This window comes from Streptomyces sp. NPDC007205 (assembly GCF_040634095.1).
In the GTDB taxonomy this organism is placed as follows: Bacteria; Actinomycetota; Actinomycetes; order Streptomycetales; family Streptomycetaceae; genus Streptomyces.
In genome coordinates this window covers 112,919-170,241 of record NZ_JBEYEW010000010.1, presented here as the reverse complement: position 1 = coordinate 170,241, position 57,323 = coordinate 112,919, and the positions used below count along the sequence as shown (strand labels likewise).

Genomic DNA, 57,323 nt, shown 5'->3' with positions numbered 1-57,323 from the left:
CCCCCTCGGGGGCCACCTGGAGCCAGCGGCCCTGGGGCATGTCGCGGTCGGCGGTGACGGTGAAACCGAGGACGTCCCGGTAGAAGCGCAGGGCGCGGTCCTGGTCGGAGACCGGAAGCGTGACGAAGGAGGCGTGGGTGATGGCCATGCCCGGAGAATAGGTAGACCGTCCCCTACGCGTCAACCGTAGGCGATTGCCTACCTATATGCGCTCACCTGCTGGAGTACGGCACCAGCGCCATCCCCCTTGCGTCCTCGATGGCCCGCGCGAGCGGGCTGCTCACCGGGGCCCGGCCGGGCTTCGGCAACCGCATCTCCTGCTCCCACCGGCGCACCGGGCTGAAGAAGATCATCCGGTGGCCGTGGTCCACGGAGGCCGAACGGATCGCCGCCCGCGCCGAGTTGCGCGGGCAGCCGCGGGACACGAGCGCCACGCGCGTGCGCAACCGCGACCAGGCCGACGGCCGCCCGCGCGGGTGTCTGCGCGCCTTCGGCCTGGCCCGGGTGAACCTGCGCGGGCAGGCTCACAACGGATTCCTGCCCGGCGTCCGGAAGTCCTCCCGGTAACTGCTGGTAGCTTGCTGCGGGCCGTCCGGCCGAGGGCGGCCGGCCGCTACAGCTTGGGAGTTTTCCGGTGAGTTCTGCGACAGCAAGGAGCGCGACTGCGAGGGTGCGGACCGCGACCGTGGCCGCGGGGCTGGTGGGTGCGCTCGCCGCGTTGACGGCGTGCAGCGGGGGCGGAGGTGGCGGCGGGGGCGGCAAGAGCGCCTCCTCGGCGCCGCCGAGCGCGACCGCGACACCCACCGCGAGCTCGGGCTCCGCGGCCGTGACGGGCGCCTCCGGCAAGCTCCAGGGCAGCTGGCTCACCACGAGCAGGGGCAAGATCGTGGCTCTGGTGATCACCGGGAAGAAGGCCGGGCTGTTCGTGACCGGCCGCAAGACCTGGTGCCAGGGGGCCGCGGGCGAGGAGGCGGGGATGCAGATGATCCATCTGACCTGCCCCGACGGCGACAAGGACCGGGTCACCGGCATGGTCGACTCGGTGGACGGCAAGGGCATGACGGTCAACTGGTCGGGGAAAACCGGCCGGGAGACGTACACCAAGGCGGAGGGCGGCACGCTGCCGTCGGCACCGCCGACCCGGGTGAAGAAGTGACGCCGGCGGGGCGTGCCACCTGAAGTGATGATTCCGAGGGGGTGTGCGAGCGGGGGCGGCGCGCAGACGCCATGATGCAGGGGCACCGTCACGACCTCGATGGGACCTGCTCATGCGCGCCATTCCGCTCACCGTCACGGCCCTCGCCGCCGCCCTGCTGCTCACCGCTTGCAACGGCGGCGGGAGCAAGAGCGAGAGCAAGAACAGCTCTGCCTGCGAGATCGGCGGGGTCTCCGTGCAGATCGGGTCGGCGAGCATCGCGCCGAAGGCCGGTGACACGGGCGAGATTCCCGTCAGCATCACCAACCAGAGCAAACCCTGCACCCTGGACCACTTCGCGGGCGTCGTCCTGAACGCCGGCGGCACCAAGACCGACGTGCCGGCGCTCAAGGGCGCGAAGGCCCAGAAGCTCAAGCTCGCCAAGGGCGACTCGGCGTCCTTCACCATCGGCTATGTGCGCGGCAAGGCGGGCGACAAGACCGGCGTGGACGCGAAGACCGTGACCATCAGCCTGCCAGGCTCCCCCAACGTCCGGAGCTTCCCCTGGTCCTACGGCCCCGTCGCGGCCCAGGCCGGCGGGAGCGGCCCCGACGCCTCCGTGAGCGCCTTCCAGCAGGTCGGCGACTGAGCGTCACTCCGGCCCGGCGGTGTCACTCCGGCCCGGCGGTGTCACTCCAGCCGGGGGCGGGCCCTGACCTGGGCGCGGTCCGCCGCCCGCGCGCCCTCCGTCCACCCGGCGGTGTCGCTCACTCCGCGCAGCCGGGTCGTGGTGGTCTCGGGGAACATGCGCTCCAGCCGGTCGGTGACGGCCAGTTCCCTGGTGGCGAGTACCGGCAGCAGGTCCTGGGTGACCTGGGTCCCGGCGGCGGCCGCGAGCCGGTCACCGACGCGGTGGGCGTAGGCGGCCAGGAACGACTGCCGGAAGGTCTTGGTCCGCTTCCGTCCGCCGGCTCTCTGCGCGGCCTCCGCCTTGGTCATCGCGTGCGTGGCCTGCACCAGCAGCGAGGTGTAGAGCAGCTCGACCGCCTCCAGGTCCGCCTCGAAGCCGACGACCGTGGAGAAGCCCAGCGGTCCGTGCCACACCGCGCGGCAGTTGTTCGCGCCGGCCACGGCGTCGAGCAGGACCGCCTTGGCCTGTTCGTACGGCGGCTCGACGCCGATCCGGCAGGCGCCGGGCGCGTCCGGCGCGGGGGCCCCGGCCGCGAGCAGCGCCTCGTCGACGCTGTGTCTCGCCATCAGCTCCTGCGCCTTGGCGCTGAGCGCCTCGGCCTCCTCCGGATACCCCGTCGCCTCGGCCTTGGCGAGCAGCGCGCGGATGCGGGTGAGCATGCGGGAGGCGGCCGGGCCGGGGGCAGGGCGGGACTCCTCCTCCAGGGGCTCCAGGGTGGGCAGGCGCAGCAGCAGGCGGTACAGCTCCAGCGCGGTCGTGGCCTGCGTGAAGCGGTCCGTCTCGCGGGCGGGGCCCTCGGGCAGCTCCATCAGCTGGGCGGCCCAGCGGCGCCCGCGCGGGCGGTCCTGCCCGGCCTGCGCGCGGATCAGCGCGGCGGCCCGGCGCACATGCGCGTCGTCCAGCTCGCGCCGCACCAGTCGTACGACGTCGGCGGGCTGCCAGCCGCGCCGCCAGGCCGTCGCGACGAACTCCGCACCCCGGCGCGCGAGTTCGGCGTCCGCGGCGGGGTCGGCGGCGAGCAGGGAGGCGCCGGTGTCGAGGCCGGTGTCGGTGTCGTCGTAGAGGGCGGCCCGGAAAGCCCGCTCGACGGTGCTGGCAGTGCTGGTCACATCGTCGATCGTGCCATGCGCCACCAACAGCGGGCCGAGCACTGTCCACAGGCTGTGGATGAAGGGGTCGGACCGGGGCTGCCGCCGGCACTGGAAAGGACTGTCAACTGATGGTTGACAGTTTGGGGGTGTCAACCTACGGTTGACGCATGGCTACCAATCCGAACCCCACGGCATCCGTACGCCTCGACGACCTCATCGAGGCCATCAAGAAAACCCACTCCGAGCCTCTCGAGCAGCTGGAGGACGCGGTGATCGCCGCCGATCACCTCGGCGACGTGGCCGACCATCTCATCGGCCACTTCGTCGACCAGGCACGCCGCTCCGGCGCCTCCTGGACCGACATCGGCAGGAGCATGGGCGTCACCCGGCAGGCGGCGCAGAAGCGGTTCGTGTCGAAGGAGTCCGCCGACCTCGGCGCGGCCGACTTCAGCCGTTACACCCCGCGCGCACGGAACGTCGTCGTGTCCGCGCACAACGAGGCACTGGCCGCCCGCAACCCCGAGGGCCGCCCCGAACACCTGGTCCTCGGGCTGCTCGCCGAACCGGAGGGTCTGGCAGCGAAGGCGATCACCGAGCAGGGCGTCCTCCTGGACGCCGCACGCCAGGCGGCGACCGCCGCGCTCCCGGCCGCCGCGGACGAGGTGCCCGACCTCATCCCCTACGGCCCCGACGCCAAGAAGGTCCTGGAGCTCACCTTCCGCGAGGCCCTCCGGCTCGGCCACAACTACATCGGCACCGAGCACATCCTGCTGGCCCTGCTGGAACACGAGAACGGCCGGGGCGTCCTCAGCGACCTCGGCATCACCAAGGCCGCGACCGAGCAGTACATCGCCAAGGTGCTGGCGCTGCTGACGGAGCAGACGAAGGCGGCGGCCACGGAGGCAGCCGGCGCGCAAGCGGCCGAACCCCACCCGACCGAGAACTGAACCCGCAGGTCAAGCCGATTGTCAGAGCCGCCTGCCAGACTCGCAGTCATGACCGACCGGTGGGCACTCGCACCGGCCGAGGACGGAGGCGTGGACGTCGCCCCCCTCGGCCGGGACGGGCTGCCCGCCGGGCCGGTGCGGCGGGAGAGCGATCTCGCCGGGGCGGTGCGGAGCCGCCCGGAGGTGACGCGCTGGGTGTGGCGGTCCACCCCCGAGGTCTACCCGCGTCTGCTCGCCACGGGGGTGCGAGTGGAGCGGTGCTACGACATCGAGGACGCCGAGACACTCCTGCTGGGCCACGAGGGCCGGTACGGCGAGCCGCACTCGGCCGCCGCCGCCCTGGCCCGCCTCCGGGGCGGCCCCGTGCCGCCCGACCCGCCCCAGCGCTCGGCCGAACCGGGCGCGCAGTCCCCGCTGTTCGAGCCCGCCGGCACCCGGCTGCCCCTGACGGACCTCCTCGCGGTCTACGCCGAGCAGCTGAGGCGGCATGAGCGGACCGCCCAGCCCGACCGGATGCGCCTGCTCACGGCCGCCGAGTCGGCCGGCATGCTGGTGGCCGCCGAGATGAACCACGCGGGCCTGCCGTGGAGCGCCGAGGTCCACCGCGGCCTGCTGCACGACCTGCTGGGCGAGCGGTACGCGGGCGGCGGCGAGCCGCGCCGCCTCGCCGAGCTGGCCGACGAGGTGTCCGCCGCCTTCGGCCGCCGGGTGCGGCCCGACCTGCCAGCGGACGTCGTCAAGGCGTTCGCGCAGGCCGGGATCAAGGTGCGCTCGACCCGCCGCTGGGAGATCCGGTCCGTCGACCACCCGGCCGTCGCCCCCTTGCTGGAGTACAAGAAGCTGTACCGCATCTGGGTGGCGCACGGCTGGTCCTGGCTGCAGGACTGGGTGCGCGAGGGCCGCTTCCGCCCCGAGTTCCTCGCCGGCGGCACGGTCACCGGACGCTGGGTGACCAACGGCGGGGGCGCACTGCAGATCCCCAAGGTGATCCGCCGGGCCGTGGTCGCCGACCCCGGCTGGCGGCTGGTGGTGGCCGACGCCGACCAGATGGAGCCGCGCGTGCTCGCGGCGATCTCCCGGGACCCCGGCCTGATGGAGGTCGCCGGCCGCGACAGCGACCTCTACCAGTCCGTCTCCGACCGTGCCTTCTCCGGCGACCGCGACCAGGCCAAGCTCGCCGTGCTCGGCGCGGTCTACGGCCAGACCTCGGGCGACGGTCTGAAGAACCTGGCCGCGCTGCGCCGCCGCTTCCCGAAGGCCGTCGCCTACGTCGACGAGGCGGCCCGCGCGGGCGAGGAGGGCCGGCTGGTGCGCACCTGGCTGGGCCGCACCTGCCCGCCGGCCGCCGGGGCCGGCGAGGACGCGGCGGATGAGGCGGGCATCCCCGTCGGTGAGGACGACGCCGAGACGCGGGCCGACGGCCGGGCCGCCTGGGTTCCGGGTTACGCCTCCGTCAACTCCCGCGCGCGGGGCCGCTTCGCGCGGAACTTCGTCGTCCAGGGCAGCGCCGCCGACTGGGCCCTGCTGATGCTCGCCGCGCTCCGCCGGGCCTGCGCCGGCCTCAAGGCCGAGCTGGTCTTCTTCCAGCACGACGAGGTGATCGTGCACTGCCCTGCCGAGGAGGCCGACACGGTCGTCCAGGCGATCCGCGCCGCCGCCGACCTCGCCGGCCGGCTGATCTTCGGCGAGACACCGGTGCGGTTCCCGTTCACGACGGCGGTGGTGGAGTGCTATGCCGACGCCAAGTGAGCGCTGCTCCGGTGCCCTTCGGTCACTCCGCGAGAAGTTCTCGCAGCTGTGTCACGACCGCCTGCTCGTCCGTGCCGTCCAGCGCCGCCAGCGCCGCCTGCCAGGCGTCGTGCGCCTCCGGCCGACGTCCCTGCGCGCGCAGCAGCAGCCCTTGCTGGTGCCGGGCCAGGCCGCCCATGTAACGGTCGGCGCGGGCGTCGGCCCGGCCGAGCAGTTCGGCGCACTCGCGGCCCGCCCGCTCGGTCTCCCCCAGCTGCCGCAGCGCACGGACCAGGCCGAGCCGGGTCTGGGACTCGCCGTGCCAGTCACCGTGGCCGCCGAGGATGCGCAGGCTCTCCTCGAAGTGCTCGGCGGCGGCGCCCGGTTCGCCCAGGGCGAGATGGGCGTAGCCCATGTTGCAGTGCGCCGAGTGCTGCACGATGACCGCGCCGATCGCGTCCCCGATCGCCAGCGAGCGCCGGTGCTGCTCGATGGCGGCGCGCGGGTCGGTGTGCTCGTAGAGGTTGCCGAGGTGGCTGTGGGTGACGGCCTCCCCGTAGGGGTCGTTCAGCTGCCGGGAGCAGGCGAGGCTCTGCCGCAGCGCCTCCCCGGACTCCGCGAACCGCCCGAGCCCCTCCAGCAGCAGCCCGCGGTTGTTCAGGCAGCGCCGGATCCGGGAGGCCACTCCGAGCCGCCGCCAGATCTCCAGGGACTGGTCGGTGAGGGCGAGGGCGTCCTTGTGCCGGCCGGCCAGGAAGTGCAGGCCCGCCAGGTCGCCCAGCGCGTACGCCTCGGCCGCCGCGTCCCCGAGCCGCCGCGCCGCGCCGAGCGCGGCCCGCCCCAGCACCTCCATCTCGGCGACCCGTCCGCTGCGCTGGACATACGGGAAGAGCAGCCGGGCCAGCGCCGAGAGAGAGGAGGCCCGGTCCGCGTCGGGCGTGTCCGCGTTCCGTGACACCAGGGCGACCACGTTCTCCAGCTCCACCTCGCCCCAGGCGAAGGCCTGTTCGGCGGAGTCGAAGTGCGCCATCCCGGCCAGGTCCGTCGCGTGTTCCGGCGGCTGCGCGGAGGTCGGCCGACGCCGGTCGTCCAGGTCGAGCCCGGGCTCCGCGATCGCCTCCAGCAGCCGCTCGGCCACGGCGGCGTACCAGCGCAGGGCGGTCAGGTCCGGAGCGGGTACCGGGAGGCAGCCGGACACGGCGGCGGCATCGGTCTGACCGACGGCGGCGGCATCGGTTTGACCGGCGGTTTCCCGGTGCGGGCCGTGACCGTCGTGCCCCGGCTCGGCGCCGGACGGGCCACCGGGCCCCCATGTGCCGGTGCCTTTCCCCGGCTCCCTCCCCGCACTCTTCGCCGTTCCCTTCGCCGTTCCCTTCGCCGCGCCCTCCCCCATGGCCGTTCCCGTGTCGGCCAGTTCGCGGGCGAAGTCGCGGACCAGGTCGTGCGGGGTGTAGCGGCCGTAGGCCGTCTCCTCCAGCAGGGCGACGTCGACCAGGCGGTCGAGGGCGGCCTCGGCGCGGCGCTCATCGGTGCCGGTGAGGCGGGCGATCAGCGGGGCGCCGTAGGTCGGCAGGTCGAGCGCGCCGATGTGGCGCAGGGTGAGGGCCGCGTCCCGGTCGGCCTCGCGCTCGGCGGCGGCGAGCGCGTCATGGGCGACGGCCAGAGAGCGCCGGACGCTCAGGTCGTCGTACTCCAGGTTCCGCAACCGCCCGCCGGTCTCGGCCAGTTGGCCCGCCAGCGCATCCGGGGTGAGCGCGCGCCGGGCGGCGAGCCGGGCGGCGACGACGCGCAGCGCCAGCGGGAGCCGGCCGGTCAGCTCGACCAGCGCATGACCGGCGTCCAGTCCCTCGCGTCCGCTCACGGCACGGAGCAGCGCCGCGCTGTCCTCGCCGGACAGCGGGGCGAGCGGGAAGCGCCGGGCGCCGTCGAGCGCGGTCAGCGGCGAGCGGCTGGTGACAATCACCGCACAGCCCGGCCCGGCCGGCAGCAGGGGCCGTACCTGGGCCGCGCTCGCCGCGTCGTCCAGCACCAGCAGGATGCGTGCCGGGGCGAGCAGCGAGCGGAGCAGGGCCGCTGCCGCGTCCGGGTGCTCGGGGATGCCGCGGGGCTCGACGCCCAGGTCCCGGAGCAGCGCGGCGAGCGCCTGTGCGGAGGGGAGCGGGGTCATGCCGGGGGTGGCGCCGTGCAGGTTGACGTACAGCTGGCCATCGGGAAATCGCTCCCGCAGCCCATGCGCGACATCCAGGGCGAGCGCACTCTTGCCGACGCCCGCCATGCCGCTGATCACCGCGATGGCGGGAGCCGGAGCGGGCGGCTCGGTGAGCGCGTGCCACAGCTCGCGGCGGACATCGGTACGACCGGTGAACTGGGCCGGTGGAGGCGGAAGTTGCGCCGGGCGCGGGATCTGCCGGGCCTCCGGCGCACCGCTCGGGTCCAGGACTGGCGCCGCGCCCGCCTGCCCGGCGTCGGCGTCTGCGTCTGCGTCGGCGTTGGCATCGGTGTCGTCGTCGGCGTCGGCGTCCAAGGGGCGGTCGTGCCGGCGTGGTTGACGGACATCGCTCCGCACGCCCGGTCGGCGGGCGCCACGCTCCTCGCCCGGACGCCGCTGCTCCTCGCCACTCCCCCGCAGCACCTCGACATGCGCCTCGCGGACCGCAGGGCCCGGTTCGATGCCGAGTTCCTCGATCAGGCGGGCGCGCAGATCACGGTGGACGGCGAGCGCCTCGGCCTGACGGCCGGTGCGGTACAGGGCGAGCATGAGCTGACGGTGGTACGCCTCGCGCAGCGGGTGCTCGGCGACCAGCGCCGCCAGCTCGGGGAGGATACCGGCCAACCGGGCGCCGCCGAAAGCGAGTTCGGCGTCGTAGCGCCACTCCAGCAGGAGCAGCCGGGCCTCCCCCAGGCGCTGCACCAGGGCGTAGCCGCCGAGGTCGGCGGGAAGCCCGCTGAGCGGGGTGCCGCGCCAGAGCGCGAGTCCGGCCGTGCAGGCCCGTACGACACCCGGCCAGTCCCGGCGGGCGTGCGCGGCCCGCGCCTCGGCGACCCGGGCGTCGAAGACGTGCACGTCCAACTCGCCGTGATCGACGCGCAGTACGTATCCCGGCGGTACGGCCCTGAGCCGGTCGGGGTCGTCCAGGAGGCGGCGCAGCCGGGTCACATGGTTGTGCAGGGACGCCTGCGCGGAGACCGGGGGCGCCCCGCCCCACAGGGCGTCCTTCAGTGACTCCACCGACACGACCCGGCCCGGCTCCAGCAGCAACGCGGCGAGCAGCACGCGCACTTTGGGGCTGCCGATGGCACGGATGAGGCTGCCGGGGGCGGAGTCGCCCGGGGTGCCGGAGGCGGCAGGTCCGCCGGGGTCGTCAGCGGCGTCAGAGCCGTCAGGGCCGTCAGAGCCGTCGGCGGTGGGCTTGCCGTGAGGGGTGCCGCCGGGCGCGGGTTCGCCGGGATCGGCGCCGGGGGATTCGGTCGAGATTCCGAATGACGGTCGGTCGAACAGGACCGGCGGTCCCAGCAGTCCGAACCGCAGCCCGCACCGCCGCATCACGCCGCTTCACTGCCTTCCCGTGCGGTCGGGGCCGACCGTGCTCCGCGACGAGCGTGTGCCCGCCGTTCCCTGGCGGAAATCCGCCCTGTCCACAACGGTTTCCCGCCATCTTCTGTCTGCCGGTCCGGCCCCGAATCGGCCTGTCCGACGGCCTGTTTCCGGATACCGTCGGCCAGTTCAAGCCAACGCATCCTCGACCTGCCGACGAACCGTTGGCCACATGTTAGCGATCCGTTGGCGAATCCTGATGTGATCATCTCCATCGGATCTGGCCCGACGGCGCGCGCGTATGTCGCGTAACTCGGGGGAGTGTCGCCGCAGGCTGGGTCCGGGGACGCAAGGGGCCCCGGTCGGCGGAGGTGAACGCCCGGGGCCCCGTCCCGTTCCCTGCGGCGACGGCCGCGTACTTGTAGGTGCAGACGTGACGCCGCCACGCCCCTTCGCGCCGGTCGGCCCACCGGCAGGGCCTCGCACCCGGTTCCCTGACAGGCGCGGCCGCCCTCACATCACCGGCGGGCGCCCCAGCCGGGTCAGCCGCCACACCGTCCGCCAGCGCATGGGGCGGCGCTCACCGGCCGGTTCCCGCACCCCTTCCGCGAAGCCCGCGAACCATGCCCTCAGCCCGGCCGCGGAGCGGGTGCGGGCCAGGGTGAGCAGCGTCCACACTCCGAGGTGCACGGGAATCAGGGGCAACGGCAGCCGGCGCCGGACGAGCCAGACGCGGTTGCGTGCGTTGACGCGGTAGTAGATGGCGTGCCGGGCCGGTGAGGTCTTGGGGTGCTGGAGCAGCAGTTCGGGGGCGTACAGGATCTTCCAGCCGGCGTCGGCGGCGCGCCAGGCGAGGTCGGTCTCCTCGTGCGCGAAGAAGAACTCGGCGGGCCAGTCCCCCGTCTCGGCCAGCATCGCCATGCGCAGGGCATGCCCGCCGCCGAGGAAGCCGGTGACGTAACCCCCGCGCATCGGGTCGGACTTGCCCACGCGGGGTACGTGCCGCTGCTGGGTCTCGCCGTGCTCGTCGGCGATGCGGAAGCCGACGATACCGAGGCGCGGATCGGCGGCGTACAGGTCCCGTACGCGGCGCAGCACGTCGGCGTCGACGAGCAGCCCGTCGTCGTCCAGTTCCACGACGATGTCGACGTCGCCGTACTCCCGCAGCCGGGCGAGCGCCACGTTCCGGCCGCCCGGACAGCCGAGGTTCTCCTCCACGTCGATGGTGGTGACCTCGCCGGGCAGGGAGAGCCTGCGGGCGAACTCGGGCAGCCGGCAGCCGTTGCCGACGATGACGACGCGGGCGGGGGCGAGGTCCTGCTTGGCCACGGACTCCAGCAGGGCGTCGACCTCGGCGGGCCGGTTGCCCATGGTCACCACGGCGACGGCGATCCTCGGCTCCACCACGTCACTCACCCCATCCGGCCGACGGCGGCGCCGCCCCCTGAGCGTGCGGTGCCCGCCGTTCACCAAGATGTTGCCTCAGGTCCGCGGGTTCACCCGACCCTGATTCACTTTGCGGCCCCTGACCACCCGGCGTCGACGCCGCGTCCACTGAACGAGAAAGCCCAGCTCAGACACTGTCTGAGCTGGGCTTGTCATGGAGCCGCTTTCGGGATTCGAACCCGAGACCTACGCATTACGAGTGCGTTGCTCTGGCCATCTGAGCTAAAGCGGCGCGCTTGCCGCACCTATGGTGCGATCAGCGACGTCGGTAAGTCTACACAGTTTCCGAGGGTGCTTCGTACCGGCCCCGGAGCGGGTGGCTCCGGGGCCGGCGGGAGGGCTATGAGCAGCGCTTTCCCGTGGTCGGCGGGGTGCCGTGGAGCAGGTAGGTGTTGATCGCCGAGTCGATGCAGGTGCTGCCGCGGCCGTAGGCGGTGTGGCCGTCGCCGACATAGGTCAGCAGGCGGGCCGAGGACAGCTGGCGGGACAGGGACTGTGCCCAGCGGTAGGGGGTCGCCGGGTCGCGGGTGGTGCCGACGACCACGACCGGCGCCGCGCCCCGGGCCCGGACGCGGTGCGGCTCACCCGTGGCCCGCACCGGCCAGTACGTGCAGTTCAGCGACGCCCACGCCAGGCCGGCACCGAAGACCGGGGACGCCTTCTCGAAGGCGGGCAGCGACTTTTCCACCTGGTCGGGGCTGGTGAAGGCCGGCGGCAGGTCCAGGCAGTTCACGGCGGCGTTGGCCATCATCAGGTTGCTGTAGTGGCCGTCGGCGCCCCGTTCGTAGTAGCTGTCGGAGAGCGCGAGCAGGCCCGCGCCGTCGTTCTCCTTCATCGCGGAGGTCAGCGCCTCGCGCAGCTGCTCCCACGTGCCCTGGTCGTACATCGCCGCGATCACCCCGGTCGTGGCCAGCGCCTCGCCGAGCTTGCGGCCGTCCGCGTCGCCCGCCGGGACGGGATGCGCGTCGAGCTTGCGGAAGAACGCCCTGAGATGGTCGCCGACCTGCGCGGGCGTCGTGCCCTTGCCACCGAGCGGGCAGTCGGAGTGCCGTACGCAGTCCTTCGCGAACGCCTGGAACGCCGTCTCGAAACCGGCCGTCTGCTCCAGGTTCATCGTCCGGGCATCCAGGGAGGGGTCCATCGCGCCGTCCAGGACGACCCGGCCCACCCGGTCGGGAAACAGCCCGGCGTACGTCGCCCCGAGAAACGTGCCGTACGACGCCCCCACGTAGTTCAGTTTCGGATCACCCAGCGCCGCCCGCAGGATGTCCATGTCCCGCGCCGCCTCGACGGTGGAGACATGCCGCAGCAGCCGCGCCGAATGCGCCCCGCAGCTCTCCGCGAACTTCCTGTCCGCCGTGACCAGCGCGTTCCGCTCCTGCTGGTCGTCGGGCGTCAGATCCGTCTGCGTGTACGCGTCCATCTGGTGGCCGTCGAGGCACTCGACGGGCTCACTGCGGGCGACGCCCCGCGGGTCCACCGCGACCATGTCGTAGCGCGCACGGACGTCGGCCGGGTAGCCGATGCCCGCGTAGCTCTGCAGGTAGCCGACCGCCGAGCCGCCGGGACCGCCCGGGTTGACCAGCAGCGAACCGAGCGGCTTGCCCTTGCCGGTGGCCTTCTTCCGGGCGACGGCGAGCCGGACGTCACCCGAGGCGGGCTTGGCGTAGTCCAGCGGGGCCTTCATCGTCGCGCACTGGAAGCCGGAGACACCGCAGCTGCGCCAGCGCAACTTCTGGCTGTAGTACGGCGACAGCGCCGACGGTGTCGCGCGCGGCAGCGCGGCCAGCACCGCGTCCGTCGCACCGCCGGCCGACGTGGTCGGGCTCCCGGAGGAGCAGGCGGACACGAGCAGGGCGACGGCCGCGAGAAGAGTTGCCGTGAGGCGGGCCGTCGTCCGGGCGCGGGGGGCCCGGGTCCGGCGGAGGGATGGCCTGAGGTGCATCAAGCGAGCGTAACGCTGAGCGACGGATCGGGGGCGAGACGTCGGAATTATGGCTCGTACGGAGGACATGGGCTCGTACGGGGGGCATGGCTCTTACGGGGGATGACTCTCATGGGGCACGGCTCTCATGGGGCACGGCTCTCATGGGGGCACGGCTCTCACGGGGCACGGCTCTCACGGGGACATACCCGCACCTCCGATCGTGTCAGAGCGGTGTCCGCGCCAGGGGCGACCTGTCCCCGCCGCGCGGTGTCAGCCCGCCCGCAGTGCCATCGTCATCGCCTCCACCGCCAGCAGCGGAGCCACATTGCGGTCGAGGGCCTCGCTGCACGCGGCGATCGCCTCGATGCGGCGGAGCGTGGATTCCGGGGTGCTGCCACGCGCCAGTCGCTCCAGGGCGTCCTCGGCGTCGGCGTTGGCGATCGCCACGCGGGAGCCGAGCTGAAGGGCGAGGACATCGCGGTAGAAGGCGGTGAGATCGCCGAGGGCGACGTCGAGGCTGTCGCGCTGCGTGCGGGTTCTGCGGCGCTTCTGCATGTCCTCCAGGTCCTTCATCACACCCGCCGTGCCGCGCGGCAGCCGGCCGCCCTGGGACGCGCCGAGCGCCGTCTTCATCTCGTCGGCCTCCTTGCCGTCCATCTCCTCGGCGAGTTGCTTGGCGTCCTCGGCGGCCGCGTCGACCAGTTCCTGGGCGGCCTTGAGGCAGGCGCCGACCTCGTCCAGGCGCAGCGGCAGCTTGAGCACGGCCATGCGGCGCTCACGGGCCGCCGGGTCGGTGGCGAGGCGCCGGGCCCGGTCGACATGCCCCTGGGTGGCGCGGGCGACGGCCGTCGCGACGGCGGGCTCGATGCCGTCACGCCGTACGAGCATGTCGGCGACCGCGTCCACGGACGGCGTGCGCAGGTTCAGATGGCGGCAGCGGGAGCGGATCGTCGGCAGGACGTCCTCGATGGAGGGGGCGCAGAGCAGCCAGACCGTGCGCGGAGCGGGCTCCTCCACCGCCTTGAGGACGGCGTTGGCCGACTTCTCGTTCAGCCGCTCGGCGTCCTCGACCAGGATGATCTGCCAGCGGCCGTTCGCCGGGGCGGTGAACGACTTGCGGACCGTGTCCCGCATGTCCTTCACGAGGATCTCGGAGCCCACGGCGGCCACCGTGGTGACGTCCGCGTGGGTGCCGAGCAGCGCGGTGTGGCATCCGTCGCAGAAGCCGCAGCCGGGGGAACCGCCGAGCGCGCGGTCGGGGCTCACGCACTGCAGGGCTGCGGCGAAGGCCCTCGCCGCCTGGTTCCGGCCGGCTCCCGGCGGGCCCGTGAACAGCCAGGCGTGCGTCATCTTCGACGCCTCGGGCAGCGGTTCGTCGGCCGCGGCGGCCGTGACGAGGGCGTCGGCGTCCCGCGCGGCCGCGTCGAGCACCGCGCCCACCTTCTCCTGCCCGACGAGGTCGTCCCATACGGTCATGGGTCACGCCGCCCTTCCGTCACACTCCGCGTTCCTTCCCTCCATTGTGCGGGTGGGCACTGACAACGCGGTCCGACGGACGGTGCGGTGAGGGCGGTGAAAGCCGAGGGCGGTAAGAAGCGAGGGCGGTGCCCGCGACAGGCCGGTCGTCAGCCCCGTCGGCCCCGGCCGCTGCGGCCCTGCTCCTCGTCGTGATCGCCGTGGTCGCGCTCGTCGTAGGAGCCCAGCAGCTCGTCCGCCAGTGACGGCAGGTCGTCCAGCGGGGTCTCCTCGGCCCAGTCGGACCGCGGCCGGCGGCGCGGGGTTCCGTCGGCGTCGAGCTGGGGCATCTCGCGCGTACGGTCCTCGGAGCCGTCGGGGCCCGCGGCGAGCCGTTCGTCCCGGAAGAAGCCGGGCGGCACCCGGTCCGCCGGTGCGTCACCCCGTACGGGCGGCAGTACGGCGGTCTCATCCGCCGCACCGGAAACCGGCGGCAGGACCGCCGTCTCGTCCGCCGCGCCCGGAACCACCGGAGGCAGTACCGCCGTCTCGTCCGCCGCGCCCGGAGCCGACGGCGGCTGCGGCAGCTCGGCCGTGATCTCGGCGTCGGAGCCGGGCGCGGCCGGACCGGCCGCGTCCCGCTGCTCGCCAGCCTTGCCCCGGTGCTCCCGGTGCTCCCGGTCGTCACGCACGGGACGCAGCACCGTCGTCTCCTCCGTGCCCGCCCCCCGCGTGCCCGGCTCACCGGATCCCGGAGAGACCACCGGCGTCGGGACCGTCACCGCGTCGGAAGCCACGCCCGGCGCGGTCGGCATGGGCGTGCCGGGCCTGCGGGCCGCCGTGTCGGCCGCCGCAGCTGCCTCGGCCGCCTGCCGACGGGCCTCCTCGGCACGCAGCAGCGCCTCCTCGGCCTTGCGCTGCTTCTCCAGACGGCGCGCTTCCTCCTCGGCACGCAGCCGGGCCTGCCGGGCCTCTTCCTCGGCGCGCAGCCGGGCCTCCTCCTCGGCCTGCTTGCGGCGCCGTTCCTCCTCGGCCCTGCGGCGGGCCTCCTCCTCGGCACGGGCCTTCTCCTCGGCGAGGAGACGCTGCCGCTCCTCCTCCGCGCGGCGGGCCGCTTCCGCCGCCCGCTGCCGGGCCTCCTCCGCCTGCCGTTCGGCCTCGCGGCGCTGCGCCTCCTCCAGCTCGCGGCGCTTGCGTTCCTCCTCCTCGGCGCGCAGCCGGGCCAGCTCCTCCTGGCGCTCGCGCTCCAGGCGCTCCTCCTCGGCCTTGCGCGCGGCCTCTTCCTCGGCCTTGCGGCGGGCCTCCTCCTCGGCCTTCTTCCGCGCTTCCTCCTGGGCCTTGATCTCGGCCTCGGACAGCGGCAGCACGGTGTCGAGCCGGTGCCGGATGACGGTGGTGACGGCCTCGGGCTCCTGGCCGGCGTCCACGACCAGGTAGCGGCCGGGGTCGGAGGCGGCCAGGGTGAGGAAACCGGACCTCACGCGCGCGTGGAACTCCGCGGGCTCCGATTCGAGCCGGTCCGGCGCCTCGGTGAACCGCTCGCGGGCGGTCTCCGGGGAGACATCCAGCAGGACGGTGAGGTGCGGGACGAGCCCGTTGGTCGCCCAGCGGTTGATGCGGGCGATCTCGGTCGGGGACAGGTCGCGGCCGGCGCCCTGGTAGGCGACGGAGGAGTCGATGTAGCGGTCGGAGATCACGACCGCGCCGCGCTCCAGGGCGGGGCGTACGACCGTGTCGACGTGCTCGGCGCGGTCGGCGGCGTACAGCAGCGCCTCCGCGCGGTGCGACAGGCCCGCGGAGGACACGTCCAGCAGGATCGAGCGCAGCCGCTTGCCGACGGGCGTGGCCCCCGGCTCGCGGGTGAGCACGACCTCGTGGCCCTTGGCGCGGATCCACTCGGCGAGGGCCTCGGCCTGGGTGGACTTGCCGGCGCCGTCGCCGCCCTCCAGGGCGATGAAGAAGCCGTTGGCCGTCGGTGTCTCGACCGGGTCGTCGCCACCGAGCAGAGCGTCCTTGAGGTCCTGGCGCAGCGGGATGCCGGAGCGGTCGTCGACCTTGGCGAGTACCAGCGCCGCCACCGGCAGCAGCAGGGCGCCGACCAGCATCAGCGTGAAGGAGGCGCCGCCGTGCGCGAAGACGAACTTGCCGTTCTGCAGCCGGTGGGGGCCGATGAGCCCGGCGACCACGGGCGCGACCAGAGCGCCGAGCGCTACGAAGACCCGGACGACCGCGTGCAGGTGGTCGGTGACACGCGCCCGGCGGTAGTCCTCGGTCTCCTGGTCGAGCAGGGCGTGGCCGGTGTTCGCGGCCACGCCCGCGGTGACGCCGGCCAGCGTGACGATCAGCAGCACCGTGGTGACGTCGGGGACCAGCCCGGCGGCCAGCAGGGCGATACCGGTGAAGGCGATCGCGAGGGCGAGCAGCCGGCGGCGCGAGAGTGAGGGCAGCAGCGCGGGGGCCGTACGGATACCGACGGCGACACCGCCGGTCAGGCCCAGCACCAGCAGGCCGTACAGCACCGGGCCGCCGCCCAGGTCGGTGGCGTGCAGCACGCACACCGACACGGCCGCCGCGATGGCTCCGGCGACCGCGGCCGAGGCCGGGACGAGCAACGGGATCACGCCCGTACGGCCCTTGTCGACGCCGGTACCCGTGCGGGGGCGGCGCAGGCCCTCCAGCGGGGACCGAGCGCGCGGGGTGCGCGTGTCGGGCAGCTCCAGGAAGGTCAGCACGGACAGGGAGGCGGCGAACAGACCGGCCGCCACATAGGCCCCGAGGGCCGCGTGGTGCTGGTCGAACCAGACCACGCCGGTGCCCAGCAGGTTGTTGAACAGGGCGGCGACGACCAGCGCGGCGGCCGCCAGCGGGACGGCCAGGAAGCTGGTGCGCAGCGAGAGGCGGCGCAGGGCGTCCATGTGGTCCGGCAGCGGCCGTACGGTGGCGCCCTCCGGGGGCGGGCCGGGCAGCAGGGCCGGAGCCGCACTCTCCCGGCACACCGTCCACAGGCGCTCGGCGACGCCGGTGACGAAGGCGGTGACCAGTACGACGGCCAGCGCGTTGTCCGGCGTCCAGTCGATCCACAGGGGCGCGACGATCAGCAGGGCGGCGCGCACGCCGTCGGCGCCGACCATGGTCCAGCGGCGGTCGAGCGGGCCCTCCTGGGCGGTGAGCGTGGTCAGCGGGCCGAGGAGGACCGCGCCGAACAGCAGCGCGGCGAGGACGCGCGCCGCGAAGACCGTCGCCACTGCGAACGCCACGCCCCGGTATCCACCGCCGAACGCGCCCTGGGCGATCGCCGCCTGGAGGGTGAGGACGACCAGGACCAGGAGTGCCAGGCTGTCGCCGACACCGCTCACCAGCTGTGCGCTCCACAGGCGCCGCAGCTGCGGTCGGCGCAGCAGGGAACGGACGGCGCGCTCGCGGGAGTCCGCGACCAGGGCGTCGTCCGGGGCTGCGGTGGGGGCCGTTGGCTGCTCGGCTCGCGTCATGCGTTCAGCCTATCCGCAGCCACCGACACCACACCTCGCCGCTCCTGGCATGCGCACGCCCCGACACCAAAGTGATGCCGGAGCGTTCGCTGTGCGAAGCCGGGAGCCGCCTACGCCGGTCAGTCCTCCGGGGCGAAGACAGTGGACGCATGTGCGGGAAGCCGCGGGTCATCCACTCATCCACCGGAAGCCGCCGCCATACGAGAAGAGACGGGACACCCGCCGGCCCCCGTGCGGGAAGCCGCAACGTCCGCCGCGATGCCGCGGACCCCATACCGGGAGCCGCCGACCCCCCTGCCCGATACGGTCGGCCCCCTTACAGGGAAAGCCACGGGTCCCCGGGCCCCAAGCCGGCGGTTACCGCACCCGGGAGCCGCCGGCCGCCACACATGGAGCCGCCGCCCTCTACCGGAAGTCGGCGGTCCGCCACGCCGGGGCCGTCAGTCCTCCGTGCCGGAAGCCGTCGCCTTCGAAGCCGTCGCCTTCTTGGCGGTCGTCTTCTTCGCCGTGGTCTTCTTCGCGGCCGCGGTCGTCTTCTTCGCCGCCGTCTTCTTGGCGGCGGTCTTCTTGGCCGGGGCCGTCTTCTTGGCCGCGGCCTTCTTCGCGGTCTTCTTGGCGGGCCCCTTTGCGCGCTTCTCGGCGAGCAGTTCGAAGCCGCGCGCCGGAGTGATCGCTTCCACGCTGTCATCCGAGCGGAGGGTCGCGTTGGTCTCGCCGTCGGTGACGTACGGGCCGAAGCGGCCGTCCTTGACCACGACCGGCTTGCCGGAGACCGGGTCCTCGCCCAGCTCCCTCAGCGGCGGCTTGGCGGCCGCGCGACCCCGCTGCTTGGGCTGGGCGTAGATCGCCAGCGCCTCCTCCAGCGTGATCGTGAAGAGCTGCTCCTCGGACTGCAACGAGCGCGAGTCCGTGCCCTTCTTCAGGTACGGGCCGTAGCGGCCGTTCTGCGCGGTGATCTCCTGGCCCTCGGCGTCCGTGCCGACGACGCGCGGCAGCGACATCAGCTTCAGCGCGTCCTCCAGCGTCACCGTGTCGAGGGACATCGACTTGAAGAGCGAGGCCGTACGCGGCTTGACCGCGTTCTTGCCGGTCTTCGGGGTGCCCTCGGGGAGGATCTCCGTGACGTACGGGCCGTAGCGGCCGGCCTTGGCGACGATCTGGTGACCCGTCTGCGGGTCCGTGCCCAGCTCGAAGTCGCCGCTCGGCTTGGCCAGCAGCTCCTCGGCCAGCTCGACGCTCAGCTCGTCCGGCGCCAGGTCGTCGGGGATGTCGGCGCGCTGGTGCTGTTCGGTGTCCTTCTCGCCGCGCTCGATGTACGGGCCGTAGCGGCCGACGCGGAGCACGATGTCGTTGCCCACCGGGAACGACGACACCTCGCGCGCGTCGATCGCACCCAGGTCGGTCACCAGCTCCTTGAGGCCGCCGAGGTGGTCCCCGTCGCCGTTGCCGGCGTCGGCCGCGGCGCCGGTGACATTGCCCTCGCCGAAGTAGAAGCGCTTCAGCCACGGCACGGCCTTCGCCTCACCGGCCGCGATGCGGTCGAGGTCGTCCTCCATCTTGGCGGTGAAGTCGTAGTCGACGAGCCGCCCGAAGTGCTTCTCCAGGAGGTTGACGACGGCGAAGGAGAGGAAGGACGGGACGAGTGCCGTGCCCTTCTTGAAGACATAGCCGCGGTCGAGGATCGTGCCGATGATCGACGCGTACGTCGACGGGCGGCCGATCTCGCGCTCTTCCAGCTCCTTGACCAGGGAGGCCTCGGTGTAGCGGGCCGGGGGCTTGGTGGCGTGCCCGTCGACCGTGATCTCCTGGGCGCTGAGGGCGTCACCCTCGTTGACCTGCGGCAGCCGGCGCTCGCGGTCGTCCAGCTCGGCGTTCGGGTCGTCGGCGCCCTCCACGTAGGCCTTCAGGAAGCCGTGGAAGGTGATCGTCTTGCCGGAGGCGCTGAACTCGACGTCCCGGCCGTCGGCGGCGGTGCCACCGATCTTCACGGTGACGGAGTTGCCCGTGGCGTCCTTCATCTGGGAGGCGACGGTCCGCTTCCAGATCAGCTCGTAGAGCTTGAACTGGTCACCGTGCAGGCCGGTCTCGGCGGGAGTGCGGAAACGATCACCCGAGGGGCGGATCGCCTCGTGCGCCTCCTGCGCGTTCTTGACCTTGGCGGCGTACGTGCGCGGCTGCGGGGGCAGATAGTCGGCGCCGTACAGCTGCGTGACCTGCGCGCGGGCCGCCGCGATCGCCGTGTCGCTCAGCGTCGTGGAGTCCGTACGCATGTACGTGATGTAGCCGTTCTCGTACAGCTTCTGCGCGATCTGCATGGTCGCCTTCGCGCCGAAGCCGAGCTTGCGGCTGGCTTCCTGCTGCAGCGTCGTCGTACGGAACGGGGCGTACGGCGACCGGCGGTACGGCTTGGACTCGACGGAACGCACGGAGAAGCGGGTGTTCTCCAGGGCGGCTGCGAGGGCGCGGGCGGTCGCCTCGTCGAGGTGGAGGGTGTTCGCGCTCTTGATCTGTCCCAGGGAGTCGAAGTCGCGGCCCTGCGCGACCCGCCTGCCGTCGACGGTCTGCAGGCGGGCGACCAGCGACGACGGGTCCGACGAATCCCCGGCGCGGCCGGTCGCGAAGGTGCCCGTCAGGTCCCAGTACTCAGCAGAACGAAAAGCGATGCGCTCGCGTTCCCGCTCGACCACGAGGCGCGTGGCGACGGATTGGACACGGCCGGCCGACAGGCGCGGCATGACCTTCTTCCACAGGACCGGCGAGACCTCGTAGCCATAGAGGCGGTCGAGGATGCGGCGGGTCTCCTGGGCGTCGACCAGCTTCTGGTTGAGCTGGCGCGGGTTGGCGACGGCCTCGCGGATCGCGTCCTTGGTGATCTCGTGGAAAACCATCCGCTTGACGGGGATCTTCGGCTTGAGGACCTCCTGGAGGTGCCAGGCGATCGCCTCGCCCTCCCGGTCCTCATCGGTGGCGAGGAACAGCTCGTCGGAGTCCTTCAGCAGGTCCTTGAGCTTCTTGACCTGCGCCTTCTTGTCGGCGTTGATCACATAGATCGGCTGGAAGTCATGGTCGACGTCCACACCGAGGCGGCGCACCTCGCCGGTGTACTTCTCGGGCACCTCGGCGGCGCCGTTGGGGAGGTCGCGGATGTGCCCGACGCTCGCTTCGACGACGTAGCCGGGGCCGAGGTAGCCCTTGATCGTCTTCGCCTTGGCAGGCGACTCGACGATGACGAGTCGGCGGCCGCCCTGTGCGGTCTCGCTGGTCGGGGACAACTTCGCTCTTCTCTCCGGTCGACGCTGGGGCCTCCCCAGGCCTTGGTCCCGGGGGCACGGCGTGCTTCTGGCTCGTGTGGTGCTGCGGAGTGTGACGGTACATCCCGCCCCCGTGTCAAACGGGAAAAGCCCACAACGGCCACTCGAACGGTAACCCGACTACCGGCATTCCTGCCGCCCGGAGTACCGGGTACCCCGTTCAGGCAGGTCCGGAGCGCGGCGCTCCCCTTACTCCCGCGGCACTCTCGCCGTCGGGTACCCGCCGACGTCAGAGGCAGGTCAGGCAGTACACGCCGAGGACCAGCGCGCCCGTCCCGGCCACGCTCGCGAGGGCGGCCGATGCGATCGGGTTCACACCGTGGGCCACCGGCTCGCGGCGCCTGAGGCGGGTGCCGGTCCAGGCCAGCACAGCGCTCCCGAACAGGGCGAACACCATGCCCGTGAAGATCTCCGGCCCGCTCTCCATCCCCGCCCACCTCTTCCGCGCCGTCCGGCTCCGCCCAGCGCCGGAGACTGGCACGCGCGGGAGAAGAACGGACGACACCGGGGTGAACGGAGGATCAACGTGATGCCGAACACACGATCGAACACCACCGTCTCGGGGCGCCTCCCCGTATTTTTCCGGCCGTTTTGCCGGCACCGGCGCGTCCCGGCGCCCGGCACCGGCCGGTTCCGGCCAGTGCCACCGGCATACGACGATGATCCGGGCGCGGCCCCCAAGGCGTCCCGGGACACCTACGACCCCACGGGCACCCGGCATACCTCAGCCGCACCAGCCGCCGTGCCCCACCACGCACGAGGCCCGCCGGGCCACCCACCGTCGCCCGCCACGCGCCGGGCCGGCCGGCCGCCGCAGCACGCCGGCGCGGCACGCGCGGCGTACCACGGCGGCACGGCACGGCGTACCACGGCGCGGCGCTGCACGGCCCGGCGCGGTTCTCGCTCAGCGCGCCGGCTCCAGGAAGCCCTGTTCCACCAGGAGCCGGATCTGCGCCGGCGTCCGGTCGCGGAGCACCACCGGGTCCTCGTTCATGAGTTGGGCGATGGCGTCCAGGATGCGGCCCGCGCTCAGCGTGCCGTCGCACACGCCCGCGAATCCCGCGCCGACCGTGTCCACCTTCGTGGCCCGGCGCATGCCGCGGTGCTGGCGCAGCACCACGTGCTCCGGGTCCTCGGCACCGGGCATCCCGACCTGCTCCTGGACCACTTCGACAGCGAGCTTGAAGTGGCTGTCGAGCAGCGCAGCGTCGTCGTGCTCCCGGAGGTAGTCGAGTCGCTCGAAGTGTGCCCGGATCGTGTCCCCGAGGGGCTGCTCGACCGGGTGCGGCCACTCCTCCACGGTGATCGAGGGCTCGGCCGCCCCCGTCCTGCGCAGGGTGATCCAGCCGAAGCCGACCGCCTTGACCTTGCGCGCCTCGAACTCGTCGAGCCAGGCGTCGTAGCGAGCCTGGTACTCCGCCGGGTCCCCGCGGTGGTCCCCGGCGTCCCTCAGCCACAGCTCGGCGTACTGCGTGACGTCCTGTACCTCGCGCTGCACGATCCAGGCATCGCACCCGCGCGGCACCCACGACCTGAGTCTGTCCTGCCAGTCCTCCCCTGCGACGTGCTGCCAGTTGGCGAGGAACTGCGCGAACCCGCCCTCGTTCAGCCGTTCCCCCGCCTGCTGAACGAGCGAGCGGCACAGATCGTCCCCGCCCATGCCGCCGTCCCGGTACGTGAGGCGGGCGCCGGGCGAGATGACGAAGGGCGGGTTGGAGACGATCAGGTCGAACGTCTCGTCGTCCCGGACCGGCTCGAAGAGCGAGCCCTCGCGCAGGTCGGCGGCGGGCGCGCCGGAGAGTGCGAGCGTGAGCGCGGTGATGTGCAGCGCGCGCGGGTTGAGGTCGGTCGCCGTCACGCGCGTGGCGTGCTGGGCGGCGTGCAGCGCCTGGATGCCGGAGCCGGTGCCGAGGTCCAGGGCGGAGGCGACCGGCGTGCGGACCGTGATGCCGGCGAGGGTCGTGGAGGCACCGCCGACGCCCAGCACGACACCTTCCTCGTGCTGCCCGATGCCGCCGGCCCCGCCGACCGCGCAGCCGAGGTCGGCGACGATGAACCAGTCCTCTCCGCGGGGGCCGCCGTAAGGCCGTACGTCCACGGTGGCGGCCACCTCGTCGCCGCCCACGCGCGTGAGCCACCCGGCCTCCAGGGCCTCCTCGACGGGCAGAACCGCCGCCACGCGCGCGTGGAGCACCGGTTGCTGGAGCAGGAAGAGCCGTACGAGCATCTCCAGCGGCGTGTCGCCACGGGTCGCCCTCAGGGCGGGCACGGTCTCGCTGCGCGCCAGCGCCGCGTATGCGGGAGCGCCGAGCAGGTCGAGCAGCCCATCGGCGGTGAAGGAGGCGGCCAGCAGCGCGTCCCGCAGGCGCGCGGCGATGTCGGGCCGGTCGGAAGCGGGCAGGGAAGCGAGTCCGGAGTCAGTCACGCCCCCATTGTGGCCCGCGGCGCCTGCCGGGCGCGGCCCCAGCACGCCTCACGGCCCCGGCCTCGGCGAGCCCTGCCGGCCGGTACCGGGCGGGCCGCCTGAGCGAAGCGACTGGCCTCCCGTCCGGCGTGAACCGCCGGCCGACGCGAGCCGCCGATCGTGAACCACCGCTCGTAAGCCACCGCCGTGAGCCGCCGACCGTGAACCACCGCTCGTAAGCCACCGCCGTGAGCCACCGCTCACACGCCGCCTCGTGATGGGCCGCGTCAGCCAGCCGACGACGACGGCGAGGCCGATGCCGACGACGCGGCCTTCTTGCAGCTGGCCTGCTCGGCCATCGCCTCCTTGACGTCGCCCTGCTCCAGCCGCTTCAGCGCCTGCGTACCGCTGTCGCTCTGCTTGCCGACCTCCTTGGTCTGGGTGGCGGCGACGTCCTTGAGGCCTCGGGCGAACTTGCCCTGGTCCTTGGTGTCGAGCCCGTCGACCTTCTTCTTCAGGGCGGCGTACGACGCGGAGAGACCGGCGAGGTTCTTGGCGGCGTCCTGCTGCCGCTTGGCGCCGTCGCCGACCCCGGGAGGAGCTCCAGCCCCGTTGAGGGCGTCAGCGAGCGCCTTGTAACCGTCGGACATGTCCTGGAAGGCCTGCGAGTAGGTCTTCTGGGCACTCTTGGGCGGCAGGTTGCTGTTGGTGGCGATGGCTGCGATCGACGCGTTCGCCGCCTTGATCTTGGCGTCCTGTGCGGGCACCGCGTCGCACACCGACTTGGCCCAGGCGACCAGCTTGGGGTCGGGTCCCTTGGCGCTGCTGCTGCCGCCGCCGCTGCTGCTGCATCCCGACAGCGCCATTACCAGTACCGAACCGCCGGACAGTGCGGCCGCGAGCTTCTTGTTCACCGGATTGGCCCCTTCCATGGCTCTCGGCCCACGGACCCTACACGGCGGACGCACACCCTCCGCACCCCGAACGCCCTCCGAGGCGCCCTTTGTGACTCTTTGCACCATGCGAGAGAAGGCTCACCACGTGGGCGGCCCCACAGCCGTCCACAGCCCCGTCTGCCGCCCCGCCTGCAGACGCGCCTGCAGACGCGTCCACAGCCGGGCCCGAGAACGCGAACGGCGGGCGGCGCATCAGCACGCGCCGCCCGCCCGCCCGTTGAGCAGGGCGTCTCGAACAGAACCAGGAGTACGGCTACGAAACCACCGCCGTGTTCGGTGAGTTGGTGACCCGTTCGACGCCCTCCTCGTCGCCGACGGCGATTCCGCGCCGCTTGGAGACGTACACGGCGACGACGATCACCAGGAGCGCGAGGATCGCGACCCCGATCCGTACGCCCATGTTCTTGTCGTTGCCGTAGGAGAACTTGATCACCGCGGGCGCGATGAGCAGCGAGACCAGGTTCATGACCTTCAGCAGGGGGTTGATCGCCGGTCCGGCGGTGTCCTTGAAGGGATCGCCGACCGTGTCGCCGATCACCGTGGCGGCGTGGGCCTCGCTGCCCTTGCCGCCGTGGTGGCCGTCCTCCACCAGCTTCTTGGCGTTGTCCCAGGCACCACCGGAGTTGGCGAGGAACACCGCCATCAGCGTGCCCGCGCCGATCGCGCCGGCGAGGTAGGAGCCGAGGGAGCCGACGCCGAGCGTGAACCCGATGAAGATGGGCGCCAGGACGGCGAGCAGACCGGGCGTGGCCAGCTCCCGCAGCGCGTCCTTGGTACAGATGTCGACGACGCGCCCGTACTCGGGCTTCTCGGTGTAGTCCATGATCCCGGGGTGCTCGCGGAACTGCCGTCGTACCTCGAACACCACCGAACCGGCCGAGCGCGACACGGCGTTGATGGCCAGTCCGGAGAAGAGGAAGACGACCGCGGCGCCCGCGATGAGGCCGACGAGGTTGCTGGGCTGCGAGATGTCCAGGGACAGGCTCAGCGGCGCGCCCGGGCCGGTGAGTTTCACCCCGACGTCCTTCACATTGGTGGTGATCGCGTCGCGGTACGACCCGAACAGCGCCGACGCGGCGAGGACGGCGGTGGCGATGGCGATGCCCTTGGTGATGGCCTTGGTCGTGTTGCCGACCGCGTCCAGGTTGGTGAGCACCTGTGCGCCCGCGCCCTGCACGTCACCGGACATCTCGGCGATGCCCTGTGCGTTGTCGGAGACCGGCCCGAAGGTGTCCATGGCGACGATCACGCCGACCGTGGTGAGCAGGCCGGTGCCGGCCAGCGCGACCGCGAACAGCGCGAGCATGATCGACGTACCGCCGAGCAGGAAGGCCCCGTACACGCCGAGCCCGATGAGCAGCGCGGTGTAGACGGCGGATTCCAGGCCGACCGAGATGCCGGACAGGATGACGGTGGCCGGGCCGGTGAGTGAGGTCTTGCCGATGTCCCGCACCGGGCGGCGGTTGGTCTCGGTGAAGTAGCCGGTCAGCTGCTGGATGACGGCAGCGAGCAGGATGCCGATCGCCACCGCGACCAGGGCGAGGATCCGCGGGTCCCCGCTCCTGCCCTTGATCGCCGCCTCCGTGACCCCGGCGAGGTCGGAGTACTTCGACGGCAGGTAGACGAAGACCGCGACCGCGACCAGCGCGAGGGAGATCACCGCGGAGATGAAGAAGCCGCGGTTGATCGCGGTCATGCCGCTGCGGTCGGTCCGGCGGGGCGCGACCGCGAAGATGCCGATCATCGCCGTGATGACGCCGATGGCGGGAACGAGCAGCGGGAACGCCAGCCCGGAGTCGCCGAAGGCGGCCTTGCCGAGGATCAGCGCGGCCACCAGCGTCACGGCGTACGACTCGAAGAGGTCGGCCGCCATGCCCGCGCAGTCGCCGACGTTGTCGCCCACGTTGTCGGCGATGGTCGCGGCATTGCGCGGGTCGTCCTCCGGAATGCCCTGCTCGACCTTGCCGACCAGGTCGGCGCCGACGTCGGCGGCCTTGGTGAAGATGCCGCCGCCCACGCGCATGAACATGGCGATCAGGGCGGCGCCGAGGCCGAAGCCCTCCAGCACCTTCGGCGCGTTGGCCGCGTACACCAGCACCACGCAGGAGGCGCCCAGCAGGCCGAGCCCCACCGTGAACATGCCGACGACGCCGCCCGTGCGAAATGCGATCTTCATCGCGGTGTGCGAAACGGTGGTGAGATCCTTTTCCGGTTCTCCGGGTGCCGGTGTGGCCTCCCGGGCCGCCGCGGCGACCCGCACATTGCTGCGCACGGCCAGCCACATGCCGATATAGCCGGTGGCCGCCGAGAACGCCGCACCGATCAGGAAGAACACCGATCGACCGGCACGCTGATTCCAGTCGTCCGCGGGCAGCAGCATGAGCAGGAAGAAGACGCCGACAGCGAAAACGCCGAGCGTGCGCAGCTGCCGGGCGAGATACGCCTTCGCACCTTCCTGGACCGCCTCGGCGATCCGTTTCATGCTGTCGGTGCCCTCGCCCGCGGCCAGCACTTGGCGCACCAGGATCCCCGCGACCACCAGCGCGGCCAGGGCGACCGCCGCGATGGCGGCCACGATGATCCGGTTGTCGTCGGTCAGAACCGCTGCTGCGAGGGATGTGGGGTGATCCGACTGAGGGATGGAAAGCCCCGCCATTCGTCCTCCTTGACGCTTGGGCTGAGCTCAAGATGTGGACGGATTCTAGGTACCCAGGAGTGATCTCAACAGAGCGCGGTAAGCGGAATTAGCCTCAACGGGCTCATCAACAAATGATCGAGATCTCGCCACACCACCCGAATGGAGTAATGCCCTCAAGGCATTGATGAGTGATCGCGAATGATCGTGAATTCCTTCACGAATTCGGGAGGCCGCTCCATCGTGCCGGAAAACACCGAGGGGCCCTGCTGAGCAGGGCCCCTCGGGAAGCGGTGCGGCGGCGCTCAGAGAAGCGCCGCGGCCGGCGGTGCGGTCGGCCAGGTCATCCGGATCAGGCCGCCGTCCTGTCCGGTGGTGACCTCCACGTCGTCGACGAGGCCGCTGATGACCGCGAGGCCCATCTCGTCCTCCTCGATCTCCTCGGCGTCCTGGGCGGCGCCGGGCGTGTCGCCCGGCGTGGCGTGCGGCGCCTCGTCGCCGACCTCGATGGAGAACTGTTTCTCCTCTTCGATCAGCGCCACCTTCACCGGCGCGCTGATGCCGCTGTTCTGGTGGAGTCCGACGGCGCGGGAGCAGGCCTCGCCTACGGCGAGCCGGACCTCGTCGAGGACTGCCTCGTCCACTCCGGCCCTGCGTGCCACCGCGGCCGCCACCAGCCGGGCGGTCCGGACGTGCTCGGGCAGCGCGCTGAACCGGAGTTCGACGACGGCCATGCATCCCCCTCGCGACTACGGGCGTGCGGTCGGAGGCGGGGCCACCCAGAGCCCGCACCCCCTGGTGTGCTTCTGTGCCGGGCCGCTGCATCGGCTCGGACGGAACCGCCCGGCGTCCGGACCCCCTCGGGAGCCCGGCGCCGGTGACGGGTCCAGGGTCAGTCGGTGGCCGCCACCGCTTCATCGACCGAGGTGTGGATCGGGAACACCTTGGTGAGGCCGGTGATGCGGAAGATCTTGAGAATGCGCTCCTGGTTGCAGACCAGGCGCAGCGAGCCCTCGTGGGCACGCACTCGCTTCAGGCCGCCTACCAGCACGCCGAGCCCGGTGGAGTCGAGGAAGTCCACGCCCTCCATGTCGACGACGAGGTGGAAATTCCCGTCGTTCACCAGCTCGACCAGCTGCTCGCGCAGCTTGGGCGCGGTGTATACATCGATTTCGCCACCGACCTCGACGACCGTACGATCGCCGACGGTACGGGTCGACAGGGACAGGTCCACGGATCCTCCAGCACCTTGCTATCGAGCGGTCGTCCCTCGGGCACCTCAGCTTGCGGCCCCCGGGACGCAACGCCAGCCGCGATGGCATTCAATCACTTACCGGCAGGCGTGCACGACGCCTTGGCTCCATTGTCCGTCACGCCAGTGACACACTCGGTGCCGATGGCCAAGAATCACCGATCCGATCGAACCCCGGCGGACCCGGCGTCCCGCCCGTCTCCGGGCGTGGTCCTGGACCGGCTCGCCTCGGGGCCGAGCCGGGCTGCGCGCATCACTCATACGGAGCACTTGCCCCCGCGCGCGGGCCGCCATGCCGTCTGGCCTGACCGGATTCGGTCCGAGGTGATCGCGGCCGTCCAGGCGTGCGGCATCGAGCACCCCTGGGCGCACCAGGCGCTGGCCGCCGAGCACGCCCTGGACGGCGAGTCGGTCGTGGTCGCCACCGGTACCGCCTCCGGCAAGTCCCTGGCGTACCTCGTACCCGTCCTGTCCACCCTTCTGGACGGCTCCGAGGCGCCGAACGGACGGGGGGCCACCGCGCTGTATCTGGCCCCCACCAAGGCGCTCGCGGCGGATCAGTGCCGGTCGGTGAAGGAACTTTCACAACCTCTGGGCAGCGCCGTACGCCCGGCCGTGTACGACGGCGACACCCCGTTCGAGGAACGCGAGTGGATCCGCCAGTACGCCAACTACGTGCTCACCAACCCGGACATGCTGCACCGCGGGATACTTCCCTCCCACCCGCGCTGGTCCTCCTTCCTGAAATCGCTCAGGTACGTCGTCATCGACGAGTGCCACACCTACCGGGGCGTCTTCGGCTCACACGTGGCCCAAGTGCTGCGCCGGCTGCGCCGCCTGTGCGCCCGTTACGGCGCCTCACCCGTGTTCCTGCTGGCCTCGGCGACCGCCGCCGAACCCGCCGTCGCAGCCCGTCGGCTGACCGGGCTGCCGGTGACCGAGGTCGCCGACGACGCCTCCCCGCGCGGCGAACTCGTCTTCGCCCTCTGGGAGCCCCCGCTCACCGAGCTGCACGGTGAGAGGGGCGCACCCGTACGGCGTACCGCCACCGCCGAGACCGCCGACCTGCTGACCGACCTGACCGTGCAGGGCGTGCGCTCGGTCGCCTTCGTACGGTCCCGGCGCGGCGCCGAGCTGATCTCGGTGATCGCCCAGGAGAAGCTCGCCGAGGTCGACCGGTCCCTGGTCCGGCGTGTCGCGGCCTACCGCGGCGGTTACCTCCCCGAGGAGCGCCGCGCCCTGGAACGCGCCCTCCACTCCGGTGAACTCCTCGGGCTGGCCGCCACGACGGCCCTGGAGCTGGGCGTGGACGTCTCCGGCCTGGACGCGGTGGTGATCGCCGGCTATCCGGGAACGCGCGCGTCCCTGTGGCAGCAGGCGGGCCGCGCCGGCCGCTCCGGACAGGGCGCCCTGGCGGTCCTCGTCGCCCGCGACGACCCGCTGGACACCTTCCTGGTCCACCACCCCGAGGCCCTGTTCGACCAACCGGTGGAATCGACCGTCCTCGACCCCGACAACCCCTACGTCCTCGCCCCGCACCTGTGCGCCGCCGCCGCGGAACTCCCCCTGACCGAGGAGGACCTGGGTCTCTTCGGCCCCGCCTGTGCGGACGTACTGCCGCAGCTGGAGGCCGCGAAGCTGCTGCGCCGGCGGACGAAGGCCTGGCACTGGACGCGCCGGGAACGGGCCGCCGACCTGACCGACATCCGCGGCGCGGGCGGGCGCCCGGTGCAGGTCGTCGAGTCCGGCACGGGCAGGCTGCTCGGCACGGTCGACGCGGGCGCCGCGCACTCCACGGTCCACGAGGGCGCGGTCCACCTGCACCAGGGCCGTACCTACCTGGTGCGCCAGCTGGACCTGGAGGACTCGGTGGCCCTGGTCGAGCAGGCCGACCCGCCGTACTCCACGGTCGCCCGCGACACCACGTCGATCTCCGTCCTGGAGACGGACACCGAGATCCCGTGGGGTGCGGGCCGCCTCTGCTACGGCTCGGTCGAGGTCACCAACCAGGTCGTCTCCTACCTCCGCCGACGCCTCATCACCGGTGAAGTGCTGGGCGAGACGAAACTCGACCTCCCTCCCCGTACGCTGCGCACCCGCGCGGTGTGGTGGACGGTCACCGAGGACCAGCTGGACGAGGCCCGGATCATCCCGGAGATCCTCGGCGGCTCGCTGCACGCCGCCGAGCACGCCTCGATCGGCATGCTGCCCCTGTTCGCGACCTGCGACCGCTGGGACATCGGCGGCGTGTCCGTGCCCCTGCATCCCGACACGCTCCTCCCCACGGTCTTCGTGTACGACGGCCACCCGGGCGGCGCGGGCTTCGCCGAGCGCGCCTTCCACACCGCCCGCGCCTGGCTCACCGCCACCCGGGAGGCGATCGCCTCCTGCGAGTGCGAGGCCGGCTGCCCCTCCTGCATCCAGTCCCCCAAGTGCGGCAACGGCAACGACCCGTTGCACAAGAAGGGGGCGGTACGGCTCCTCACGGTGCTGCTGCGGGGGGCGCCGGAGGAGAAGGAGGACCAGGAAGGTGCGGAGAACCTGGAGGGCCTGGATGAGACGGCTCCGGGACGGGCGCCTCGCGGTTGAGCATGTCCGGCGCCGGCCCCGCGGGCCCCGCTCTGGCCCTGACCTCGGCCGCGAACGGTCCTCTTCCCGCGGCCGCCGTCACGTCCGAGGTCTCCCCGGTGATCGCACACCGCATCAGCCGCACCCCCTCGGCCGCCGCCACCTTCTCCGCCCGCGCGCAGGCCGCCGCGCCGCCCTCGCTCCAGTGGGCCGCCGCCGAGAGGGCCGCCAGATCCGCGCCGCCGGCCGCCCGGTGGCGGACCACGACGGCCTGTCCGAGCGCGAGCACGGCGCCGAACACCGCGCACAGCACGGCGATCGCCCCCAGGCTCCACACGGTGGCGGACCCACGGTCGGAGTTCTGCCGGCCCCGCGCCGCACCTCCCCGCGCCGCACCTCCCCTCACCGCGCCTCCCCTCACCGCACCTCGCCTCATGGCCCCGCCTCCCCGGCCGGCGCGGTGTCCTCGGCCGGCGCGGTGTCCTCGGCCGACGCGGTGTCCTCGGCCGACGCGACGGCCTCCTCCCGCACCTCGAACGGCAGTCCGCTCAGCACCGGCGGCCTGGCCACCACCGTCACCCGGATCTGATCGCCCTCGCGCCCGACCGTCACCCGAGCCCCGCGCGGCGCCGCCTGCCGGGTCACCGTCTCCACCGCGTCCGCCGGATCCTGGCGGGCGGCGGCCCGGGCGCCCACGCGGGCGGCGTCCACGCACTGGATCTGTGCGGCCACCGCGAGCAGCCCCCAGACCAGCGCCATGGTGAACGCCACCAGTACGCAGAGCACCACGGCCGCCTCCGCGGTCACGAACCCCCGGTCCCCGCCTCGCTCACATCCGCGCACTGAGGGCCTTCTTCACGATGTCCTGAAGCTCCGTCCGGACCTGGCCGCTGGTGACGACCTCGTAGAGCACCAACGCGAACCCGACGGCCGCGATGATCCCCATCGCGTACTCGGACGTCACCATTCCGGCGTCCGCGCGGCACTTCCCCCGCAGCCGTACCGCCGCTTCCTTGATCTTCTTGTTCATTGCAACCCCCGTGAGGTTCAGGTCTTCTGTGGTTCTTGCCTACTCGGGCTCGTTCGTTCTCGTACGCCTCATCTGCCTCCCATCACCCCGCCCGCCAGGCCGATCACGACAGGCAGCACACCGACCGCGATGAAGGCGGGCAGGAAGCACAGGCCCACCGGCGCGGAGATCAGTACGGCCGCACGCCGGGCCCGGGCCGTCGCGGTGCGGGCCCACTGGGCGCGTGCGTCGGAGGCGAGACGGGCGGCCGGGCCCGCCGCCGGAAGCCCGGACTCGTCGGCCCGCTGCAGCAGCCGGGCCAGGGCTCCGGCGCCGGGCAGCTCGGCCAGCCGCCGCCAGGCGTCCGCCGGTTCACCACCGAGCCGTACCTCCGCCGCGCCCCGCGCCAGCGCCTCCCCGACAGGTCCGGCGAGCGCCTCCCCCACCGCCTGGGCGGCCGGCACCGGGCCGGCCCCGGCCGCGATGCAGGCGGCCAGCAGGTCGGCGGCGAGCGGGAGCTGGCGCGCGGCTGCCGCGGTGTCGACCGGTTCCGCCCGACCGGCCGCCACCTGGCGGCTACGCCATCGCCACAGCACGACACCGGCCCCCAGGCCCAGCGCGGCCCCGGTCACACCACCCACCAGAACCCATGCCCCGCATGCCGCTCCGGCCGGCGGCAGCCACCGCCGTAGCGCGTCCGCCGACGTGAACCGCCACCCGGCGACCGTGACCTCCCGGCCCAGCAGCTCGGCCACCCGACGCCGCGCCCGGCGCCGCCGCCGGACCAGATCCAACCGCCGAACCGCCCAGCCGAGAGCCAGCGCCGCGACCCCGGCCGTCCCCAGCCTGTGGACAAATTCCCCGCTCATACCGCCCGCTCTCCCCCCGTCTGCCGGACCGCGCACCCCACCGCACGCCACGCTCCGCACACCGCTCCCCCGCTCATCGCCGGCCACTTCCGGCGAGCCGCCCTGCACGTCGTGTCCGCACGCCGCTCTCCCCTGCTCGCCTCCGGTCACTTCCCGCACGCCCACCTCCGCGCGCCCGCTCACACCGCCCCCGCTCCCCGCACGATCCGCACGGCCCACCACAGCCCGGCTGCCTCGAACGCCGATCCGGTCACCAGGCAGCCGAGTCCGGCGCCGGTGTGCAGGAGTACGCGGAGCGGGTCCGCGCCCATGGCCGTGCCGAGAAGCAGGCCCAGGGCGGGCAGTACGGCGAGCAGCACGGTGGTCGCCCGAGCACCCGCCAACTGTGCGCGAAGGTCGGCGCGCTGGTCCCGCTCCGCGCGCAGGGCCGCGTCCAGCCGGTCCAGGCCCTCCGCGAGGCCTGCGCCCTGGTCCACGGCCACCCGCCAGCACGCGGCCAGCCCGAGCAGGCCCTCCGCGCCCGGCTGCCGGGCCGCCGCGGTGAGCGCGCCGGGCACGTCCCCGCCGAACCGCGCCGCCGCGACCACGGTCGCCTGCGCCTCGCCGAGCCCGCCGGAATCCCGCGCGGCCCGCAGCAGCGCCTCGCCCGGCTGCCGTCCGGCGCGTACTTCCCCGGCGAGGGCCCCGCACAGGGCGATCACCGTGTCCGCCCTCCGCTCCCGGACGCGCCGGGCCCGGCGGGCCAGCCGCACCCGGCGCAGCACCGGGACCCCGGCCGCCCCCGCGACGACCGGAATCGGCGAGGCCCCCAGCAGCCCGAGCAGCAGGCCGGCCGCGAGCGCCCACCACTCGGCGCCCAGCCGGTCGCGCAGCCGCCGCAGTTCCGCGAGGACCTGGTCCCAGGCGGGCGGGCCGGTCGCCACCACTCCGCCGCCCGCGAGCAGCAGCCGCGCCCGCCGCAGCCCGTAGTGCCGTCCGCCCAGCAGCCAGGCCAGCGCGCCGAGACAGACCAGCGCGGCGCCCATCGACGTCCCACCGATCACTTCCGCCACCTCTCTCCGTCGTCCCCGAGGTCGCCTGCCGCATCCAGGAGGTGCCGCAGCCGCTCCCAGCCCCGCTCCCGCAGGAAGGCCCGCTCGCCCCAACGCAGCGCCGGCACCGTACGGACCAGCCCCGTGGCGTCCCGCTCCAGCACGTGCACCTCGGCGATCCGGCGCCGCCCGGACCGGTCCCGCAGAAGATGCACGACCACGGAGAGCGCGGCCGCCAGTTGGCTGTGCAGCGCGGCCCGGTCCATCCCCCCGGCCGTGGCCAGTGCCTCCAGGCGGGCCGGCACATCCGCCGCGGCGTTGGCGTGGATCGTGCAGCAGCCGCCCTCATGACCCGTGTTGAGAGCCGCGAGCAGATGCACGACCTCAGGGCCGCGTACCTCTCCGACGACGAGCCGGTCGGGCCGCATCCGCAGCGCCTGCCGGACGAGGTCCTCCAGGGTGACCAGGCCGGCGCCCTCCTGGTTGGCGGGCCGGGTCTCCAGCCGGACGACGTGCGGGTGGTCCGGTCGCAGCTCGGCCGAGTCCTCGGCGAGCACGATCCGCTCGCCCGCGCCGACCAGGCCCAGCAGGGCGCTGAGCAGGGTCGTCTTACCGCTTCCGGTGCCGCCGCTGACGAGAAAGGACAGCCGGGCCGCCACCAGCGCCCGCAGGATCCCCTCGCCGCCGGGTGGCACCGTGCCGGCCTCGACCAGTTCCTCCAGCGTGAAGGCCCGGGGCCGTACGACCCTGAGGGCGAGGCAGGTGCAGCCGACGGCGACCGGGGGCAGCACCGCGTGGAGCCGGGTTCCGTCGGGCAGCCGGGCGTCCGCCCACGGCCGGGCGTCGTCCAGCCGGCGTCCGGCCACGGCGGCCAGCCGCTGCGCGAGGCGTCGTACGGCCGCCGCGTCGGGGAAGGTCACCGGGGTCAGCTCCAGTCCGCCGCCGCGGTCGACCCATACCCGGTCCGGGGCGGACACGAGGACGTCGGTGACGTCCGGGTCGGCGAGCAGCGGCTCCAGGGGGCCGGTGCCGACGAGTTCGGACCTCAGCTGCCGGGCCGCGCCGAGGACCTCGGCGTCGCCGAGGACCCGGCCCTGTGCGCGCAGGGCCTGCGCCACGCGCGCGGGGGTGGGTTCGGCGCCGCTTTCGGCCAGCCGGCGCCGTACGCCGTCGAGCAGGGCGGCGCCGTCCACGCGGTCGAGTCCGGGGAGGGTCATCGCGGGCCCCCCGCCTCGACCAGCGCCCGCTCCCAGAAGTTCACACAGAAGCGGGCGAGCGGGCCGCGGCCGGTCGCGCCCGGCGGTTTCGCGCCGCTCCGCGGGTGCAGCAGCGGCGGTTCGACCGGGACCTCGCCGGCCAGCGGCAGGCCGAGCAGGCGGGCCACCTCCTGGTCGTCCAGGCCTGGTGCGTACGGCCCGCGCACCGCCACGCGCAGGTCGCGCACGACCATGCCGACAGCGGAGGCGACCCGCCCGGCGGCCGCGACGGCGCGCAGTTCGGCGGGGACGACGAGCAGCGCCATGTCGAGCTGGGCGAGGGCTTCGGCGACCCCGTCGTCGAGGCGGCGGGGCAGGTCCACCACGACCGTGCCGCCGCGCCGCCGGGCGGCGGCGAGCACCGCACGCACCGCCTGCGGCGGAATGGCGACGCAGTCGCCGCGGTCCCAGCTCAGCACCCGAAGGGAGTGCAGCTCGGGCAGCGACTCCTCCAGGGCGCCGCCGCCGACCCGGCCGCGTGAGGCGGCGAAGGCGGGCCAGCGCAGTCCGTCGGTGCTCTCACCGCCGAGGAGTACGTCGAGTCCGCCGCCGAGCGGATCGGCGTCCACGAGGAGGGTGCGCAGGCCCTCGCGCGCGGAGGTGACGGCGAGCGCGCACGCGAGCGTGGAGGCGCCGGCCCCACCCCGGCCGCCGATCACCCCGACGGTGAGGGCCGGGCGGCCGACCCCCTCGGCGACGTCGGCGATCCGGTCGACCAGCCACTGCTCGCCGTCGGGCAGCATCAGGACGTGGTCGGCGCCGATCTCGACGGCGCGTTTCCACACCCCCGGGTCGTCCTGGTCACGGCCGACCAGCACGACTCCGCGCCGGCGCGTGGCCCCGCCGAGCCGGCGTGCGGCGTCGTCGCCGACGAGCACGAGCGGGGCCGTTTCCCAGCCGTCACCGTGTTCGGGTACGCCGTGGTGGACCTCGGGTGTGGCGCCGGCGGCCGCGCACAGGCGCAGCAGGTCGTCCAGGATTTCGGCGTCCTCGGTGACGATGAGCGGCCGGCCCGGCCGGTCTCCGGTGCCGGGCGGCGGGTCGTGGGTGACGGCTGCGGTCACGTGTGTTCCCCCTTCGCTGCAGGGGCCGCGCAGCCCCTGCGGCCACGCGATTCCCAAAGGTGTGAAGAACCGGCAAGCGGTCCCCCATATGAGCGGCCGGCAGAAACCGGCCATACGCTCTCCGTCAATCGGAACCGGCCATGAACTCGCCATGGCCCGAGCGCATGGGAATCACGGTGCAGCGATCCGCGAAATCAAGTGGATCTTGGTCGAAAACTGTGGACAAGTCGGAGGCTGTGAATATCGCCATCACCCATACCGGTGACGTCTGTGCTGATGCCTGTGCGACTTCCACAGCGCAGCGCAATGATTACGAGGAGTGACGAATCAAGGGCACGCTGAAGCGGCGGCCACGGCGGCATGGCGCCGGGGCCGCGGTCGCGCGGAAAGAGGGGGAGGAGGGAAAAACGCGTCCGGACATGCGACGACCCCCGCCGGGGGGGAGAGCGGGGGTCGTCTCCACGGCCGACTCGGGGGGGGAGGAGCCGGACCGGGTTAGCACGGTCGCGAACGATCCGTGACTTCCATGGTGTACCCGAGAGCCCTCTCAGGCAAACCCACGCGCCCACCTTACGCCGAATGGGCTGCACCTATGCTCAGGGACGTGGAAAACCACTCCTTGCCCCGCGCAGCAGCCTTCTTTGACCTGGACAAGACGGTCATTGCGAAGTCGAGCACGCTCACCTTCAGCAAGTCCTTCTACCAAGGCGGGCTGATCAACCGCAGGGCCGCGCTGCGCACCGCATATGCCCAGTTCGTCTTCCTGGCCGGCGGCCTGGACCACGACCAGATGGAGCGCATGCGCGAGTATCTGTCCGCCATGTGCCGCGGCTGGAACGTGCAGCAGGTCCGGGAGATCGTCGCCGAGACCCTGCACGACCTCATCGACCCGATCATCTACGACGAGGCCGCCTCCCTCATCGAGGAGCACCACACGGCCGGGCGGGACGTGGTGATCGTGTCGACCTCGGGCGCCGAGGTGGTGGAGCCCGTCGGCGAACTGCTCGGCGCCGACCGGGTGGTGGCGACGCGCATGGTCGTCGGCGAGGACGGCTGCTTCACCGGGGAGGTGGAGTACTACGCCTACGGCCCGACCAAGGCCGAGGCGATCCGAGAACTGGCCGTGTCCGAGGGCTACGACCTCGACCGCTGCTACGCCTACAGCGACTCCGCGACCGATCTGCCGATGCTCCGGACGGTCGGGCATCCACACGCGGTGAATCCGGACCGCGCGCTGCGTCGCGAGGCACTCGCACAGGGGTGGCCGGTCCTGGAGTTCCGCCGGCCGGTCCCGCTCAAGAAGCGGCTGCCCTCGTTCTCCGTTCCACCCCGCCCCGCGCTGGTCGCGGCGGCGGCCGTAGGAGCGGCGGCCGCGACCGCGGGGCTCGTCTGGTACGCCAGCCGACGCCGAAGCACCGCCTGAGCCGAAGCAGCACCCGAACGGCGCCCGTTTCGCCCTCGTTTGAACCCGAAAGTAAAGAACAGTAGGCAGGGGTTCCGCTTCCTTGTGGCTCGCGGTACAAAGGCCTTAGGCCCGCGAGACCAAAGGACATCCGAGAGGATCCCCTACCACTACGCAGTTGGCCCCACGGACCCCGCATGGACATCGAGCACCCACGCGACGTCGACCCGTCGATTACGGGCCAGCCGCACCAGGTGACGGGCGAAGTCCCCGACCTGATGGGCACATATCGAGGACGCTTGGTAACCCGGTGAGCATGCCAGCGGCGGTACGAGCACTCGTACCGCCGCAACCCCTGTCCGGGGCGGTTCCGGGCGCCACGCCCCTGTCAGGCCGCGCCGCGCTGCAGCGCCTCACACACCGCCGTCGACTCTCGCGCGCCCAGCTCGACCGCCCTGCCGCAGTGCACGATCCAGGCCGCCATGCCCTCCGGAGTGCCGGAGACGTAGCCGTCCAGCGCCGCCAGATAGGCGGCGCGACCCAGTTCGGCGTGGCCGACCTCGGCCGGGCAGATCGCCTTCGGGTCCAGACCGCTGCCGATCAGGACGATCCGCTCGGCGGCGCGCGCGACCAGGCCGTTGTGGGACACGAAGGGCCGCAGCGCGAGCAACTCGCCGTGCACCACGGCGGCGGTCACCAGCGCGGGCGCGGACGTCCCCGCGATGATCAGCTCCGCGAGCCCCTCCAGCCGGCCGGAGACCTCCCGGACGTCCGGCAGCGGCAACTCGATCAGCGGCTCGTCCGCCGTCTCACCGGCCTGGCGCGGCCGGCCGACCTCGTCGTCCTGGCTCGCCGCGGCCACCAGGTGCAGCCGGGCCAGCACCCGCAGGGGCGACTGCCGCCAGATGGACAGCAGCTGTCCCGCCTCCGCCGACAGCCTGAGGGCCGCGCCCACGACCCGCGCCTCGGCGTCGGCGCCGAAGTCGGTGCGCCGCCGCACCTCCTCCAGAACCCAGTCGGCACCGGAGAGCGCCGCGGAGCCGCGGGCGGCGCGCAGGGCCGCCTCGGAGGTGATCTCGGGGCTGCGGCGCCGCATGATCCGGTGCCCGTAGACCCGGTCCACGGCCTTGCGCACGGACTCCACGGACTCGGCCACACCGGGCAGCGACCCCAGGGCCGCGAGCGGGTCGGCGTTCGCGCCTGTCGTACTCATGAGTACGACCCTACGCACCCCATCGGCCGACCCCTCGAAGGAGTGGTCTTCTTCACTTCCGCCTGCCACATACAGCTATCACCTGACTACTATTGGTGAACATGAAAATTGCTTTCGTCGGGAAGGGCGGCAGTGGCAAGACCACGCTCTCCTCCCTCTTCATCCGCCACCTCGTGGCCGCCGGCGCCCCGGTGGTCGCCATCGACGCCGACATCAACCAGCACCTCGGGCCCGCGCTCGGCCTCGACGAGAGGGAGGCCGCCGCGCTGCCCGCCATGGGCGAACGGCTGCCGCTGATCAAGGACTACCTGCGCGGCGCCAACCCGCGGATCCGCTCCGCCGCCACGATGATCAAGACGACTCCGCCCGGCGAGGGCTCGCGGCTGGTCCGGGTGCGGGAGCCGAATCCGGTCTACGACGCCTGTGCGCGCCCGGTGGAACTCGACGGCGGTGCCGTCCGTTTGATGGTCACGGGCCCCTTCACGGACGCCGACCTGGGGGTCGCCTGCTACCACTCCAAGACGGGAGCGGTGGAGCTGTTCCTGAACCACCTCGTCGACGGCCCCGACGAGTACGTCGTGGTCGACATGACGGCGGGTTCGGACTCCTTCGCCTCCGGCATGTTCACCCGCTTCGACATGACGTTCCTCGTTGCCGAGCCGACCCGGAAGGGGGTCTCCGTCTACCGCCAGTACAAGGACTACGCCCGCGACTTCGGCGTCGCCCTGAAGGTCGTCGGCAACAAGATCCAGGAACAGGACGACATCGACTTCCTGCGCGCGGAAGTCGGAGACGACCTGCTCGTGACGGTCGGGCGCTCGGACTGGGTGCGCGCCATGGAGAAGGGCCGCCCGCCGCGGTTCGACCTCCTGGAGGAGGCCAACGCCCGGGCCCTGCACACACTGCGGGCCGCCGCGGACGCCACGTACGAGCTGCGGGACTGGGAGCGCTACAGCCGCCAGATGGTGCACTTCCACCTGAAGAACGCCGAGGCGTGGGGCAATGAGCGCACCGGGGCCGACCTGGCGGCGCAGGTCGACCCCGCCTTCGTGCTCGGTGAGAGCGTGGCAACTCCCGCCTAGTGCCTACCGCTTGACCGCCGGCGCCCCGGGCACACCCTTGGGCGCCGGGGCCGGGCGGCCGGAGAGGAAGGACGCCCAGCCCTGCCTGGGAGCCTCGCCCACCTTCAGGGTGCGCAGCTTCTCCAGGGTCTTCGGATCCTGGGCGTCCAGCCAGTCGACCAGCTGATGGAAGGACACACAGCGCACGTCGGGCTTGTTGCACACCTCCTTCACCGTGTCCTCGACGGCCCGCATGTACGTGCCGCCGTTCCAGGACTCGAAGTGGTTGCCGATGATCAGCGGCGCGCGGTTGCCGTCGTAGGCCCGGTAGAAGCCCTTGATGAGGCCGTCACGCATCTGGTCCCCCCAGTAGTCGAACTTGTCCGGGTCGCCCTGGGTCTGGGTGCCGGACTGGTTGACCATGAAGTTGTAGTCCATGGTCAGCTGCTCATAGGTGTGCCCGGGGAAGGGCACCAGTTGCATGGACACGTCCCACAGCCCCTCCTTCTTCTTGGGCCACACCTGGTCGTTGACCCCGCTGGAGTCGTAGCGGAAGCCCAACTGGCGGGCCGCCTTCATGAAGTTCTGCTGACCCTCGAGGCAGGGGGTGCGGGCGCCGATCAGCTCCTTGTCGTAATCGAAGGGCAGCGGGGCCGAATTCCTCATGCCGCTGTTGCTCTTCCAGGCCTTCACGAACTGCTTGGCCTGGGCGATCTCGCTCTTCCACTCGTCCACCGACCAGGTGCCGACCCCGCCGTCGGGCCCGCAGAAATGGCCGTTGAAGTGCGTGCCGATCTCGTTGCCCTCCAACCAGGCCAGCCGTGCCTGCTTGACGGTGTCGGCGATCCCCTTCTCGTCGTTGAAGCCGATGTCGGAGCTGCCCGGTGAATGCTGGGGAGGCTTGTACAGGTCACGCTTCTCTTCCGGCAGCAGGTACACGCCGCTGAGGAAGAACGTCATGGCCGCGTGGTTCTCCTTGGCGACCTTACGGAAGTGCGAGAACAGCTTCTGGCTGTCCTCTCCCGCGCCGTCCCAGGAGAAGACGACGAACTGCGGCGGCTTCTGACCGGACTTCAGCCGCTCGGGTCTCGGCAGATACGGCTGCCCGCCGGTGTACGCGGTGGATCCGTCCCCGATCAGCCGGAGCACGCTCCCGGGGGCCGCCGCCCCCTTCTGCGGGCCGGACGCCCCTTCCTTCGAACCGTTGGAGCCGGTCGCGCAACCGGCGAGCGACGAGGCACAGGCCGCGGCGACCACGGCGCCGACGGCGATCCTCTGGGTGGCGGCCATGTTCCGCCCACCTTCTTCCTTCTCTCAGGCACACGCTGACAAGGGCCGTTTTCTGGTGATGTGCCGGGCTTGTGCACGGCAGCGCCGCCAAGATCGCACGGGACCGAGAAGGAATTAGTATGACAAGCCGATCAAATGATTAATTCACCCAGGCAAGCGATCCATTACCCCATTTGCCATGAAAGATTATGCATTACCTTTACTTTTCATTACGGTTCATTTACCGATGGGGATCCATCCCGCCCAGTCCGCGATCCTGCCGCCCCGGCTCAGCCGAACCCTGCATCGCGTACCCCAAGGCGCCCACGCTGCAGTGGAGTTGGATGCACCGCTCCGGCGGGCCGGGGTGCGGGCCGGGAACTGGCCCGTGGGATCAGCTCGTTCCAGCGCAACACCGCGCCGCGGGTACGGGGAGAGCTCGCGTCGGCGATCAGGGCGTGCTGGGGACACCCGCGGCCGTCCCTGATCAACGTGGTCCAGCTGCCCGGGCCGCCGGACCGTGCGCCCGCGAGGTGTTCGAGGACGTCACGGGAAGTGTCACGGAAGGGGTACCCGCAAAGAAGGCACAGAGTCCGGCGTGCGAGAGCCCCACCCAGACAGGTCTAAACCAATTGTGCCGTCGACCCTTGTCATGGGACCCCCGGGTCTGATGAGCTGTGGCCTGGGACACAACGGACACCCTTCGATTGGGAGATGTCGTGAGCAACGAGAGCCTGGCCAACCTGCTCAAGGAAGAACGCAGGTTCGCGCCGCCCGCCGACCTGGCCGCGCACGCCAACGTCACCGCGGAGGCGTATGCACAGGCCAAGGCTGACAGGCTCGGCTTCTGGGCCGAGCAGGCCCGTCGGCTGACCTGGGCCAAGGAACCTACCGAGACGCTGGACTGGTCGAACCCGCCGTTCGCGAAGTGGTTCAAGGACGGAGAGCTGAACGTCGCGTACAACTGCGTGGACCGCCATGTGGAGGCAGGGCACGGGGACCGGGTCGCCATCCACTTCGAGGGTGAGCCCGGCGACAGCCGCTCGATCACCTACGCCGAGCTGAAGGACGAGGTGTCCAAGGCGGCCAACGCCCTGCTGGAGCTGGGTGTCGAGAAGGGCGACCGGGTCGCCATCTACATGCCGATGATCCCGGAGACGGCCATCGCGATGCTGGCCTCCGCCCGGATCGGCGCCGCGCACTCGGTGGTGTTCGGCGGCTTCTCCGCGGACGCGCTCGCGACCCGGATCCAGGACGCGGACGCCAAGGTCGTCATCACCTCCGACGGCGGCTACCGGCGCGGCAAGCCGTCCGCGCTCAAGCCGGCCGTGGACGAGGCGATCGGGAAGGTCGACAACGTCGAGCACGTGCTGGTGGTGCGCCGCACCGGGCAGGACGTGGCATGGACCGAGGGCCGGGACGTGTGGTGGCACGAGCTCGTCGAGCGGCAGTCCGCCGAGCACACCCCGGAGGCGTTCGAGGCCGAGCACCCGCTGTTCATCCTCTACACCTCGGGCACGACCGGTAAGCCGAAGGGCATCCTGCACACCTCCGGCGGCTACCTCACCCAGACGGCGTACACCCACTGGGCGGTCTTCGACCTCAAGCCGGAGACGGACGTGTACTGGTGCACGGCCGACGTCGGCTGGGTCACCGGACACTCGTACATCGTGTACGGCCCGCTGGCCAACGGCGCCACACAGGTCATGTACGAGGGCACGCCGGACACCCCGCACCAGGGCAGGTTCTGGGAGATCGTGCAGAAGTACAAGGTCACGATCCTCTACACCGCGCCGACGGCGATCCGGACGTTCATGAAGTGGGGCGACGACATCCCCGCCAAGTTCGACCTGTCCTCCCTGCGCGTCCTCGGCTCGGTGGGCGAGCCGATCAACCCCGAGGCGTGGATCTGGTACCGCAAGAACATCGGCGCCGACCGGACGCCCGTCGTGGACACCTGGTGGCAGACCGAGACCGGCGCGATGATGATCTCGCCGCTGCCCGGTGTCACCGACGCCAAGCCGGGCTCCGCGCAGACCCCGCTGCCCGGCATCAGCGCGACCGTCGTCGACGACGAGGCGAACGAGGTGCCCCACGGCGGTGGTGGTTACCTGGTGCTGACCGAGCCGTGGCCGTCGATGCTGCGCACCATCTGGGGCGACGACCAGCGGTACATCGACACCTACTGGTCCCGGTTCGAGGGCAAGTACTTCGCCGGTGACGGCGCGAAGAAGGACGACGACGGCGACATCTGGCTGCTGGGCCGGGTGGACGACGTCATGCTCGTGTCCGGGCACAACATCTCCACCACGGAGGTGGAGTCGGCCCTCGTCTCGCACCCGTCGGTCGCCGAGGCGGCCGTCGTCGGTGCCGCCGACGAGACCACCGGCCAGGCGATCGTCGCGTTCGTGATCCTGCGTGGTACGGCCGCCGAGACGGAGGCGCTCGTCGGCGAGCTGCGCGACCACGTGGGCGCCACGCTCGGGCCGATCGCCAAGCCCAAGCGGATCCTGCCGGTGGCGGAGCTGCCGAAGACCCGTTCCGGGAAGATCATGCGGCGGCTGCTGCGGGATGTGGCCGAGAACCGTCAACTGGGGGATGTGACCACCCTGACCGACAGCACGGTCATGGACCTGATCCAGGCCAAGTTGCCCGCGGAGCCCGGCGAGGACTAGGCGGAAAGGGGTGCCCGGGGCAGCACCCGGGCACCTCTTTTCGTTCGCCTCGCTAACCTCTGGCGTCAAAGTCGAGTAAAATGGCGATCTCAGGGTGTGCCGGGAAGTCTGGTCGGCGGCGCCGTCGGCGATTCCGCGTCACGGCGTGATCATCGCCGTACCGACCCGGAGGTCCCCGCCGTGGCCGCGCCCCGTACCCGGAACACCCCCCGCAAGGCCCTGGGACGTCTGTCCCTGCCCGAGCGTGCCTTCGTCGCGGACGCGCTGCGCACCGAGACGGTCGGCGGTGTCCTGCTGCTCCTCGCCTCCGTGGCGGCGCTCATATGGGCGAACATCCCCGCCCTCCGCGACGGCTACGAGTCGGTCGGCCACTTCCACTTCGGCCCCGGGGTGCTCGGCCTCAATCTGTCCGTGGCCCACTGGGCCGCCGACGGCCTCCTCGCGGTGTTCTTCTTCGTCGCCGGTATCGAGCTGAAGCGCGAGCTGGTCGCCGGAGACCTGCGCGACCCCAGGGCGGCCGTCCTGCCCGTGGTGGCCGCGCTGTGCGGCATGGCCGTACCGGCGCTCGTCTACGCCCTCACCAACCTCACCGGGCACGGCTCCATGCAGGGCTGGGCGGTGCCCACCGCCACCGACATCGCCTTCGCGCTCGCCGTCCTCGCGGTCATCGGCACCTCCCTGCCCAGCTCGCTGCGCGCCTTCCTGCTCACCCTCGCGGTCGTCGACGACCTCTTCGCGATCCTGATCATCGCCGTCTTCTTCACCGACCGGCTGGACTTCGCCGCACTCGGCGGGGCCGCCGCCGGGCTGGTGGTCTTCTGGCTGCTGCTGCGCAAGGGCGTGCGCGGCTGGTACGTGTATGTACCGCTGGCCGTGGTGATCTGGGCGCTGATGTACAACAGCGGCGTGCACGCCACCATCGCCGGCGTGGCGATGGGCCTGATGCTGCGCTGTACCCCCCGGGAGGGTGAGCAGCACTCGCCGGGCGAGCACATCGAGCACCTGGCGCGGCCCCTGTCCGCGGGGCTCGCCGTGCCGCTGTTCGCGCTGTTCAGCGCCGGGGTCACCGTCTCCGGCGGGGCGCTCGGGGATGTGTTCACCAAGCCGGAGACGCTCGGCGTGGTGCTCGGGCTCGTCCTCGGCAAGACACTCGGCATCTTCGGCGGCACCTGGCTCACCGTCCGCTTCACCCGCGCCTCGCTCAGCGAGGACCTCGCCTGGGCCGACGTCTTCGCGGTGGCCTCCCTCGCCGGCATCGGCTTCACCGTCTCCCTGCTCATCGGGGAGCTGGCCTTCGCCGGCGACGCCGTCCTCACCGACGAGGTCAAGGCGGCCGTCCTCACCGGATCGCTGATCGCGGCGCTGTGTGCAACGGTGCTGCTGAAGATTCGCAACGCCAAGTACCGCAGGCTGTGCGAGGAAGAGGAGCGCGACGAGGACCTCGACGGCATCCCGGACATCTACGAGCAGGACGACCCGGCCTATCACCTGCGCATGGCCGAGATCCACGAGCGCAAGGCCGCCGAACACCGGCGGATCGCCGCCGAGCGGGCGGCTGCGGCGCGCCACGAGCTTGCGGAAGTACCGGGCGGGGCAGGCGAGAAGCACGACCGTCCGGCATGATCTGACGAGACGGTACAAAACAAGACGGCCACAGATGCGGGACGGCCGGACAGGACGGCCGCGCCGACGGGGCGCCCGCACCCGACGGAACGCCTGCGGCACGAGAGAACTCTGAGGGAGAACGCGATGAGCGCACCCGACGGCAGCCCGGTCGGCGCCGAACGCAGCATCGGCCAGCTGTTCGCCTCGGCGACGACCGAATTGTCGGCGCTGGTGCACGACGAGATCGCGCTGGCCAAGGCCCAGCTGAAGCGGGACGTGAAGAAGGGCGCGATGAGCGGCGGCGCCTTCTCGATGGCGGGCGCCGTGCTGGTGTTCTCCCTGCCGATGCTCAACTTCGCGCTCGCCTACGGCATCCGGACCTGGAGCGGCTGGAACCTGGCGGTCTGCTTCCTGCTGTCCTTCGCGGCCAACGTGCTGGTCGCCGGCCTCCTCGCGCTGATCGGCGTGACGCTCGCGAAGAAGGCCAAAAAGGGCAAGGGCCCGCAGAAGGTGGCCGCCTCCATGAAGGAGACGGCGGGCGTCCTGCAGAACGCCAAGCCGCATCCGCGCCCGGAGCTGCCCGAGGACCGGGCACCCGCGGCCATCGAGGCTGTGGCACGCTCGTCGTCATGACGGACCCCGCCCCCTCGGCCGTACGGATCGACATCCCCCACGGGAAAAAGGTGACGCACAGGGACGTCGCCGCCAACGGCGCGCGCTTCCACATCGCCGAACTCGGCGACGGCCCCCTGGTACTGCTGCTGCACGGCTTCCCGCAGTTCTGGTGGACCTGGCGGCACCAGCTGGTGGCGCTCGCCGACGCGGGCTACCGGGCGGTGGCGATGGACCTGCGCGGCACCGGCGGCAGCGACCGCACGCCCCGCGGGTACGACCCCGCCAATCTGGCCCTCGATGTCACGGGCGTCATCCGCTCGCTCGGCGAGCCGGACGCGGCGCTGGTCGGCCACGACCTGGGCGGCTATCTGGCGTGGACAGCGGCGGCGATGCGGCCCAAGCTCGTCCGGCGCCTCGCCGTCGTCTCGATGCCGCATCCGCGGCGCTGGCGCGCGGCGATGCTGCGGGACGCCCGGCAGACGGCCGCCAACTCCTACATCTGGGGTTTCCAGCGACCATGGGTCCCGGAGCGTCAACTCACCGCGGACGGCGGGGCGCTGGTGGGCCGGCTGATCCGGGAGTGGTCCGGGCCGCGCCCGCCGGAGGACGAGGCGGTGGAGACCTACCAGCGGGCCATGTGCATCCCGTCCACGGCGCACTGTGCGATCGAGCCGTACCGCTGGCTGGTGCGCTCGCTGGCCCGCCCGGACGGCATCCAGTTCAACCGCCGGATGAAGCGGCCGGTGCGGGTGCCCACGCTGCATCTGCACGGCTCCCTGGACCCGGTGACGCGCACGCGCAGCGCGGCCGGTTCGGGCGAGTACGTCGAAGCGCCGTACCGCTGGCGCCTGTTCGACGGCCTCGGCCACTTCCCGCACGAGGAGGACCCGGTGGCGTTCTCCACGGAACTGGTCAACTGGCTGAAGGATCCCGAGCCGGACCGGTGACGCACGCCGGTGGGGCCGATGGGAGCGCCAGGTGGCCGGCATGCGTTTGTGACCGTTCGGTGACGGGCTCGATGCGCGGAGTATCCGGATCGTGAACACTTGTCCCCCGAACGGCCACATGCCTGCCGCATAGGCCAATTGGGCGGCGCTCAGGCGGTTATCGACCTTCGGGCAGGGGCACACGTCGGGGTATGGGCTGGACGCACGACTACAGTGACGCACCCCGCAACCGCCGCTCGGCCACCGGTCTGAGCACGCCTCAGCGAGGCAACCCGCAACTCGCCGAAGGAGACCTCCGCGTGGGGATCCCGCACATTCTGCGCCGCCGCGCCCGCTGGGTGTCCGTGCGTCTGCGTCACCCGCGCGGCTGACCCGCGCGGCTGACGTTCTCCAGGAGCGTCACAGGGCGCAGCTGTCCGTGCCCACCTGCTCGTTCGCCGTACGTCCCTGCGCGATGTCGGGCCGGATCTCGTCCGCCGTGAGGGCGTAGCCCGTGTCGGCGTCGTCGAGGGACTTGGCGAACACCACGCCGTACACCCGGCCGTCGGGGGTGAGCAGCGGGCCGCCCGAGTTGCCCTGACGGACGGTCGTGTACAGCGAGTAGACGTCCCGGCGGACGGTGCCGCGGTGGTAGATGTCCGGGCCGTTGGCCGTGATGCGCCCGCGCACGCGCGCGGCGCGCACGTCGTACGACCCGTTCTCCGGGAAGCCCGCGACGATCGCGCCGTCGCCGCCGGACGCGTCCTGCGGCGAGAACCGCAGGGCGTGGGCCCTCAGGGCGGGTACGTCGAGTACGGCGATGTCGCGCTTCCAGTCGTACAGGACGACCTTGGCGTCGTACTTGCGGCCCACGCCGCCTATCTGCACGGTGGGCGCGTCGACGCCGCCGACGACATGCGCGTTGGTCATGACCCGGCGGTCGGCGAAGACGAAGCCGGTGCCCTCCAGGACCTTGCCGCAGCTCTGGGCGGTGCCGGTCACCTTCACGATCGAGCGCTGGGCGCGCAGGCTCACCGGGCTGTTCGCGAGGGCCGGGTCGGGCGGCTCCACGTCCTTGATCGGCTCGTTGGCGAAGGGGCTGAAGACCTGGGGGAAGCCGTTCTGCGCGAGGACGGAGGAGAAGTCCGCGAACCAGGTGTCGGCCTGGGCGGGCAACGCCCGGGAGACACCGAGGAGCACCTTGGAGCCGCGCACCTCCTTGCCGAGCGTCGGCAGGGTGGTGCCGGCCAGGGCGGACCCGATCAGCCAGGCCACCAGCAGCATGGCGATGACGTTGACCAGGGCGCCGCCGGTGGCGTCCAGGGCGCGGGCCGGGGACCAGGTGATGTAACGGCGCAGCTTGTTGCCGAGGTGGGTGGTCAGGGCCTGGCCGACGGAGGCGCAGACGATGACGACGACCACGGCGACCACGGCGGCGGTGGTGCCGACATCCGCGTTGCCGGTCACGGCGTCCCAGAGCACGGGCAGTGCGTAGACGGCGACGAGGCCGCCGCCCAGGAACCCGATCACCGACAGGATGCCGACGACGAAACCCTGGCGGTAGCCGACGACCGCGAACCATACGGCCGCGACCAGCAACAGGATGTCCAGCACGTTCACTGCTTCAGGCCTCGCCTATTCCACTCCGCTCCCCGCGGCCCGGCCGGGGGTCCAGGGGTCGGCCCCCGGAAAGACACAGCACGGACGACACCCTGTCATGAGTGCCAGTCGAGCGGGACCTGTCTCTCCCGGTGCCAGGGACGTTCCCAGCCCGCGAAGTGGAGCAGGCGGTCGATCACTCCGGCCGTGAAGCCCCACACCAGGGCCGATTCGACCAGGAATGCCGGGCCTCGGTGGCCGCTGGGGTGAATGGTGGTGGCGCGGTTGGCGGGGTCCGTGAGATCCGCCACGGGGACCGTGAAGACCCGCGCGGTCTCGTTCGGATCGACGACGCCGACCGGGCTGGGTCTGCGCCACCAGCCGAGCACGGGCGTGACGACGAAACCGCTGACCGGGATGTACAGCGCGGGCAGCACGCCGAAGAGCTGGACGCCGGACGGGTCCAGGCCGGTCTCCTCCTCGGCCTCGCGCAGCGCGGCCCGGAGCGGGCCGTCGGTGTGCGGGTCGCCGTCCTCGGGGTCGAGCGCGCCGCCCGGGAAGGACGGCTGCCCGGCGTGCGAGCGCAGCGAGCCGGCGCGCTCCATCAGCAGCAGCTCCGGGCCGCGCTCACCCTCGCCGAACAGGATCAGCACGGCCGACTTGCGGCCCGAGCCGTTCTCCGGCGGCAGGAAGCGGCTCAGCTGGAGCGGCTCGACCGTCTCGGCCGCCCGCACCACCGGCGCCAGCCACTCCGGCAGCCCCTCCTTGCTGAGCGTCACCGGACCGCGCGCCGCCGCACCGCGCGTCACCGCACCGCCCTGTGTCTCACTGGCCCTCGCCATCGCCGCCCCCTCGCTCTGCCTGTCCAACGCCCGAGGGCCCCGAGATCGTTCCGTCACACGGCCCCCAGCGGCGGGGCCGGCTTGCCGCCCGCGTCGAGGTAGGCCTGCGGGGGCTTGAGCCGCTGGCCGGGGAAGCCGCCCTTTTCGTACTTCAGGAGCTTCTTCGCCTTCTCCGGGTCGGTCTCGCCCTCGCCGTAGGCCGGGCAGAGCGGGGCGATCGGGCAGGCGCCGCAGGCGGGCTTGCGGGCGTGGCAGATACGGCGGCCGTGCCAGATCACGTGGTGGGAGAGGTCGGTCCAGTCGCTCTTCGGGAACAGCGCGCCGACGGCGGCCTCGATCTTGTCCGGGTCGCTCTCCCCGGTCCACTGCCAGCGCCGCACCAGCCGCTGGAAGTGGGTGTCCACGGTGATCCCGGGCCGCCCGAAGGCGTTGCCGAGCACGACGAAGGCGGTCTTGCGGCCGACGCCGGGCAGCTTGACCAGGTCCTCCAGTCTGCCCGGGACCTCGCCGCCGAAGTCCTCGACGAGCGCCTTGGACAGGCCCATCACCGACTTGGTCTTGGCCCGGAAGAACCCGCAGGGGCGCAGGATCTCCTCGACCTCCTCCGGGTTGGCGGCGGCCAGGTCCTCGGGGGCCGGGTACTTCGCGAAGAGCGCCGGGGTCGTCTGGTTGACGCGCAGGTCGGTGGTCTGGGCCGACAGCACGGTGGCGACCAGCAGCTGGAAGGGGTTCTCGAAGTCCAGCTCGGGATGGGCGTAGGGATACACCTCGGCCAGCTCGCGGTTGATGCGGCGGGCGCGGCGGACCAGCGCGGTACGGGACTCGTCCCTCGGCGGCTGTACGGCGACCTTCTTGGCGGGCGCCGCCTTCTTCACCGCCACGGCCTTGCCGGTCGCCACGGCCTTGCCGGTCGCCACGGCCTTCTTCGCGGCGGTGACCTTCTTCGCAGAGACGGCCTTCTTGGCGGAGACGGCCTTCTTGGCGGACGTGCCCTTCTTGGCGGCGGTGGCCTTTTTAGCCGTTTTTCTGGTTTTCTCACCACCGTCCGAGCCTTGTTCGCCCACAGCGGAATCGCGACGTACAACCACCCGCTCAACCCCCTTGTCCTGTGCTGTCACCGGCGATTTGGACACCCGGCCAGCCTAGAGCCCGGCACCGACATCCGCCCCGGGCCCCGTTGATCGGACCCCGATTGGACCCCTGACGCTTACCTTGGGACACCTGTGCGGCATCCTTGTGACAGATCACACTGTTTGGACCGTCCGGCAAAATGGGGAACACGGTCCCCTGGCACTCGGGGGAGCAAGATCCCCTGAGCAGGTCGACAAGGAGAGAACTCAGTGGACGACGTTCTGCGGCGCAACCCGCTCTTCGCGGCTCTCGACGACGAGCAGGCCGCGGAGCTTCGCGCCTCCATGAGTGAGGTGACCCTCGCACGCGGCGACTCCCTGTTCCATGAGGGCGACCCGGGCGACCGGCTGTACGTCGTCACCGAGGGCAAGGTCAAGCTGCACCGCACCTCCCCCGACGGCCGCGAGAACATGCTCGCCGTCGTCGGCCCCGGCGAGCTGATCGGCGAGCTGTCGCTCTTCGACCCGGGTCCGCGCACGGCGACCGCGACCGCGCTGACCGAGGTCAAGCTGCTCGGTCTCGGCCACGGCGACCTCCAGCCCTGGCTGAACGTCCGGCCCGAGGTGGCCGGCGCCCTGCTGCGCGCCGTCGCCCGCCGCCTGCGCAAGACCAACGACGCCATGTCCGACCTGGTCTTCTCCGACGTCCCCGGCCGCGTGGCGCGCGCCCTGCTGGATCTCTCGCGCCGCTTCGGCGTGCAGTCCGAGGAGGGCATCCACGTCGTCCACGACCTCACGCAGGAGGAACTGGCGCAGCTGGTCGGCGCCTCGCGCGAGACCGTGAACAAGGCACTGGCGGACTTCGCCCAGCGCGGATGGCTCCGCCTGGAGGCGCGGGCGGTGATCCTCCTGGACGTGGAGAGGCTGGCGAAGCGGTCGCGCTGACGCCGGTCCCGGCCGTACGACCCTCGGGGCCCCGCTCCTCGTGAGCCGGGCCCCGCTGTCGTGCCCGCCCGTCTCCGGGGGTTGCCACCCCGGGCCCCCGACTCGCCGACGCGTACGCGCGCGTGCACGCCGTGAGCGTGGCGCACATCACAGCCGCGGGCTGTCACGGTTCGCCTTCCGGAAGTGTCTCAGTGCCGTCCGAAGAGAGGAGCCGGGACGGATCATGGCCGACGACGCCTTCACCGAGCACCGCCCGCTGCTGTTCACCATCGCCTACGAGATGCTGGGCAGCGCCGCCGACGCCGAGGACGTACTCCAGGAGAGCTATCTGCGCTGGCGGGAGGTCGATCCGGCCACGGTGGAGCACGCGCGCGCGTACCTGGTGCGCACGGTGACCCGGCAGGCGCTCAACCACCTGCGCGCGGTCAGGGCCCGGCGCGAGGAGTACGTCGGCGCCTGGTTGCCCGAGCCGATCCGCACCCAGCCCGAGGTCGGCGAGGACGTGGTCCTGGCCGAGTCGGTGTCGATGGCCATGCTGCTGGTCCTGGAGACGCTGAACCCGACCGAGCGCGCGGTGTTCGTACTGCACGACGTGTTCGGCTACCCGCACGGCGAGATCGCCGCCGCGATCGGCAAGGCCGAGGGCACCGTCCGGCAGATCGCACACCGCGCGCGGGGCCACGTTCACGCACGGCGCCGCCGCTTCGAGCCCGACTCCGCCGCCACCGGGGAGATCGTCGAACGGTTTCTGCGGTCGGCGGCGAACGGCGACGTACAGGCCCTGATGGACCTGCTCGCGCCCGATGTCGTGGTGATCTCCGACGGCGGTGGCAAGGCCGTCGCCGCCCGCCGTCCGGTCACCGGGCGCGACGACGTCGCCCGGTTCGTCCTCGGCGTGTACCGCACCAGTGCGACGACGGCCCGCGTCGAACCCGCCCGCTACAACGGCATGCCCGCCGCGCGGTTCCTCGCCGGCGACGCGCTGGACTGGCTGGTGGCGTTCGAGATCCGGGACGGACGGATCACCGGCCTCTACGGCATGCGCAACCCGGACAAACTGGGCCGCGCCGACCTGGTGCGGCCACTCGACAGAGGCGCACTCGACAGAGGATCACTCGGCTGAGGAGGCCGGCAGGCATGGAGACCATGACCGTGGAACGCACCATCGACGCCCCCATCGAGGACGTGTTCACCTGGCTCACGACCACCACCCACTACACCGCCTCACCCCTGGTGCTGCGTTGCCGGCTGGCCCGGCACGGCGAGGCCGCGCCCTACGGCGTCGGCGCCGTCCGCAGCCACCTGTGGCTGATCGGCTGGTTCCGGGAGCGCATCACCCGGTACGACCCGCCGTACGCCACGGAGTACGTCGTGGAGCGGAGCGTGCCGCCGTCCCGGCACGAGCTCGGCCGGATGACGTTCACCGAGACGGACGGCGGCACCCTGGTCCGGTGGACCACCCGGGCGGAGATCCCCCTGCCGCTGCTGGGCGCCCCGCTCACCCGGCTGCTGGCCCGCCCGGTGATCACGCGTACCTTCGGCAACATCCTCGACGCCGCCGAGAAGGCGCTCGCCGGCTAGATCAGCCCGTGCTCGCTCAGGTAGTCCAGCTGGGCCCGTACCGACAGTTCCGCCGCCGGCCACAGGGAGCGGTCCACCTCGGCGTACACGTGGGCGACGACCTGGGCGGGGGTGCGGTAGCCGTCCTCGACCGCCGTCTCCACCTGGGCGAGCCGGTGGGCGCGGTGGGCGAGGTAGAACTCCACGGCGCCCTGCGCGTCCTCCAGGACCGGCCCGTGGCCGGGCAGGACGGTGTGCACGCCGTCGTCCACCGTCAGGGACCGCAGCCTGCGCAGGGAGTCCAGATAGTCGCCGAGACGGCCGTCGGGGTGCGCCACGACCGTCGTACCGCGCCCGAGGACGGTGTCGCCCGTCAGCACCGCCTGATCGGCCGGGAGATGAAAGCACAGCGAGTCCGCGGTGTGCCCGGGGGTCGGTACGACCCTCAGCTCCAGGCCGCCGACGGTGATCACGTCGCCGGCGGCCAGGCCCTCGTCGCCCAGGCGCAGCGCCGGATCGAGGGCACGCACGCGTGTGCCGGTCAGTTCCGCGAAGCGGGCGGCGCCCTCGGCGTGGTCGGGGTGGCCGTGGGTGAGCAGGGTCAGGGCTATGCGCTTGCCGGCCTTCTCGGCGGTGTCGACGACCGCGGTCAGGTGGCCGTCGTCCAGCGGGCCCGGGTCGATCACCACGGCGAGACCGGAGTCCGGCTCGGCGACGATCCACGTGTTGGTGCCGTCCAGGGTCATCGCGGAGGCGTTGGGCGCGAGGACGTTGACGGCCCGTTCGGTGGCGGGGCCGGAGAGCACCTGGCCGCGGGGCTGGCCCGGCAGGGCGCTTGCGTCGGTCATACGGGGCCTCCACCCGTCGTCTCGGCGGTCGTCGCAGCACTGGTCCCGGTACTCGTCCCGGTGCTCGCCGCAGCGCTCGTGCCGGTGGTCGTCGGATCGGTCGGGATGTGCTTGGTGAACTCCTCGTGCCCCGGCCAGGACAGGACGATCTCGCCGTTCCGCAGGCGGGCGCGCGCCATCACCGGCGTCAGGTCGCGCCCGGGGGCCGCCGCCAGTGCCTCGGCGGCGCCGGTGTACGGCAGCAGCTGGCGCAGGGTGGCGATGGTGGGCGGCATCATCAGCAGTTCGCCCCTGTCGTAGCCGGCGGCGGCCTGAGCGGGGCGGATCCACACCGTGCGGTCGGCCTCGGTGGAGGCGTTCCGGGTGCGCTGGCCCGCGGGCAGGGCGGCCACGAAGAACCAGGTGTCGTAGCGGCGGGCCTCGAACTCCGGGGTGATCCAGCGGGTCCATGCGCCCAGCAGGTCCGAGCGCAGTACCAGCCCGCGCCGGTCCAGGAACTCGGCGAACGACAGCTCACGCGCGACCAGCGCGGCCCGGTCCGCCTCCCAGTCGTCGCCGGTGGTGTCGCCGACGACCGACTCGGCGTCGGGCCCGGCGAGCAGGACGCCCGCCTCCTCGTACGTCTCCCGTACGGCCGCGCAGACGATCGCCTGGGCGCCCGGCTCGTCGACGCCCAGCCGGTCCGCCCACCACGCGCGCGTGGGGCCCGCCCAGCGCACCAGGCGGTCGTCGTCGCGCGGGTCGACCCCGCCTCCGGGATAGGCGTACGCGCCTCCGGCGAAGGCCATGGAGGCGCGTCTGCGCAGCATGTGGACGACCGGACCGGACTCTGTGTCCTTCAGGAGCAGCACCGTGGCCGCGCGTCTGGGGGACACCGGGGTGAGCGTGCCGTCCGCGTGCGCGCGGATGCGGTCCGGCCACTCCGGGGGGTACCACTGACCGTTCGCCATGGCCGGAGGCTATCCCGTGTAGGGCGAATGTTCGAGAGGTGCCCGAGGTCAGAGGTGTTCCGGCGTGTTCCGGCGTGTTCCGGTGCGTCCGGTGCGGTTACGGGGCGAGTTCCACCTGGATCTCGACCTCGACCGGCGCGTCCAGCGGCAGCACCGCGACGCCGACCGCGCTGCGGGCGTGCACGCCCTTGTCGCCGAGGACCTCACCGAGCAGTTCGCTGGCGCCGTTGACGACACCGGGCTGCCCGGTGAAGTCGGCGGCCGAGGCGACGAAGCCGACGACCTTCACCACGCGCGCGATGCGGTCCAGGTCGCCGGTGACGGACTTCACCGCGGCCAGCGCGTTCAACGCGCACGTACGGGCCAGGTCCTTGGCCTCCTCCGGCGTGACCTCGGCGCCCACCTTGCCGGTGACCGGCAGCTTGCCCTCGACCATCGGCAGCTGGCCGGCGGTGTAGACGTACACGCCGGACTGCACGGCCGGCTGGTACGCGGCCAGCGGCGGTACGACCTCCGGCAGGGTCAGCCCCAGTTCGGCCAGCCTGGCCTCGACCGCGCTCATGCCTGCTTCTCCCGCTTCAGGTAGGCCACGAGCTGCTCGGGGTTGTTCGGCCCGGGCACGACCTGGACGAGCTCCCAGCCGTCCTCGCCCCAGGTGTCCAGAATCTGCTTCGTGGCATGGACGAGCAGCGGCACGGTTGCGTATTCCCACTTGGTCATGGGGCCGACTGTAGCCGCTGCGACCGGCGGGGACGGCGGCGACCGGGGCCGGCTGTGTCCGGCGTTGTCCACAGGCCGGGCAGCAGGCTGTGACCAGCGTTATCCACAGCCTCCCGCGTGAGTCTCGGCCGGACTGGTTAGTCTCGAAGACGTGAGCAGGCTCCAGGTCGTCAGCGGCAAGGGCGGGACCGGAAAGACGACGGTCGCCGCCGCACTGGCGCTGGCCCTCGCGACCGAGGGGAAGCGGACGCTTCTCGTGGAGGTCGAGGGCCGGCAGGGCATCGCCCAGCTCTTCGAGACGGAGGCGTTGCCGTATGAGGAGCGGAAGATCGCGGTCGCTCCGGGGGGCGGCGAGGTGTACGCCCTCGCCATAGACCCCGAACTGGCCCTTCTGGACTACCTCCAGATGTTCTACAAGCTCGGTGGCGCGGGCCGGGCCCTGAAGAAGCTCGGTGCGATCGACTTCGCCACCACCATCGCACCGGGCATCAGGGACGTCCTGCTGACCGGCAAGGCGTGCGAGGCGGTGCGCCGCAAGGACAGGAGCGGCCGGTTCGCGTACGACTACGTCGTCATGGACGCCCCGCCGACCGGCCGCATCACCCGCTTCCTGAACGTCAACGACGAGGTGGCGGGGCTGGCGAAGATCGGCCCCATACACAACCAGGCCCAGGCGGTGATGCGGGTGCTGAAGTCGCCGGAGACGGCGGTGCACCTGGTGACGCTGCTGGAGGAGATGCCGGTCCAGGAGACCGCCGACGGCATCGCCGAACTCCGCACCGCGCGGCTGCCGGTGGGCCGGGTCATCGTGAACATGGTCCGGCCGGAGGTGTTGGACGCGGCCGACCTGGAACTCGTACGGACCGTGGAGCGTTCCTCTGTCGCACAGGCGTTGTCGGCGGCCGGGCTGGGCGGGGCCCGGCGTGGCGGCAACGCGGAGAAGCTGGTGGACCCGCTGCTGCAGCAGGCCGCGGAGTACGCCGAGCGGTACGCGCTGGAGCAGGAGCAGCGCGCGGTCCTCGGCGAGCTGGGCCTGCCGCTGGGTGAACTGCCGCTGCTCGCCGAGGGCATGGACCTGGCGGGCCTGTACGAACTCGCCACCGAGCTGCGGAAGCAGGGGTTGTCATGAGTCCGGACCCGGCCGAGGCACCCGAGACGGCGGTGACGGCCGAGGGGCGGGAGAAGGCCCACGGTCTCTCCCCCGCGCGCACCCTCGCCATCGACCCGCTGCTGGACGACCCGAAGACCCGGATCGTGGTGTGCTGCGGCTCGGGCGGGGTCGGCAAGACGACGACCGCGGCGGCCCTCGGTCTGAGAGCGGCCGAGCGGGGCCGCAAGGTGGTCGTGCTGACCATCGACCCGGCGCGGCGGCTGGCCCAGTCGATGGGCATCGACTCGCTCGACAACGTCCCGCGCCGGGTGAAGGGCGTCGAGGATCAAGGAGGGGCATCGCGCAGCGATTCGGTCGAGGGCGGTGGCGGGCGACGGGCGGGCGGCGAACTGCACGCCATGATGCTCGACATGAAGCGCACCTTCGACGAGGTCGTGGAAGCGCACGCGGACCCCGATCGGGCGGCCACGATCCTGTCGAACCCCTTCTACCAGTCCCTCTCGGCGGGCTTCGCGGGCACGCAGGAGTACATGGCGATGGAGAAGCTGGGCCAGCTGCGCGCGAAGGACGAGTGGGACCTGATCGTGGTCGACACCCCGCCGTCCCGCTCCGCGCTGGATTTCCTGGACGCGCCCAAGCGGCTCGGCTCCTTCCTGGACGGCCGGCTGATCCGGCTGCTGACGGCTCCCGCCAAGCTCGGCGGACGCGCGGGGATGGCCTTCCTCAACGTCGGCATGTCGATGATGACCGGCACCCTCGGCAAGCTGCTGGGCGGCCAGCTGCTGAAGGACGTCCAGACGTTCGTGGCGGCGATGGACACCACCTTCGGCGGGTTCCGTACGCGCGCGGACGCCACGTACAAACTGCTCCAGGCACCCGGCACGGCGTTTCTGGTGGTCGCGGCCCCGGAGCGGGACGCGCTCCGCGAGGCGGCGTACTTCGTGGAGCGGCTGGCCGAGGAGAAGATGCCGCTGGTGGGTCTGGTGCTGAACCGGGTTCATGGCAGCGACGCGGGCCGGCTGTCGGCGGAGCGGGCGCTCGCCGCCGCCGAAAATCTTGAGGACCCCCGCATTGTGGATCAGGGGTCCGGGAAAGCTGGACTTCGTAACTCTCC

48 protein-coding genes and 1 tRNA gene (2 of these 49 running past the window's edge) are annotated in these 57,323 nt (G+C 72.2%); 18 read left to right on the top strand and 31 right to left on the bottom strand.

The annotated features are described in order from the left end of the window. On the bottom strand, positions 1-148 hold the 5' portion of the coding sequence (locus ABZ624_RS19245; RefSeq protein WP_360089830.1) for a VOC family protein. The gene continues 227 nt to the left of window position 1, outside the view; 148 of the gene's 375 nt are visible here — the first part of the coding sequence; its start codon is at positions 146-148; its stop codon lies beyond the left edge, outside the window. Positions 149-258: 110 nt separating this feature from the next. Here ABZ624_RS19245 and rpsN point away from each other — a divergent pair, with 110 nt between their 5' ends. The 3 genes from rpsN to ABZ624_RS19230 all read left to right on the top strand — a co-directional run bounded on the left by rpsN (position 259) and on the right by ABZ624_RS19230 (position 1,784). Then, a complete protein-coding gene (gene rpsN, locus ABZ624_RS19240; protein ID WP_360089827.1) occupies positions 259-567 on the top strand; it encodes a 30S ribosomal protein S14 in 309 nt (102 codons plus the stop codon). A gap of 103 nt (positions 568-670) precedes the next feature. After that, positions 671-1,156, top strand: coding sequence for a hypothetical protein (locus ABZ624_RS19235; RefSeq protein WP_360089824.1), 486 nt, complete (start codon positions 671-673; stop codon positions 1,154-1,156). Between the two features lie 112 nt (positions 1,157-1,268). Further along, on the top strand, positions 1,269-1,784 hold the full coding sequence (locus ABZ624_RS19230; protein WP_360089821.1) for a DUF4232 domain-containing protein: 516 nt from the start codon (positions 1,269-1,271) through the stop codon (positions 1,782-1,784). Between the two features lie 41 nt (positions 1,785-1,825). Here the strand turns inward: ABZ624_RS19230 and ABZ624_RS19225 are convergent, their stop codons facing one another. After that, positions 1,826-2,935 (bottom strand): DUF2786 domain-containing protein, encoded by a 1,110-nt coding sequence (locus ABZ624_RS19225; RefSeq protein ID WP_360089819.1) that lies wholly within the window; start codon positions 2,933-2,935, stop codon positions 1,826-1,828. Between the two features lie 149 nt (positions 2,936-3,084). Here ABZ624_RS19225 and ABZ624_RS19220 point away from each other — a divergent pair, with 149 nt between their 5' ends. Both ABZ624_RS19220 and ABZ624_RS19215 read left to right on the top strand, forming a co-directional pair. Continuing rightward, on the top strand, positions 3,085-3,864 hold the full coding sequence (locus tag ABZ624_RS19220) for a Clp protease N-terminal domain-containing protein (protein WP_360089816.1): 780 nt from the start codon (positions 3,085-3,087) through the stop codon (positions 3,862-3,864). A gap of 48 nt (positions 3,865-3,912) precedes the next feature. After that, positions 3,913-5,613, top strand: coding sequence for a bifunctional 3'-5' exonuclease/DNA polymerase (locus tag ABZ624_RS19215; protein WP_360089813.1), 1,701 nt, complete (start codon positions 3,913-3,915; stop codon positions 5,611-5,613). Between the two features lie 22 nt (positions 5,614-5,635). Here ABZ624_RS19215 and ABZ624_RS19210 read toward each other — a convergent pair whose 3' ends face one another. From ABZ624_RS19210 to bldG, 13 genes are all read right to left on the bottom strand, one after another. Next, positions 5,636-9,136: a BTAD domain-containing putative transcriptional regulator gene (locus ABZ624_RS19210; protein WP_360090039.1), complete on the bottom strand. Its 3,501-nt coding sequence runs from the start codon at positions 9,134-9,136 to the stop codon at positions 5,636-5,638. A 504-nt stretch (positions 9,137-9,640) separates the two neighbouring features. Continuing rightward, the gene (locus tag ABZ624_RS19205) at positions 9,641-10,534 is read right to left on the bottom strand and encodes a glycosyltransferase (protein ID WP_360089810.1); all 894 of its coding nucleotides are present in this window, start codon (positions 10,532-10,534) and stop codon (positions 9,641-9,643) included. A gap of 194 nt (positions 10,535-10,728) precedes the next feature. Then, a tRNA-Thr gene (locus tag ABZ624_RS19200) sits at positions 10,729-10,805 on the bottom strand. A 108-nt stretch (positions 10,806-10,913) separates the two neighbouring features. Then, positions 10,914-12,518 (bottom strand): alpha/beta hydrolase, encoded by a 1,605-nt coding sequence (locus ABZ624_RS19195; protein WP_360089807.1) that lies wholly within the window; start codon positions 12,516-12,518, stop codon positions 10,914-10,916. 252 nt (positions 12,519-12,770) lie between these two features. Next, positions 12,771-13,976 (bottom strand): DNA polymerase III subunit delta', encoded by a 1,206-nt coding sequence (locus ABZ624_RS19190; protein ID WP_360089804.1) that lies wholly within the window; start codon positions 13,974-13,976, stop codon positions 12,771-12,773. Between the two features lie 149 nt (positions 13,977-14,125). Beyond that, positions 14,126-17,443: a dTMP kinase gene (tmk, locus tag ABZ624_RS19185; RefSeq protein ID WP_360089801.1), complete on the bottom strand. Its 3,318-nt coding sequence runs from the start codon at positions 17,441-17,443 to the stop codon at positions 14,126-14,128. A 440-nt stretch (positions 17,444-17,883) separates the two neighbouring features. Further along, complete coding sequence (gene topA, locus ABZ624_RS19180) at positions 17,884-20,715, bottom strand: type I DNA topoisomerase (protein ID WP_360089798.1); 2,832 nt, start codon at positions 20,713-20,715, stop codon at positions 17,884-17,886. Between the two features lie 268 nt (positions 20,716-20,983). Then, positions 20,984-21,181 (bottom strand): hypothetical protein, encoded by a 198-nt coding sequence (locus ABZ624_RS19175; protein ID WP_360089795.1) that lies wholly within the window; start codon positions 21,179-21,181, stop codon positions 20,984-20,986. 477 nt (positions 21,182-21,658) lie between these two features. Further along, a complete protein-coding gene (locus ABZ624_RS19170) occupies positions 21,659-23,179 on the bottom strand; it encodes a class I SAM-dependent methyltransferase (RefSeq protein ID WP_360089792.1) in 1,521 nt (506 codons plus the stop codon). A gap of 266 nt (positions 23,180-23,445) precedes the next feature. Further along, a complete protein-coding gene (locus tag ABZ624_RS19165) occupies positions 23,446-24,072 on the bottom strand; it encodes a small secreted protein (protein WP_360089789.1) in 627 nt (208 codons plus the stop codon). Between the two features lie 295 nt (positions 24,073-24,367). Then, on the bottom strand, positions 24,368-26,770 hold the full coding sequence (locus ABZ624_RS19160) for a sodium-translocating pyrophosphatase (RefSeq protein WP_360089786.1): 2,403 nt from the start codon (positions 26,768-26,770) through the stop codon (positions 24,368-24,370). 284 nt (positions 26,771-27,054) lie between these two features. Continuing rightward, positions 27,055-27,483 (bottom strand): ATP-binding protein, encoded by a 429-nt coding sequence (locus tag ABZ624_RS19155; protein WP_360089783.1) that lies wholly within the window; start codon positions 27,481-27,483, stop codon positions 27,055-27,057. 158 nt (positions 27,484-27,641) lie between these two features. Beyond that, the gene (gene bldG, locus ABZ624_RS19150; RefSeq protein ID WP_009189842.1) at positions 27,642-27,983 is read right to left on the bottom strand and encodes an anti-sigma factor antagonist BldG; all 342 of its coding nucleotides are present in this window, start codon (positions 27,981-27,983) and stop codon (positions 27,642-27,644) included. 81 nt (positions 27,984-28,064) lie between these two features. Between bldG and ABZ624_RS19145 the strand changes: the two genes are divergently transcribed. Continuing rightward, positions 28,065-30,590 carry a DEAD/DEAH box helicase gene (locus ABZ624_RS19145; protein ID WP_360089780.1) on the top strand — a complete coding sequence of 842 codons (2,526 nt, stop codon included), beginning with the start codon at positions 28,065-28,067 and terminating at the stop codon, positions 30,588-30,590. On the opposite strand, the gene ABZ624_RS19140 is transcribed toward ABZ624_RS19145, so the two are convergent. From ABZ624_RS19140 to ssd, 7 genes are all read right to left on the bottom strand, one after another. After that, complete coding sequence (locus tag ABZ624_RS19140) at positions 30,484-31,005, bottom strand: Rv3654c family TadE-like protein (RefSeq protein WP_360089777.1); 522 nt, start codon at positions 31,003-31,005, stop codon at positions 30,484-30,486. The two genes, ABZ624_RS19145 and ABZ624_RS19140, sit on opposite strands and share 107 nt — an antisense overlap. Continuing rightward, the gene (locus tag ABZ624_RS19135; RefSeq protein WP_360089774.1) at positions 31,002-31,376 is read right to left on the bottom strand and encodes a TadE family type IV pilus minor pilin; all 375 of its coding nucleotides are present in this window, start codon (positions 31,374-31,376) and stop codon (positions 31,002-31,004) included. Before ABZ624_RS19135 ends, ABZ624_RS19140 begins: the two co-directional genes overlap by 4 nt. A gap of 22 nt (positions 31,377-31,398) precedes the next feature. Beyond that, positions 31,399-31,599 (bottom strand): DUF4244 domain-containing protein, encoded by a 201-nt coding sequence (locus tag ABZ624_RS19130; protein WP_360089771.1) that lies wholly within the window; start codon positions 31,597-31,599, stop codon positions 31,399-31,401. A gap of 68 nt (positions 31,600-31,667) precedes the next feature. After that, positions 31,668-32,447 carry a type II secretion system F family protein gene (locus ABZ624_RS19125; RefSeq protein ID WP_360089768.1) on the bottom strand — a complete coding sequence of 260 codons (780 nt, stop codon included), beginning with the start codon at positions 32,445-32,447 and terminating at the stop codon, positions 31,668-31,670. A 179-nt stretch (positions 32,448-32,626) separates the two neighbouring features. Beyond that, positions 32,627-33,472, bottom strand: coding sequence for a type II secretion system F family protein (locus ABZ624_RS19120; RefSeq protein ID WP_360090036.1), 846 nt, complete (start codon positions 33,470-33,472; stop codon positions 32,627-32,629). A gap of 14 nt (positions 33,473-33,486) precedes the next feature. After that, positions 33,487-34,695 (bottom strand): TadA family conjugal transfer-associated ATPase, encoded by a 1,209-nt coding sequence (locus ABZ624_RS19115; RefSeq protein ID WP_360089765.1) that lies wholly within the window; start codon positions 34,693-34,695, stop codon positions 33,487-33,489. Further along, entirely contained in the window at positions 34,692-35,798 is a 1,107-nt protein-coding gene (gene ssd, locus ABZ624_RS19110) for a septum site-determining protein Ssd (RefSeq protein WP_360089762.1), read from the bottom strand. Before ssd ends, ABZ624_RS19115 begins: the two co-directional genes overlap by 4 nt. Before the next feature lie 592 nt (positions 35,799-36,390). Between ssd and ABZ624_RS19105 the strand changes: the two genes are divergently transcribed. After that, positions 36,391-37,221: an HAD-IB family hydrolase gene (locus tag ABZ624_RS19105; protein WP_360089759.1), complete on the top strand. Its 831-nt coding sequence runs from the start codon at positions 36,391-36,393 to the stop codon at positions 37,219-37,221. A gap of 367 nt (positions 37,222-37,588) precedes the next feature. On the opposite strand, the gene ABZ624_RS19100 is transcribed toward ABZ624_RS19105, so the two are convergent. Then, the gene (locus ABZ624_RS19100; protein WP_360089756.1) at positions 37,589-38,413 is read right to left on the bottom strand and encodes an oxidoreductase; all 825 of its coding nucleotides are present in this window, start codon (positions 38,411-38,413) and stop codon (positions 37,589-37,591) included. A 101-nt stretch (positions 38,414-38,514) separates the two neighbouring features. Between ABZ624_RS19100 and ABZ624_RS19095 the strand changes: the two genes are divergently transcribed. After that, a complete protein-coding gene (locus ABZ624_RS19095; protein WP_360089753.1) occupies positions 38,515-39,495 on the top strand; it encodes an ATP-binding protein in 981 nt (326 codons plus the stop codon). A 3-nt stretch (positions 39,496-39,498) separates the two neighbouring features. On the opposite strand, the gene ABZ624_RS19090 is transcribed toward ABZ624_RS19095, so the two are convergent. Continuing rightward, a complete protein-coding gene (locus ABZ624_RS19090; protein WP_360089750.1) occupies positions 39,499-40,764 on the bottom strand; it encodes a hypothetical protein in 1,266 nt (421 codons plus the stop codon). Between the two features lie 698 nt (positions 40,765-41,462). On the opposite strand from ABZ624_RS19090, the gene acs reads away from it, so the two are divergent. From acs to ABZ624_RS19065, 5 genes are all read left to right on the top strand, one after another. Next, on the top strand, positions 41,463-43,418 hold the full coding sequence (acs, locus tag ABZ624_RS19085) for an acetate--CoA ligase (RefSeq protein WP_360089747.1): 1,956 nt from the start codon (positions 41,463-41,465) through the stop codon (positions 43,416-43,418). A gap of 180 nt (positions 43,419-43,598) precedes the next feature. Beyond that, the gene (gene nhaA, locus ABZ624_RS19080; RefSeq protein WP_360089744.1) at positions 43,599-45,041 is read left to right on the top strand and encodes a Na+/H+ antiporter NhaA; all 1,443 of its coding nucleotides are present in this window, start codon (positions 43,599-43,601) and stop codon (positions 45,039-45,041) included. Between the two features lie 126 nt (positions 45,042-45,167). Then, a complete protein-coding gene (locus tag ABZ624_RS19075) occupies positions 45,168-45,656 on the top strand; it encodes a phage holin family protein (protein ID WP_360089741.1) in 489 nt (162 codons plus the stop codon). Continuing rightward, complete coding sequence (locus ABZ624_RS19070) at positions 45,653-46,585, top strand: alpha/beta hydrolase (protein ID WP_360089738.1); 933 nt, start codon at positions 45,653-45,655, stop codon at positions 46,583-46,585. Before ABZ624_RS19075 ends, ABZ624_RS19070 begins: the two co-directional genes overlap by 4 nt. 191 nt (positions 46,586-46,776) lie before the next feature. Further along, positions 46,777-46,956 carry a hypothetical protein gene (locus ABZ624_RS19065; RefSeq protein WP_360089735.1) on the top strand — a complete coding sequence of 60 codons (180 nt, stop codon included), beginning with the start codon at positions 46,777-46,779 and terminating at the stop codon, positions 46,954-46,956. A 28-nt stretch (positions 46,957-46,984) separates the two neighbouring features. On the opposite strand, the gene ABZ624_RS19060 is transcribed toward ABZ624_RS19065, so the two are convergent. From ABZ624_RS19060 to nth, 3 genes are all read right to left on the bottom strand, one after another. Next, a complete protein-coding gene (locus ABZ624_RS19060; RefSeq protein ID WP_360089732.1) occupies positions 46,985-48,184 on the bottom strand; it encodes a MarP family serine protease in 1,200 nt (399 codons plus the stop codon). Positions 48,185-48,279: 95 nt separating this feature from the next. Next, complete coding sequence (locus tag ABZ624_RS19055; RefSeq protein WP_360089729.1) at positions 48,280-49,005, bottom strand: CoA pyrophosphatase; 726 nt, start codon at positions 49,003-49,005, stop codon at positions 48,280-48,282. 53 nt (positions 49,006-49,058) lie between these two features. Further along, positions 49,059-50,069 carry an endonuclease III gene (nth, locus tag ABZ624_RS19050; RefSeq protein ID WP_360089726.1) on the bottom strand — a complete coding sequence of 337 codons (1,011 nt, stop codon included), beginning with the start codon at positions 50,067-50,069 and terminating at the stop codon, positions 49,059-49,061. A 276-nt stretch (positions 50,070-50,345) separates the two neighbouring features. On the opposite strand from nth, the gene ABZ624_RS19045 reads away from it, so the two are divergent. The 3 genes from ABZ624_RS19045 (at position 50,346) to ABZ624_RS19035 (ending at position 52,601) form a co-directional block, all read left to right on the top strand. After that, on the top strand, positions 50,346-51,020 hold the full coding sequence (locus ABZ624_RS19045) for a Crp/Fnr family transcriptional regulator (RefSeq protein ID WP_030734182.1): 675 nt from the start codon (positions 50,346-50,348) through the stop codon (positions 51,018-51,020). 223 nt (positions 51,021-51,243) lie between these two features. After that, positions 51,244-52,143, top strand: coding sequence for an RNA polymerase sigma-70 factor (locus tag ABZ624_RS19040; RefSeq protein WP_360089723.1), 900 nt, complete (start codon positions 51,244-51,246; stop codon positions 52,141-52,143). Positions 52,144-52,157: 14 nt separating this feature from the next. Then, positions 52,158-52,601 carry an SRPBCC family protein gene (locus ABZ624_RS19035; RefSeq protein ID WP_360089720.1) on the top strand — a complete coding sequence of 148 codons (444 nt, stop codon included), beginning with the start codon at positions 52,158-52,160 and terminating at the stop codon, positions 52,599-52,601. On the opposite strand, the gene ABZ624_RS19030 is transcribed toward ABZ624_RS19035, so the two are convergent. From ABZ624_RS19030 to ABZ624_RS19015, 4 genes are all read right to left on the bottom strand, one after another. Then, positions 52,598-53,428: an MBL fold metallo-hydrolase gene (locus tag ABZ624_RS19030; RefSeq protein WP_360089717.1), complete on the bottom strand. Its 831-nt coding sequence runs from the start codon at positions 53,426-53,428 to the stop codon at positions 52,598-52,600. The two genes, ABZ624_RS19035 and ABZ624_RS19030, sit on opposite strands and share 4 nt — an antisense overlap. Next, the gene (locus tag ABZ624_RS19025; RefSeq protein ID WP_360089714.1) at positions 53,425-54,378 is read right to left on the bottom strand and encodes an NUDIX hydrolase; all 954 of its coding nucleotides are present in this window, start codon (positions 54,376-54,378) and stop codon (positions 53,425-53,427) included. The genes ABZ624_RS19030 and ABZ624_RS19025 overlap by 4 nt, the downstream gene beginning before the upstream one ends. A gap of 97 nt (positions 54,379-54,475) precedes the next feature. Beyond that, positions 54,476-54,940, bottom strand: a complete 465-nt coding sequence (locus tag ABZ624_RS19020; protein WP_351243904.1) for a RidA family protein — start codon at positions 54,938-54,940, stop codon at positions 54,476-54,478. Next, positions 54,937-55,098, bottom strand: a complete 162-nt coding sequence (locus ABZ624_RS19015; RefSeq protein WP_003975360.1) for a DUF4177 domain-containing protein — start codon at positions 55,096-55,098, stop codon at positions 54,937-54,939. Before ABZ624_RS19015 ends, ABZ624_RS19020 begins: the two co-directional genes overlap by 4 nt. Before the next feature lie 151 nt (positions 55,099-55,249). Here ABZ624_RS19015 and ABZ624_RS19010 point away from each other — a divergent pair, with 151 nt between their 5' ends. Both ABZ624_RS19010 and ABZ624_RS19005 read left to right on the top strand, forming a co-directional pair. Continuing rightward, complete coding sequence (locus ABZ624_RS19010; RefSeq protein ID WP_360089711.1) at positions 55,250-56,227, top strand: ArsA-related P-loop ATPase; 978 nt, start codon at positions 55,250-55,252, stop codon at positions 56,225-56,227. Next, on the top strand, positions 56,224-57,323 hold the 5' portion of the coding sequence (locus ABZ624_RS19005; RefSeq protein WP_360089708.1) for an ArsA family ATPase. Its footprint extends 310 nt past the window's final position; only the first 1,100 of its 1,410 coding nucleotides appear in the window; it begins with the start codon at positions 56,224-56,226; its stop codon lies off the right edge, out of view. The genes ABZ624_RS19010 and ABZ624_RS19005 overlap by 4 nt, the downstream gene beginning before the upstream one ends.

Coding starts and splice junctions, on each gene's coding strand:
- rpsN (WP_360089827.1), top strand. CDS start 259: ATGGCCCGCGCGAGCGGGCTGCTCACCGGGGCCCGGCCGGGCTTCGGC.
- ABZ624_RS19230 (WP_360089821.1), top strand. CDS start 1,269: ATGCGCGCCATTCCGCTCACCGTCACGGCCCTCGCCGCCGCCCTGCTG.
- ABZ624_RS19220 (WP_360089816.1), top strand. CDS start 3,085: ATGGCTACCAATCCGAACCCCACGGCATCCGTACGCCTCGACGACCTC.
- ABZ624_RS19215 (WP_360089813.1), top strand. CDS start 3,913: ATGACCGACCGGTGGGCACTCGCACCGGCCGAGGACGGAGGCGTGGAC.
- ABZ624_RS19210 (WP_360090039.1), bottom strand. CDS start 9,136: ATGCGGCGGTGCGGGCTGCGGTTCGGACTGCTGGGACCGCCGGTCCTG.
- ABZ624_RS19195 (WP_360089807.1), bottom strand. CDS start 12,518: ATGCACCTCAGGCCATCCCTCCGCCGGACCCGGGCCCCCCGCGCCCGG.
- ABZ624_RS19190 (WP_360089804.1), bottom strand. CDS start 13,976: ATGACCGTATGGGACGACCTCGTCGGGCAGGAGAAGGTGGGCGCGGTG.
- tmk (WP_360089801.1), bottom strand. CDS start 17,443: ATGACGCGAGCCGAGCAGCCAACGGCCCCCACCGCAGCCCCGGACGAC.
- ABZ624_RS19175 (WP_360089795.1), bottom strand. CDS start 21,181: ATGGAGAGCGGGCCGGAGATCTTCACGGGCATGGTGTTCGCCCTGTTC.
- ABZ624_RS19160 (WP_360089786.1), bottom strand. CDS start 26,770: ATGGCGGGGCTTTCCATCCCTCAGTCGGATCACCCCACATCCCTCGCA.
- ABZ624_RS19155 (WP_360089783.1), bottom strand. CDS start 27,483: ATGGCCGTCGTCGAACTCCGGTTCAGCGCGCTGCCCGAGCACGTCCGG.
- ABZ624_RS19145 (WP_360089780.1), top strand. CDS start 28,065: ATGGCATTCAATCACTTACCGGCAGGCGTGCACGACGCCTTGGCTCCA.
- ABZ624_RS19140 (WP_360089777.1), bottom strand. CDS start 31,005: ATGAGGCGAGGTGCGGTGAGGGGAGGCGCGGTGAGGGGAGGTGCGGCG.
- ABZ624_RS19130 (WP_360089771.1), bottom strand. CDS start 31,599: ATGAACAAGAAGATCAAGGAAGCGGCGGTACGGCTGCGGGGGAAGTGC.
- ABZ624_RS19125 (WP_360089768.1), bottom strand. CDS start 32,447: ATGAGCGGGGAATTTGTCCACAGGCTGGGGACGGCCGGGGTCGCGGCG.
- ABZ624_RS19120 (WP_360090036.1), bottom strand. CDS start 33,472: ATGGGCGCCGCGCTGGTCTGTCTCGGCGCGCTGGCCTGGCTGCTGGGC.
- ABZ624_RS19115 (WP_360089765.1), bottom strand. CDS start 34,695: ATGACCCTCCCCGGACTCGACCGCGTGGACGGCGCCGCCCTGCTCGAC.
- ABZ624_RS19105 (WP_360089759.1), top strand. CDS start 36,391: ATGCTCAGGGACGTGGAAAACCACTCCTTGCCCCGCGCAGCAGCCTTC.
- ABZ624_RS19100 (WP_360089756.1), bottom strand. CDS start 38,413: ATGAGTACGACAGGCGCGAACGCCGACCCGCTCGCGGCCCTGGGGTCG.
- ABZ624_RS19095 (WP_360089753.1), top strand. CDS start 38,515: ATGAAAATTGCTTTCGTCGGGAAGGGCGGCAGTGGCAAGACCACGCTC.
- ABZ624_RS19090 (WP_360089750.1), bottom strand. CDS start 40,764: ATGGCCGCCACCCAGAGGATCGCCGTCGGCGCCGTGGTCGCCGCGGCC.
- ABZ624_RS19075 (WP_360089741.1), top strand. CDS start 45,168: ATGAGCGCACCCGACGGCAGCCCGGTCGGCGCCGAACGCAGCATCGGC.
- ABZ624_RS19070 (WP_360089738.1), top strand. CDS start 45,653: ATGACGGACCCCGCCCCCTCGGCCGTACGGATCGACATCCCCCACGGG.
- ABZ624_RS19065 (WP_360089735.1), top strand. CDS start 46,777: ATGGGCTGGACGCACGACTACAGTGACGCACCCCGCAACCGCCGCTCG.
- ABZ624_RS19055 (WP_360089729.1), bottom strand. CDS start 49,005: ATGGCGAGGGCCAGTGAGACACAGGGCGGTGCGGTGACGCGCGGTGCG.
- ABZ624_RS19040 (WP_360089723.1), top strand. CDS start 51,244: ATGGCCGACGACGCCTTCACCGAGCACCGCCCGCTGCTGTTCACCATC.
- ABZ624_RS19035 (WP_360089720.1), top strand. CDS start 52,158: ATGGAGACCATGACCGTGGAACGCACCATCGACGCCCCCATCGAGGAC.
- ABZ624_RS19030 (WP_360089717.1), bottom strand. CDS start 53,428: ATGACCGACGCAAGCGCCCTGCCGGGCCAGCCCCGCGGCCAGGTGCTC.
- ABZ624_RS19025 (WP_360089714.1), bottom strand. CDS start 54,378: ATGGCGAACGGTCAGTGGTACCCCCCGGAGTGGCCGGACCGCATCCGC.
- ABZ624_RS19020 (WP_351243904.1), bottom strand. CDS start 54,940: ATGAGCGCGGTCGAGGCCAGGCTGGCCGAACTGGGGCTGACCCTGCCG.
- ABZ624_RS19015 (WP_003975360.1), bottom strand. CDS start 55,098: ATGACCAAGTGGGAATACGCAACCGTGCCGCTGCTCGTCCATGCCACG.